The 50,746-nt window shown below is 36.2% G+C and carries 49 protein-coding genes; 11 read left to right on the forward strand and 38 right to left on the reverse strand.

Going from position 1 to position 50,746, the window contains the following annotated elements:
- Window positions 1-421 precede the first annotated feature (421 nt).
- The 24 genes from H9629_RS12680 to H9629_RS12795 form a co-directional block, all read right to left on the reverse strand.
- A complete protein-coding gene (locus tag H9629_RS12680) occupies window positions 422-703 on the reverse strand; it encodes an addiction module antidote protein (protein ID WP_000985609.1) in 282 nt (93 codons plus the stop codon).
- On the reverse strand, window positions 704-1,006 hold the full coding sequence (locus tag H9629_RS12685; protein WP_000286964.1) for a type II toxin-antitoxin system RelE/ParE family toxin: 303 nt from the start codon (window positions 1,004-1,006) through the stop codon (window positions 704-706). It lies immediately after the preceding gene.
- Window positions 1,007-1,158: 152 nt separating this feature from the next.
- Entirely contained in the window at window positions 1,159-1,824 is a 666-nt protein-coding gene (locus tag H9629_RS12690; protein WP_191731211.1) for an HAD family hydrolase, read from the reverse strand.
- 262 nt (window positions 1,825-2,086) lie between these two features.
- The gene (locus H9629_RS12695; protein ID WP_191731212.1) at window positions 2,087-2,653 is read right to left on the reverse strand and encodes a recombinase family protein; all 567 of its coding nucleotides are present in this window, start codon (window positions 2,651-2,653) and stop codon (window positions 2,087-2,089) included.
- 583 nt (window positions 2,654-3,236) lie between these two features.
- The gene (locus H9629_RS12700) at window positions 3,237-3,851 is read right to left on the reverse strand and encodes a hypothetical protein (protein ID WP_191731213.1); all 615 of its coding nucleotides are present in this window, start codon (window positions 3,849-3,851) and stop codon (window positions 3,237-3,239) included.
- A complete protein-coding gene (locus H9629_RS12705; RefSeq protein ID WP_005407479.1) occupies window positions 3,848-4,978 on the reverse strand; it encodes a hypothetical protein in 1,131 nt (376 codons plus the stop codon). Before H9629_RS12705 ends, H9629_RS12700 begins: the two co-directional genes overlap by 4 nt.
- A gap of 507 nt (window positions 4,979-5,485) precedes the next feature.
- Complete coding sequence (locus tag H9629_RS12710) at window positions 5,486-5,710, reverse strand: transposase (protein ID WP_067763336.1); 225 nt, start codon at window positions 5,708-5,710, stop codon at window positions 5,486-5,488.
- Between the two features lie 10 nt (window positions 5,711-5,720).
- Window positions 5,721-6,107, reverse strand: coding sequence for a hypothetical protein (locus H9629_RS12715; protein WP_004644755.1), 387 nt, complete (start codon window positions 6,105-6,107; stop codon window positions 5,721-5,723).
- 426 nt (window positions 6,108-6,533) lie between these two features.
- Window positions 6,534-7,823, reverse strand: coding sequence for an LPD7 domain-containing protein (locus H9629_RS12720; protein ID WP_015060247.1), 1,290 nt, complete (start codon window positions 7,821-7,823; stop codon window positions 6,534-6,536).
- Between the two features lie 10 nt (window positions 7,824-7,833).
- Window positions 7,834-8,115, reverse strand: a complete 282-nt coding sequence (locus H9629_RS12725) for a hypothetical protein (RefSeq protein ID WP_015060248.1) — start codon at window positions 8,113-8,115, stop codon at window positions 7,834-7,836.
- Between the two features lie 10 nt (window positions 8,116-8,125).
- On the reverse strand, window positions 8,126-10,582 hold the full coding sequence (locus tag H9629_RS12730) for a type IV secretory system conjugative DNA transfer family protein (RefSeq protein ID WP_067763338.1): 2,457 nt from the start codon (window positions 10,580-10,582) through the stop codon (window positions 8,126-8,128).
- On the reverse strand, window positions 10,579-11,691 hold the full coding sequence (gene virB11 / locus H9629_RS12735; protein WP_067763340.1) for a P-type DNA transfer ATPase VirB11: 1,113 nt from the start codon (window positions 11,689-11,691) through the stop codon (window positions 10,579-10,581). The genes H9629_RS12730 and virB11 overlap by 4 nt, the downstream gene beginning before the upstream one ends.
- Entirely contained in the window at window positions 11,672-13,102 is a 1,431-nt protein-coding gene (gene virB10, locus H9629_RS12740) for a type IV secretion system protein VirB10 (protein ID WP_191731214.1), read from the reverse strand. Before virB10 ends, virB11 begins: the two co-directional genes overlap by 20 nt.
- Window positions 13,102-13,992 carry a TrbG/VirB9 family P-type conjugative transfer protein gene (locus H9629_RS12745; RefSeq protein WP_015060252.1) on the reverse strand — a complete coding sequence of 297 codons (891 nt, stop codon included), beginning with the start codon at window positions 13,990-13,992 and terminating at the stop codon, window positions 13,102-13,104. Before H9629_RS12745 ends, virB10 begins: the two co-directional genes overlap by 1 nt.
- Before the next feature lie 11 nt (window positions 13,993-14,003).
- Complete coding sequence (locus tag H9629_RS12750; protein ID WP_004644763.1) at window positions 14,004-14,819, reverse strand: virB8 family protein; 816 nt, start codon at window positions 14,817-14,819, stop codon at window positions 14,004-14,006.
- A 162-nt stretch (window positions 14,820-14,981) separates the two neighbouring features.
- Entirely contained in the window at window positions 14,982-15,683 is a 702-nt protein-coding gene (gene virB5, locus H9629_RS12755) for a P-type DNA transfer protein VirB5 (protein ID WP_004644764.1), read from the reverse strand.
- Between the two features lie 11 nt (window positions 15,684-15,694).
- Window positions 15,695-16,720, reverse strand: a complete 1,026-nt coding sequence (locus tag H9629_RS12760; RefSeq protein ID WP_015060255.1) for a type IV secretion system protein — start codon at window positions 16,718-16,720, stop codon at window positions 15,695-15,697.
- A 23-nt stretch (window positions 16,721-16,743) separates the two neighbouring features.
- Complete coding sequence (locus tag H9629_RS12765) at window positions 16,744-17,043, reverse strand: hypothetical protein (protein WP_015060256.1); 300 nt, start codon at window positions 17,041-17,043, stop codon at window positions 16,744-16,746.
- Window positions 17,044-17,045: 2 nt separating this feature from the next.
- Window positions 17,046-19,508 (reverse strand): VirB4 family type IV secretion/conjugal transfer ATPase, encoded by a 2,463-nt coding sequence (locus H9629_RS12770; RefSeq protein WP_015060257.1) that lies wholly within the window; start codon window positions 19,506-19,508, stop codon window positions 17,046-17,048.
- A gap of 7 nt (window positions 19,509-19,515) precedes the next feature.
- A complete protein-coding gene (locus H9629_RS12775; RefSeq protein ID WP_005407440.1) occupies window positions 19,516-19,842 on the reverse strand; it encodes a type IV secretion system protein VirB3 in 327 nt (108 codons plus the stop codon).
- A complete protein-coding gene (locus H9629_RS12780; RefSeq protein WP_004644768.1) occupies window positions 19,842-20,147 on the reverse strand; it encodes a TrbC/VirB2 family protein in 306 nt (101 codons plus the stop codon). Before H9629_RS12780 ends, H9629_RS12775 begins: the two co-directional genes overlap by 1 nt.
- A 134-nt stretch (window positions 20,148-20,281) precedes the next feature.
- On the reverse strand, window positions 20,282-20,959 hold the full coding sequence (locus H9629_RS12785; protein ID WP_015060258.1) for a lytic transglycosylase domain-containing protein: 678 nt from the start codon (window positions 20,957-20,959) through the stop codon (window positions 20,282-20,284).
- The gene (gene topA, locus H9629_RS12790; protein WP_015060259.1) at window positions 20,959-23,211 is read right to left on the reverse strand and encodes a type I DNA topoisomerase; all 2,253 of its coding nucleotides are present in this window, start codon (window positions 23,209-23,211) and stop codon (window positions 20,959-20,961) included. Before topA ends, H9629_RS12785 begins: the two co-directional genes overlap by 1 nt.
- 283 nt (window positions 23,212-23,494) lie before the next feature.
- On the reverse strand, window positions 23,495-23,773 hold the full coding sequence (locus tag H9629_RS12795; RefSeq protein ID WP_005248732.1) for a hypothetical protein: 279 nt from the start codon (window positions 23,771-23,773) through the stop codon (window positions 23,495-23,497).
- A gap of 526 nt (window positions 23,774-24,299) precedes the next feature.
- Here H9629_RS12795 and H9629_RS12800 point away from each other — a divergent pair.
- Window positions 24,300-24,572 carry a hypothetical protein gene (locus H9629_RS12800; RefSeq protein WP_191731215.1) on the forward strand — a complete coding sequence of 91 codons (273 nt, stop codon included), beginning with the start codon at window positions 24,300-24,302 and terminating at the stop codon, window positions 24,570-24,572.
- A 30-nt stretch (window positions 24,573-24,602) separates the two neighbouring features.
- On the opposite strand, the gene H9629_RS12805 is transcribed toward H9629_RS12800, so the two are convergent.
- Complete coding sequence (locus tag H9629_RS12805; RefSeq protein WP_005248735.1) at window positions 24,603-24,923, reverse strand: hypothetical protein; 321 nt, start codon at window positions 24,921-24,923, stop codon at window positions 24,603-24,605.
- Between the two features lie 11 nt (window positions 24,924-24,934).
- Window positions 24,935-25,207: a hypothetical protein gene (locus H9629_RS12810; RefSeq protein ID WP_005253305.1), complete on the reverse strand. Its 273-nt coding sequence runs from the start codon at window positions 25,205-25,207 to the stop codon at window positions 24,935-24,937.
- Window positions 25,208-26,395: 1,188 nt separating this feature from the next.
- Between H9629_RS12810 and H9629_RS12815 the strand changes: the two genes are divergently transcribed.
- From H9629_RS12815 to H9629_RS12850, 8 genes are all read left to right on the forward strand, one after another.
- Complete coding sequence (locus tag H9629_RS12815; protein WP_015060260.1) at window positions 26,396-27,601, forward strand: replication initiation protein; 1,206 nt, start codon at window positions 26,396-26,398, stop codon at window positions 27,599-27,601.
- A gap of 907 nt (window positions 27,602-28,508) precedes the next feature.
- Window positions 28,509-29,027 (forward strand): J domain-containing protein, encoded by a 519-nt coding sequence (locus H9629_RS12820; RefSeq protein ID WP_015060261.1) that lies wholly within the window; start codon window positions 28,509-28,511, stop codon window positions 29,025-29,027.
- Between the two features lie 89 nt (window positions 29,028-29,116).
- Complete coding sequence (locus tag H9629_RS12825; protein WP_131319720.1) at window positions 29,117-29,431, forward strand: hypothetical protein; 315 nt, start codon at window positions 29,117-29,119, stop codon at window positions 29,429-29,431.
- Window positions 29,432-29,794: 363 nt separating this feature from the next.
- A complete protein-coding gene (locus H9629_RS12830; protein ID WP_005253312.1) occupies window positions 29,795-30,175 on the forward strand; it encodes a DUF6573 family protein in 381 nt (126 codons plus the stop codon).
- Window positions 30,176-30,327: 152 nt separating this feature from the next.
- On the forward strand, window positions 30,328-31,104 hold the full coding sequence (locus tag H9629_RS12835; RefSeq protein WP_005253313.1) for a ParA family protein: 777 nt from the start codon (window positions 30,328-30,330) through the stop codon (window positions 31,102-31,104).
- Between the two features lie 3 nt (window positions 31,105-31,107).
- A complete protein-coding gene (locus H9629_RS12840; RefSeq protein ID WP_015060262.1) occupies window positions 31,108-32,145 on the forward strand; it encodes a ParB/RepB/Spo0J family partition protein in 1,038 nt (345 codons plus the stop codon).
- 222 nt (window positions 32,146-32,367) lie between these two features.
- Window positions 32,368-33,027, forward strand: coding sequence for a plasmid mobilization relaxosome protein MobC (locus H9629_RS12845; protein WP_015060914.1), 660 nt, complete (start codon window positions 32,368-32,370; stop codon window positions 33,025-33,027).
- Window positions 33,027-34,088, forward strand: coding sequence for a relaxase/mobilization nuclease domain-containing protein (locus H9629_RS12850; protein WP_015060264.1), 1,062 nt, complete (start codon window positions 33,027-33,029; stop codon window positions 34,086-34,088). Before H9629_RS12845 ends, H9629_RS12850 begins: the two co-directional genes overlap by 1 nt.
- 45 nt (window positions 34,089-34,133) lie before the next feature.
- On the opposite strand, the gene H9629_RS12855 is transcribed toward H9629_RS12850, so the two are convergent.
- From H9629_RS12855 to H9629_RS12870, 4 genes are all read right to left on the reverse strand, one after another.
- Window positions 34,134-35,069, reverse strand: coding sequence for a hypothetical protein (locus H9629_RS12855; protein WP_015060265.1), 936 nt, complete (start codon window positions 35,067-35,069; stop codon window positions 34,134-34,136).
- A gap of 71 nt (window positions 35,070-35,140) precedes the next feature.
- Window positions 35,141-35,479 carry a DUF192 domain-containing protein gene (locus tag H9629_RS12860; RefSeq protein WP_015060266.1) on the reverse strand — a complete coding sequence of 113 codons (339 nt, stop codon included), beginning with the start codon at window positions 35,477-35,479 and terminating at the stop codon, window positions 35,141-35,143.
- Between the two features lie 116 nt (window positions 35,480-35,595).
- Window positions 35,596-36,891, reverse strand: coding sequence for a Y-family DNA polymerase (locus H9629_RS12865; RefSeq protein ID WP_191731216.1), 1,296 nt, complete (start codon window positions 36,889-36,891; stop codon window positions 35,596-35,598).
- A 24-nt stretch (window positions 36,892-36,915) separates the two neighbouring features.
- Entirely contained in the window at window positions 36,916-37,497 is a 582-nt protein-coding gene (locus tag H9629_RS12870; RefSeq protein ID WP_015060268.1) for a LexA family protein, read from the reverse strand.
- Between the two features lie 155 nt (window positions 37,498-37,652).
- On the opposite strand from H9629_RS12870, the gene H9629_RS12875 reads away from it, so the two are divergent.
- On the forward strand, window positions 37,653-38,357 hold the full coding sequence (locus tag H9629_RS12875; protein ID WP_191731217.1) for an IS6-like element IS1008 family transposase: 705 nt from the start codon (window positions 37,653-37,655) through the stop codon (window positions 38,355-38,357).
- Between the two features lie 206 nt (window positions 38,358-38,563).
- On the opposite strand, the gene H9629_RS12880 is transcribed toward H9629_RS12875, so the two are convergent.
- The 7 genes from H9629_RS12880 to cadR all read right to left on the reverse strand — a co-directional run bounded on the left by H9629_RS12880 (window position 38,564) and on the right by cadR (window position 46,732).
- Window positions 38,564-38,782 carry a hypothetical protein gene (locus H9629_RS12880; RefSeq protein ID WP_016805099.1) on the reverse strand — a complete coding sequence of 73 codons (219 nt, stop codon included), beginning with the start codon at window positions 38,780-38,782 and terminating at the stop codon, window positions 38,564-38,566.
- A gap of 203 nt (window positions 38,783-38,985) precedes the next feature.
- Window positions 38,986-39,885, reverse strand: a complete 900-nt coding sequence (locus H9629_RS12885) for a cation diffusion facilitator family transporter (protein ID WP_125279792.1) — start codon at window positions 39,883-39,885, stop codon at window positions 38,986-38,988.
- Between the two features lie 85 nt (window positions 39,886-39,970).
- Complete coding sequence (locus tag H9629_RS12890) at window positions 39,971-43,129, reverse strand: efflux RND transporter permease subunit (protein WP_086197159.1); 3,159 nt, start codon at window positions 43,127-43,129, stop codon at window positions 39,971-39,973.
- On the reverse strand, window positions 43,119-44,369 hold the full coding sequence (locus tag H9629_RS12895; protein ID WP_086197158.1) for an efflux RND transporter periplasmic adaptor subunit: 1,251 nt from the start codon (window positions 44,367-44,369) through the stop codon (window positions 43,119-43,121). Before H9629_RS12895 ends, H9629_RS12890 begins: the two co-directional genes overlap by 11 nt.
- Window position 44,370: 1 nt before the next feature.
- Window positions 44,371-45,738, reverse strand: coding sequence for a TolC family protein (locus H9629_RS12900; RefSeq protein ID WP_086044984.1), 1,368 nt, complete (start codon window positions 45,736-45,738; stop codon window positions 44,371-44,373).
- Window positions 45,739-45,786: 48 nt separating this feature from the next.
- On the reverse strand, window positions 45,787-46,197 hold the full coding sequence (locus tag H9629_RS12905) for a hypothetical protein (protein WP_025465702.1): 411 nt from the start codon (window positions 46,195-46,197) through the stop codon (window positions 45,787-45,789).
- Window positions 46,198-46,339: 142 nt separating this feature from the next.
- Window positions 46,340-46,732 (reverse strand): Cd(II)/Pb(II)-responsive transcriptional regulator, encoded by a 393-nt coding sequence (cadR, locus tag H9629_RS12910; RefSeq protein WP_004281856.1) that lies wholly within the window; start codon window positions 46,730-46,732, stop codon window positions 46,340-46,342.
- A gap of 90 nt (window positions 46,733-46,822) precedes the next feature.
- Between cadR and H9629_RS12915 the strand changes: the two genes are divergently transcribed.
- On the forward strand, window positions 46,823-48,103 hold the full coding sequence (locus tag H9629_RS12915) for a cation transporter (protein ID WP_191731218.1): 1,281 nt from the start codon (window positions 46,823-46,825) through the stop codon (window positions 48,101-48,103).
- A 161-nt stretch (window positions 48,104-48,264) separates the two neighbouring features.
- Here H9629_RS12915 and H9629_RS12920 read toward each other — a convergent pair whose 3' ends face one another.
- Entirely contained in the window at window positions 48,265-48,969 is a 705-nt protein-coding gene (locus H9629_RS12920; protein ID WP_191731219.1) for an IS6-like element IS1006 family transposase, read from the reverse strand.
- Between the last annotated feature and the right edge of the window lie 1,777 nt (window positions 48,970-50,746).

Genomic DNA, 50,746 nt, shown 5'->3' on the forward strand with positions numbered 1-50,746 from the left:
TGTACTTGACTTGGAAATGTCCATATAGGACATTTCTATTTGGTTATTAGGTAGGACATTTCTACTTGGGAATAACACCCGATATTGGATATGTTTTTTAAATTACGTATAAAACAATTTACTACTGACTTAAAAATTACCTCAAAGGTTACTATGGATCCGTAAGGCTTTAAGAGTAAGTACTACCAGTATGGTGACTAATAAATACAAAACATAATGGCCTATTCCATTTGATGGGCTATTTTTTAAGTAAATTGATAAAATAATGATGGTAATAAATAGCAAAAAATATTGCATGTTATCCTTAAATTAATTGATATCTCGAAAAATGGGAATTGTTTAACTTCCCTAAAATTAACATAATACACCTTATACGAAATTAAAAAATGGAGCCTAAAGCTCCATTTTTTAATAACTTTTTTTAAATTGCTAAGCGTAAATTCAGTGCTTTTACAACTTTAATCACAGTATCAAAACTAGGGTTAACATCACCAGAAAGTGCTTTATAAAGACTTTCTCGGCCTAAGCCTGTATCTCGTGATAATTGAGCCATTCCTTTAGCTTTTGCAATGTTACCTAAAGCCTTTGCAATGAATGCGGCATCGCCATTAGATTCTTCAATACATGCTTGTAAGTAAGCCTGCATATCATCCTCTGTTTTAAGATGCTCAGCACTGTCCCATTTGCGAAGTTTAATAGCCATTTATAGCTCCTCCTCTAAATCTTGTGCCAATTGCAGGGCAAGTTTTATATCTTTACTTTGCGTAGACTTATCTCCGCCTGCTAAGAGAATAACAACCCTTTGCCCTTGCTTGCAGTAATAAATCCTATAGCCTGGCCCAAAGAAGAAACGTAATTCAGAAACACCTTCACCGACCGGCTCAGTATCTCCAAAGTTTCCATCTTCAACCCGATCAATTCGGACTTGTATGCGTCTTTTTGCCTGCTGGTCTTTTAACTTGGTGAACCAGTCATCAAAGACTTCAGTGGTATATATTGAGTACATAAGTAGAATGTATCCTATAGGATACATTTATGCAAGAAATAAACTTGATATTTGGGGCTCGAAACGGTGAATTTCGTATAACAACCATTATGTTAAATAGGGTCTAAAACGCTTTCATGTGAATTAATTTTATCATTCATCATAAGCCCTCTTTACTTATTTATTCTATTGATGGCTAGCTCTAATTCATCATAATGATGAATACTCTCATCTGTAATAGGTGGCTTTAGTATTTGATTTGGATGAAAAAAAATAGTTTTCATACCAACATTTTTTGCACCTTCTATATCAGCTTTAGGGTTATCACCAATAAAAATACAATCAGAAGGTGAACAATTTAATTGGTTACAGGCATAAGCAAAGATTTTTTTATCAGGCTTTCTTAAGCTAATCGCTTCTGAAACTACGATAGTCGAGAAATATTGGGTAAGTCCTAAAGCATAAAAATTATGTTCCTGAAATGGAGTTTTGCCATTGGAGACCAATCCAATCCTATATCCCTTTTGATAAAGATCTGAAATGACTTTTTGGACGTTATCAAAACCAATTGAAAATTTATTGAAATCAGTAATGTAAGATTGAAGTAATTCATCAACAGTAAAATTTTTTATATCAAAATCTTTGATTAATTGACTATAAACGATGTCTTTCCAAACATTTCCATTATTATCTAATTCAACAAATTTTTTTATAAATGCATCTTTTAGTTCTTGTGGTACTAATTGGAAAAAATTTACTTGCCAACTAATAAAACTAATAAGTGAAGCATTCCTATTTAAAATAGTTTGATCTAAATCAAACAGAAGTATGTTTCGCACTAAAAAATACTCATTTTTATAGAAGGAGTTCTACATATAGTTCATCTCCTTCTCTTTTTCAGTATTATTTAAATTAACATAATACACGTTATACGAAATACTTGATATTTCTCATTAAATTTCAGTTTATTAGATTAAGCCGTTCTGGAGTAAGGGCACCAGAGCGGCTTTTTATTGATTATTCATGTTCCACGCTTAAAATTCGAACAATGTTTCATTATTTTTATAAGTTAAACTAAATTTAGCTGCCAATCCCAATGAGCTATTTACTGACTTTTAAATATCGGTATACCGCCTGACGACTAATTCCAAAAGCTTTCCCTAATGCCATTTTCGATGGATACTTCCCTTCCTTCCAGGCTTGTCGTAAAGCTTCAGCTTGGTCAGGCTTTAGTTTATGTACCCGACCTTTGTACTTCCCTTGAGCTGAGGCGAGTTTTATTCCTTCCTTTTGCCGCTCTAAAATGATCTCACGTTCAAATTGTGCAAAAGCACCCATCAATTGCAGCATCAAATTATCCATCGGGGTGGATTGGGCCGTGAATGTAATATTTTCTTTTACAAACTGGATGGCGATCCCTCTTTTGACCAGTTTATCTACTTCAGTGACCAAATCTTTCAGGCTTCGCGCAAAACGATCCATGGAATGAACAATCACCCTGTCCCCTTCCCGGACATAGTTCAACATTTCCTGGAATTTCGGTCGGTCGATATTTTTACCCGAAGCACGATCAACAAAAATCCGGTCAACTTCAATTCCCTCAAGTTGACGTCCCGTATTTTGTTCGACTGAACTCACTCGGACATAGCCTATTTTTTGCCCTTTCACTCTTTCACGCCCCTATTGAAGAAAAATGAACAATTTCGTAAATTATAAATCTTAAATACCAAAGTTACATGTTACTTATGATTAAAAATCATTTAAATGATACATGGTTTCATGAACTTTTATAATGTAACTTTAGGCTATACTCTATAGATACATAGATTTTATGATTTATTCAATAGGTCCACATCGTTCGACATATAAGTTTTGATTTTAGAAAAATAGTTTATGCTTTAATACAACATGATTTTTGATTGGAAAAATTAATAAGAAAAAAATGCTATTTGTATGGCTGTTTTTCACAAATATTTAAAATGTTAGAGCACTCACCATTAACCAAAATTTAAATTATAACTCAAGGATTATTTCTGCCTAATTTTGTAAATTTATTGAGCACCCCCGCATATGGACGTTTCCCCTTAAAGCTATGATCAGTTTTAAGAGGAAAGATTAAATTTAATTATTATTGAAGCAGTTTTATACTTAGAAGCTAAGTGCAATAATCAGAAAATACTCCAATTTCTTACTAAAAATAAAATTTGCATGTAGTATCAAGCTTGTTTTTGATAAAACTTGATGCTTTGTGCTAAATCCTATTAATTTCATCACCTAAAAATTTTGTTATGAATATAGTGATAGATAAAATTTGAGTGATAACAAAAATAAAAAATGCATCGATGAATATCATGACAAATTTAGGTGTCGAAGCATCATTTAAGGCACCAACCGCATAATCTAAAACTTTTATTTCTATTAAATAATTAACACCTGTACTAACAATTATCAATAGTAGTGATGTGATTGCTAGATATGCAAGCCCTCTAGTTAGCAATAATCTAATAGGAAATGTTCGCTCAATCCCATTCAAATAACCTTTTAGGCGTTTATCATCAACACTATCAAGCTTACCTACTCGAGACTTATCTTCTTTATTATCTTCAAATTTATTTTCTTTAGGTTGAATAGAAACTACTGCTGCTAAAGCAGCGATATAGAATCCAGGTAAAATTTGAAACAAACTTAAAATTTTATCAAAAGCTTTACTTTGAAAAAAAATAACTTGTTTATTAAAATCAAAAAACCAAAGATTAATCATTAAATACATTAAAGAAATAGATAAAGGTATAAGCCAATCTATTCTAAATTTGACGTTGGTCGTTCCATCCTGCAACCATGAGATACCGAAATATGAGTTTTTCATTCTAGTGTATCTAGTTCATCATCGCCCATATCATTTGAATCAAACTCAAGCTCCTCAATGCTATTAGGATTCAAAGCTCTTAGCTTTTTACAAAGATTATCATCATACATATTTTCTTCGGTAAGAATTTGTACTCTCTCAAAGCCATTTAACCAATGTTTTTTAGTTCCAAACGATTCCAAAGTTGAGGATTCAGGTCTGATTTCGATAGTTTTATTTCTCTTACCATCTTTCAGTACAAGCTTAAATACGGTAACAGATTCTTTAGCTTTGGCAGATCCGTAAAAATTAGACAACTTTCGAAGATTATCAATACAATCCTGAGCACCTTTCAATGTTTTCGTAATGATTGAAGGTTTAAATATGATTTGCTGTTTTGTAGCTGTAACAAAATCAGCTTCAGGAGCTATAGAAAACAAATTTTTATGCTCTAAAACCAATTCTACAAAGTTACCACTAGATATTTTTTCTACGACATCTTCTTCAGGCACAGATTCGATCTGCGCCTCATATTCAATATAAAAAGGCGTATCGAGAGTAGATGGATAAATTTCACGGAAGAATACGTTATTCTTATCTTCCATGCTTATTAACTTCAGTATACGTTTCAGAAGTAAACTAGCTTGTAATGCTGTTGTATTTTGCCCAGTTTCTAAATGAAATCGACCAAAATAAGCATCTTTTTTTCCAATGAATACAGCATGACACAACTTTTCATGACCTTCATTTTCTTCAAAGTTAAATGTTTTCCGAGATCTATCTTTACTATTCTTATTAATGACTGGTAAAGCTTCTGTATCAGTACAGCTAAATAAAAGATCAATTACTATATTATTACTATCAATTGGATCTTCAATAAATCTCATACTTTCTAAAGCGTGAACAAAACGTTTTTTGTTTCTAGCCCATACTTTAGTGTGGTATTCATATTTTGAAATCAATTGAAAAATTTCATAAGGAGTCCTTAACGTCACAGGATCTCCTATCAAATCACTATTTCTACGCCCATTCGTTTTAGATTTAAAACTTATATTATGAAATTCGATACAAATATCTTGCTTAACTAATTTACTAGGAATCCCTATAAGCTTTTCTTTTGAATCAAGGTCAATATTTGTATCTTGCATATTTTTGTCATAATAAGTAATAAAAGATTGTTCAAATATAAATTATTAACAACCTCAAGGGAATAGAGCGAAATTCATAAATAAAAATTAAAGTGAACAGCAAAGATGCTAGCAAACAAAAAAACTGAATAGCCACCAATTTTCTAGCCATCATTTAGTTAGTTAAAATGGCTATTTAACATAAAAACTCTTATGTGAATCAACCCCTGTTAGAACCCATTTAAAGTGTCCAAGTAAGATAGGAATCTCTGTTCACTTCTCTATGAGATTTAGTGTCCATTAAAATATGGATACGCAGACTAAAAACCATTTTCGAAAAATGACACAGGTTGAGTCGTTTTATACTCGTAATGAAAAAATAACACCTAATAAAATAATAGGATTTTTAAGATTACACTGTCCAGAAATACTCGCGTATGAACTATTTAAAGTTAATGATCAAACACTTAAACTCGAATCAATAAATAAATTTAACTTCAATAAAATATAATAATAAACAGGATTCCTTTATGAAGAATCCTTTTTCTCTTTTATTTCTTCGGTGGTTTGTATCATCCAGTACATCAAAACAAAAAATGGAATAATTAGAACTAAAAGATAAAGAATACTAAAATTAAGAAAGTATCTGGCAAAAGATAAAGCTGTTAGTAAGACCAACAATCCGCATATCGTATAGACAATTTTATTGCGTTTACTAATTAACTCGACAATAGAAAGATCTTGATTTTTCATTCCATGATCCTTAGTAGCTTGAGCAATACTGCATTTCTCTATAACCATGAAGCATATTCACCAGAACCATTAATTGGTTAAGGTATGTGCAAGGTAATCCATTTAATTCAGGGAATTTTTCCCACATTAAATATTTATCTTTGTAAAGAAAGCTATTTCTCTTAAATTTTTCTTGGCCAGATAATTCAATTTTCATTTGTTCAAGCTGCTTAAAATGCTCAACCACATCGTCTGGAATCGGCATATTGAGCGCTACACTCTTACCATTCAACCAATATTGGATTGGTCGGACGTTAATAGATTCATTAAAGCCTATAGCTTTGAAATAATCCCTTACTGCTTCAGCGTTATAGAACCCCAATGATTCAACTAGCAGTTTAAAATCTGCATTTGTCATTATATACCGTCCTTAATCAGATTAAATTTGATTATATAGTCCACAGGTGGACAAAACAAGCAATATCCAAAGTTTAACCTTCTATTAGTTTTAGTAGATCATGGACTGCCAATGTTATTGTCTGGTCCATAATCTCTAAAACGTCTAATCCCGATGCTTGGACAATTGCTGCAAGCTGCAGCTATTATCCAGGCATCTATTCTACCTATCTAATGCAGATCCATAGCAGACATATCAGAGCAAAGTGTCTACTTTGCGAACTGACGCAATCAGTTAAATTTTCCCTTCCCTGATTACCGTTGATTTTCAAGCGAGCTTTAAAAAGCTGTGCTTTTTAAATGGCGACCGCAGAAAATGAACTACTCCCATTTGATCCAGTAACGAGATATAAAAAAACATTCTTAATGGGTGTTTTCGTGGCCTAGATTATCGGGATATATCTTTATTTTTATTTCTCTCTTGAGTTTTAATTTGTGGCTGCTGTACTGGCTGCTGTTTTGGAGCATTGGCATCATAAGCCGTTAATTTTGGCTTATGAAATTTCTGATTTTGAATATCGGTATTGTGTTGAATCTGAAGCTTAGTTTTATCATTTTTGGTTAGAGCTTTTTCAGTTGTTTCTTTCAATTTACTCAAGCTTTGGGCTTCCCACTTCCCTTTATTTGCTAATGTTTGAACTCTTGCGCCTGTTGGCAGTCCAGTTTTAGGATCAATTTCTTTAGTATTCACTTCGACTTTGTTAGACCCTTTATAGGTCAGGACAATATCATCATTCTTAATAATATTTTGTTCTTTCAAAGTACGTTCCAGATCCTTCGCCCAGATTGTATTTTTTTCACCTTTACTATTTTCAATAGTGGCGTAGTAGCTGCTGTTATTTTTAGGATCATGCTTATAAGGTGCTGCGCCATGATCCACTAATTTTCCAACGTGCATTTTTTTCTGATTAAGTTGTTCAACCGCAACTTCTATACTGGCTGTGCGCTGCTTTTCTGTGAAACCGTCTGCTTTCATTTTTTTATCAAAAACTCTCAGTAAAGCTTTTTCCTGTTCTGACAGGTTATTAATTTTTTCCTTCCGTTCCTGTGCTGGATCTACTTTATCCTTCTCATTTAAAGACATCTCTTTCTGGCGTTCATTACCCTTTTCAATAGTATTGTGAACTACCTCTTTACCTTGTTCTTTTTTCATATCATTGAGCAAGGCTAGATCAATATCACGAGGTTCATAGCCCTTTACTGTCATCCCCTTCATTGAAGCTTCAAGCCATACATTCCGTTTAAATTCTTCAGAGCCTTTAACCTGTATTGTTTCCCATTTTTTAGCTTTTGCTACCTCCACCATTGAAGCAGCAATATGCTTATCATCAATTGTGGTTTTTAAGGCTTTTCCAGAATCTTCAAAAGCTACTTTTTCAGGATTACCTTTAAAGTGATATTTGTCATCTACCACATAATATTTATTGAGCAATGCTTTAGGTATGCCTTCTTCACTAGATTCTTTACTGTCATCAGCTTTTAGCTTTTTGGTATCAGTTACCTTAGTTTCTTCAGGATCTTGATTAATACCTTTTGTGTTTTTTGAAATATCTTTATTTTCAGCTTTTTCAATCGAATTGACTTCAGCTTGATTCGTTTCTAACGTCTGGCCAAGTTTGGTATAGCCTGTTTGTTCTTTATTAAAACTAGGTTTATCGACCTTGTTTGATTCAGTCATGATCAAGTCCTTATTGATTAGAAATATTTTGGCGACGTGCTGCTTCGTCAATAATCATTTTGGTTTGAATATATTTTTCTGTTAGAAGTGCGATTTGTCTTTCAGTTTCAGTGCTTAAATCTTTATTTTGCTGATATACAGCTATGCTTTGCATATAGTTTTTTACAGTGTCAGGCTGATTAACCGCTTTAGATGAAAAGCCATTATGACTGGTCACAGCTTTATTTGAAGTACAGCCCACAACTGAAAAAGATAGGGTAATGCTGATTAATGAAAGAGAGATTTTTTTCATGATAGTTTCCTTATTTAGAATTAACTTGGTTTGAAAACGCCTGATAAACGTCATCAAGATCTGAATTTTCTATAGATCCGTTTTGACCTTCATCGGCTGCAACTGGGTTGTCCTGTAGATCTTCATCAATTGAAAATTCAGATTCAGCACAATTAAAAAACGTATCGACTATTTGTTCGGCATCCATTTCGTCATAACTAAATTCAGTGTCATCAACTGAAATAAGGTTTTCCAATTGTTCTGGTTCATCTACTGCAATCAGATTTTCCATTTCTGCAATCATGGCCAGAGGATCTGATTCATCTGCTGCAACTAGATTTTCCGCTTGTTCTGGTTCATCTACTGCAATCAGATTTTTCATTTCTGCAATCATGGCCAGAGGATCGGAATCATCTGCTGCAACTAGATTTTCCGCTTGTTCTGATGCACCTACCGCAACTAGGCTTTCTACTGGATTTTCAGCACTAGCTTCCACCTGGCTAAAGAAATCATCGACGATATTTTGTGCTTCAGTATCTTCTTCCCATTCAATAGCCGCAAAGAATTGATCGACCACTTGTAGACATTCTTCGGGTTGTGGATTTTCTGGATCTTCAAAAACTGTTTTATCTAACTGAAATTCGGGGATAACCAAGCTAGAAATATCTATCTGTTCAGCCTGTTCTACTGTAGTAATTGCAGCTATACGTTTTTCAATTTTTGCCTTATGCAGCTTTACGTCTAAATCAGGAATAGGAATTGAAAGTTCCAGATCCTCAAAGGCAATTTTTTCTAATTGTTTGTGAGTTGGAAAACCTTTAATTGCTTTCATGCTAGGAGAAACGGACTTTAGGCGATCCACAAAAGCACTGTCATTAAAATACTTAGCCTTTTCACACATGATAGGTTTTGTATTTTCCATAAAGATAATTTCTTTATCTTGCGACAATTCTTTTAGCTCTTGAGGGAGCATTAAAGCTCGTCTTTGATCTGATTCATTTTCTGAATTAGAGCCACCTTGCCCCCATGCCATAGAACGGCTTTGGCCCTTAGATTTGGCTTTGAAAGTGAAATAGCCAAGCATTTCACTATATTCATTAGCATCTCGTTGCTCTCTAGGCGGGTAAACGATTTGCAAAGCATGGTTAGTTACAAGCCCCCTAGTTTGAGTTTTATAAACGTCCTCTAACTGGCCAATAGACTGAATAATTGTTAATAAACGAATGTTATAGCCCGCAATAAATGAGTTAGCGTCTGCAATTTTCGCTACTTTACCGACAGCCGTTGCTTCATCATTCACAACTAGGCACTGGTATTTCAAAGATGAATCTTGTTGTGGCAGTGTTTTTAGATTCACATCAATTAAGAGTGAATAAAACAGATTGATTAAGTTTTTAGCATCTCCTAAGCGGTTAGGTTGAACACCAAAATAAATAGACATTCTTTGTCTGCGTACATCTTCAAGTTTAAAGTCACTTGATGAAGTTGCAGCGTCCACAATCGGGTTCGCAAAAATCGTTAAAGGTGAGGTAAAAGTAGAAATGATGTTACCAAGCGTATTGTCTGGTGAACTTAAAAAACGGTTTAAAGCATCTAGGCAAGTATCACTAAGCGGTTTATCACTTTGCGCTCTTTCATCAATAATAGATCTAATATGATCCTGAATTGGCTTACCTTTACCTGAACTCTGTCTTAAAACCTCGCCCATAGTTACAGGCAGATCTTCAGTTTCAAATAGATATAGGGCTAGGCCAAGAAATAAGTTATTAGCATTGTCATTCCAGAAATCGGTTTTAGCATCACCAGTCACAGGGTAGAAACTTCGACCAATAGCAAGAATTTCACCTACTCTAAAATTTTCGTCATGACTAACGGTATCAAATGGATTCCATTTGTGAGATTTTAGATCTTCAGAAAATGGGCTGAATAGATAAACTTTCTGGCCATTCTTAGCACGAAATTTAGAAGTTAATAGGAAGTTTTCAAGCTTTAAATCCAGTACAACTACACTATCCGAATAGTTTAGAAGGTTAGGAATAACAATCGCTACACCTTTACCGCTTCGTGTCGGAGCAGCCAGAAGTACAAATTGCTGACCGCCAAGCATTAAATATTTATTATGATATTTCCCTACTAAAATTCCCTTATTTCCCATCAATCCAGATTTCTGAATTTCTTTTGTTGTGGCAAATCTGGCATCACCGTGTAACGACTGTTTTTTATTAAACAGACTAGCAATGACTAAAGCAGGGAGAACAAAAGTGATAAATAGTGCAGCGATCAAGGCACCTTGCAGCTTTTTCTTTTGTGCAGGTACATTGTGTGCATATAAATCCCAATAATACCCCCACGTTGTCAGATTCACTTCAGGAAATGGATTGGTCTTATTAGCTAAGTAATAAAGAACACCGGCCAGATATTTAGTAATAAAGAAACCAATGACCGCTAAAAAAATTGCAAGGAGTAGGATCAGGATTTTTTTATTCACTCCCTATCCCCTACAATAATTTCAGCATCACCAAATTGAGCCTTAACTTTAGAAACAGGATCAAATTTGATTTCAGAAATAAAGCGTTCTTTACCTATTAGATTACTTTCATCATCGTATTTTTTCTTCACTTCAACATGAACAATAATATCAATGGTTAAAGCAACTAATTCCTTTAGTGTAGTGGCATCGTAGATATTTGCTTGTTCATGTTCTTTGCACATAAAGACGTAGCGATCATAAGCCAGTGAACAGCTTTCAGCGTGATAACTTGTAATAGATCCACTGTGACCAGTTGTAAGCAATTTCAGAAAGTCAAAAGCTTCTCCACCACGTAATTCAGCAAGTAATACACGGTCTGGCTTCATACGCATATTACTAGCGATCAGATCAGATGGAGTTACCTTAGCTTTACCTTGACCACCTTTAGAATAAAGTAGGTGAACCTTGTTTTCATGTGGAACGAAAAGTTCACGTACATCTTCAATAGTGACAAGACGTTCATCTTTAGGAATGTACTGACAAATTGCCTTCATAAAAGTGGTTTTACCAGAACCAGTATCACCAACAACTGCAATATTTTTCTTACATTGAACAGCGAATTTAAAAAATCCCTCAAGATCTTTGTTTTCTAAAAACTGGACTAGCTTAATATCTTCAGTACGTAATACAGGTTTAAACTGCTCAAACTCTTTAGATTTCCCATATCTGAAGTGGTCAAAAAAGCCTTGATCTTTATATTCCTGAAATGATCGGTTTGACTCGTCAGGAATACGGATCGTCATTGATACCGTTCCATTTTCAATGGCTGGCGGTAGAACAATCTGAATACGCTCTCCATCAGGCAATTGAGCAGACAATATAGGGTTTTCTTGGCCAATTCGTTGATTGGTATAGGTAGCAATAACATTAGCTAAAGCTGTTATTTGCCCCATTTCCAGATTTATAGAATGCTTTTCCCATCCTTTATTAGATTCCGTCCAAACTTCATTAGGTGCGTTAATTGCAATTTCAGTCACCCCTTTAGTTTTTAAGAATTTTTCTAATGGAAGTAATAGCTGTCTAACCATTACATCCTTGCTTAAAACATTATTTTGCGCGGAGTTCATACACACCTCTGAAATCAATATCTTTGGCCACGTAAATTGAAGCTACATCACCCTGATTTTTATAAATTGTTGGCTTGATATTGATTGTTTCATTCAACACTGTTTCAGCCATTGATTTACCCATGTCTGAAGTGTTTTGAAGCATATAAGGAGTGCTATTGTTCCCGCCTGTTTCTTTAGAAATACCGTAAGCAATAGCGTCTTGAACTAAAGAAAGCATAAACGCTGCACCGATACGTGCGCCCCAACGGTTATCTACTCGACCACTTAAACCACCTGTTCCTAAATGGTCTGCTGCGGGAGAATCAATATCGACAATAACACCATGCGGAGTTTTTAAGCGTGACCAGATGATACCTAAACGTCTTTGACCTTGTGCTGCAATACTTTTGTATTCTCCAATGACTTCAGATCCCGCTTCAGCAAGGACTACACGACCATTATCAGAATAAACAGGTTGTGGAAGGACACATGAAGCCATACCGCCAATTTCTGAAACGACTTTAACTGACAGGTTGCAACGGATTACACGACCTTTAGCAATTAAGTAATTTCGATCCCCAATAAACCTAGCCTGGACTTTATTAGAAGAATGACTAGCCATGTTAGTTGTAGCTTGTTGTGGCTGATGCTGCTGCATAGGTTCATCATCATCATGCGCTAAAGACATCAAACCAGATCCAGAGAAATTACCAGAACGGCTATTACTATTCTGATCCTGTTCAAACTGTTTCATCATGCCTGTTACTTGGTTATAAGCTGCTTGATGATTCATGCTTGACGGCTGGCCAACCGCCCCGCCTTGTTGTGAAGGATTGACAAAAATCCCGCCACCGTAACGGCTTCCATTGTTTAAAGGTACATATTGAGCTTGTTGTTGTGGCTGTGGCTGTGGCTGAATTACTACAGGCTGTTGATTTGCTGCTTGTTGTTCAACTACTGGCGCAGCTTCAGGCTGTCTTAAAATCTGCTGACCATTTTGGCATTGAAAAACCAACATGCCGTTATAAGTTAAAGCATTGCCGTTATTGTCTGTTAACTGTCTAGGAATACTTTGATCCTGACAGGCATCTAGGCTTTGAAATTGAGCATTTTGATCTGCATCCATTGGCACAGGATCAGTATTAGTAAAATCCCGTCTTTTAGCTGAAGCATCTAGGCTTGGATCTATCTGATTTTCTTTTAATTGGGCTGCTTCTTCAGCATCACTACTATCTGAAAAGAAGTTATAGGCAAAGACCGCTATAACAGTAAAAAGTACCGCCATAACTGCAATAAACGCTATTTTTTTACCTTTTCCATCTTCCTGATCCCCACGTTCATTGACAGACACAATGCCATTTTCTGATTCGTTAAATTCTTCATCAGGAGCTTGTTGATCATCTAATGGTTTTTGATCATTAATATTCATTAGTTCATATCCCCAGTAATGACACGTTTAACACCCTCTACAGTAGTGCCATCTTGTGGAGCAACACCGACAGGATCATAAGATTCATTGAAAATGCTCACTACGCCTTTTCCTTGACGTAAAACAAATTTTTTAGCTAGAGCTTCAACAATCAAAAGTTTTGGATCTTCTTTACTGATATGGAAATTAACTTTTTCTTCCCCTTCCGTACCTTCAATAAATACGACTGGAATATCGGTATTTCCTTTAAATCGCATATAGGTAAAACGACCGTCATCAAATAGCATTTCTGGAACAAAATGCTTCCCTTTACTGTTTGCGGCTTGACGATAATTCCAATTTTTAGGGATAGGTGCAGCATTGGCTAAACGATGCTGTAAAACCAAAAATTCAGTAAGTTGGCTTTCTTCTTTTAATTGTGCTGCATAAGCGTTATAGCGTTGAGCTTCTTCCTGTTTACGTTTTTCTTCTTCTTGTGGGTATTTAAAGACAACACGATACATCGGTTTTTCTTTGGCATTATTTAGAACTTGAAAATCAAAACTATAATCACGCTTATTAGTGCGTAACTCTAAGTTATTCCGAGTAGCCTTATCCTTTGGCTTCACCCATACTAAATTTGATCCAGTATCCGCAAAAATACACCAATTGGTGTCATCCTTTTCACAGTCTGAAGGGTATCCAGTAGCAGCACCACGCTCTAAAATTCTTTCACCTTCACCTAATACAATGCGGGTTACAGTGCCTTTTTTGACAGTAATTCGATAAACATCATTAGGAACATAGTTGATTGTTCTAATACGTGAATCGGTAGGCATAGCTTTAGGCGTAATTGCTGCATAAGAGATCCCATGCACAGCCAAACCCAAAGCAAGAATTAATTTTTTCATGTAATGATCCTTTACATTCCTTGTTGAGCTTGTGGCTGAACAGCAGCCCCGCCTTGTTGAATCGGAACATAGACTTGCTGACTAGGTTCAACAACCGCAGCTTGCGCTACAGGTCTGTTAGGAGATAGTTCAGGATCGACACGATAGCCCACGACCTTAAAGCCGAATGGATTTTTAATTAGATCTTTTTCTACCAGTTTATTTAGATTGTTCGGAGCATATTCATATCGAATACTTGCAATATAATATTGTGGCTGTTCATCACGATTAGCTTCGACTGAATGCAAAGTCTTAGTGAAGCGGACACTAGCGGTAAAACCTGTTTCATCCTGATTAGTCTGGACAGAAATCACATCAACTTTTAATTCATATTTTTTGCCGTACTTTTTATCTCTTGCGCTATCACCTTCATAGAGTGAAGCAAAGTCATTACCGACCTGATTACTGCTCATAGTCATGACTAAATCATAATCTGGCTGTAATAACGGATAGAAATAACTCTCACGGGCGGTTACATAGCGAGTAATGTTATTTTTATCAATTAATTCTTGTTTGCCTTTTACTTGCTGATCATCAACAACGCCTACGTATTCAACATTTCCTTGAGCTTTATCTACTGTGAAAACAACAGGTACAGTCTGGCGCATTGGAGCTAATGTCACTAATCCAATGGCTTCTAAGACGGCCACGCCCACCGCTACTTTTGCAATAGTCCAAGCTTTACGTTCTGACTTAGCCCGCATCGCAATAAGATCTGCTTCCCAATCCATAGCTTTTTCATAGCTTTTAGCTTCTTCAGCAGCAGATACTTTTTTAAGTTTGTTCATGATAGACCCGATAGACCCTATTAGAGTTATTTCTCTAAGTATGCCAAAAAATATAAAAATCGTAAACCAAAATAATATATTTTGGTTTTGTAAATTCAATGTTTTCTGAAAAATTGCAAAAAAAATACCCATTTCAAAAGAAATGGGCTTTTTTTTAAAAGTTTAGTTACCAGAGTAGCCGTCAAGAATGTTGCCTTTTTGGGCAGCACGTTTTAATCGGCCTTCAATTTCAAGCTGTTGTGCTGCATCTTTTTGAGCTTGCGCTTGCGCCTGCATCAAAGCAATTCGGTTTGCATCATTAGCAACTTGTGACTGTTCCGCTTGAATCCTAGCCTGTAACTCAGCGATAGCTTTAGCATCAGTAGTGTTATTAATCTGTTTACGCAGATTATCAATCTGCTCAGTACGCAGATCCGCAACGCCTAACGCTTGCTGATTTAAAGCCTGTGTTTGTGCATTGTTATTTAATGCAGCTTGACAGGCTTTATAGTTCTGGCCAGTTCTAGAAGCACAGTCATAAACCATTGTGGCATCACGAATGTTTCTAGCTGCTGAAGTCATACCATTGACACCGCCTTGTTGGATGCCTTTATAAATGTCAGCAACGTCACTTGGAATCACGTCTTTAAGATATGGATTATTGACAGCATCACCGAAACCACGAATACCAGTAATGGAATCGTATTGCTGTTTTGCCTGTTGGATCTGGTTCACCATCTGATTGTATTGCTCACCCCAAGCCACCATATTTTGAACAGCTTGAACAAGGTTAGCACCGTCAATGACAGGAATACCTGTAGCATTGGCTTGACCACTAATAAACAAAGATGAACCTAAACCCAAAGCTAACAATTGTTTTTTCATTAGAAAAATTCCTACTTGTTTCTTTTGAGGTTAGAGAGAGTATGTCGTTGATATAACGGCTTAGATCCTCCTGTATTCGAGCTATTGGAATTATTAGAGCTGCTAGAATTCCCTTGAACACTTCCCCCAGTAGTAGGAGTAGCTGAAGCACTATCAGATTTTGAATTATTACCGCCACCACCTTTAGTAATTGCTTGAGCTACAGCACGACCGACACCTTGAACACCCGCCCCACCTGTTATGGCTGAAGCCATCGTTGGAATGTTCCACATGATCACTACAATAGTTCCCGCAACAATACAGAGGGAAACTACAGAAGTAAGAATGTCACCCGCATCAAAGTTATTAGCGATTTGCGTACACATGCCTGAAACGAAAGCAAAGAGCATACTGATAATTGCTGTGATAAAGCCTATGGTGAAAACATAGCTCAATGTTTGAGAAAGCCAACTTTCAAAATATTTTTGTGTAGCAGGGAACATTGCACACAGAATGAATATGGGACCAACGCCTAAACAAAGTTGCAGACTGATTTTTGCCAGTAAATATAGGCCAGTACCAATGAAGAACAATAGGAATTGAGCGACAGAAACAACAGCAGCAGATAAATACAAGCCAATATCAGGGAAAACGCCAGAAGCTGATTCAGCTTCTTCACCTAATTTTTGGATTAAATCACCCCACGGAACGCTCACTTGATCCAGTAAAGCACCTAACGAAGATTCACCACCTGGACTAACAATCTGAATTAAACCTATGGCTAGTCCGTTAATAGCTTCAACAACAAAGGATTGATAGACTCCCGCACTTAAAGCAATTCCACCAACAAAAGCGATCTTAAAAAACTTCCATAAAGCGGTATAAATAGAATCTTCTTGTGCGCCAGTCGCAATATTGTAGCCAATGATCAGGATATAAATTGTTGCAGCAGTCAAAGCTATAGGAACAATTGCAGAAGCGATATTACTACTAACACCTGTCACGTAACTTGCTAATAGAGAATCAATTTTTGTTTCTAATGTAGTAATAATTGCCATTGCAATCCCCTATGAATCCTTAATTATTTTGAATCTGGGTTATATCCATCGAGGATATTTCCCGATCCTTTTTTAGTTTCTGGTTTTACTGCTTTTTGCGGTGCAGAAGGATCATATTCATCAAGAATATTGCCCTTTTGGGATGCTCTAGCCTTGCGCTGCTTCAGTTCTTCTTGCTGTTCAGCAGTTAAGTCTTGAGGTTTTAATTGTTGTGCAGCCTTCACTTCTTCTTTTAACTGCTTAACCTGTTCCTTATCATCAGAACATGCAGTTGTTAAAGTAGAAATAACCAACAAACTAGATAGTGCTAAAAACTTAGTCATGACTAAGCAACTCCTTTTTCTGAAATTAATTTTTTACGTTCTGCGATCCGTTGTAAGAAAAGTTCGCCCCAATCGTTAGGATCTTCACCAACTTCATTCATGAGATTTTCGAGAAGTTCTACATTGTCCTTAGAGCCTGAAATAATCTGTAAAACGTCACGCATTTCACCTAGATCCATTTTGCAGAGTGCGGAACGGCTACCCTGCTTAACTAAAAACATGCGTGAGTTTTCTTCTAGCTCTTTAATAATTTCAAATTCTTGCGGAGTGACCTTAAAGCCGTTTACATAGTCATCGTAATCAGCGCGAGGATTAGGTAAAAAGATTTGAGTAACGCTTTGTTCAACCATTGTTTTACCAATGTCAGAATCTAAAACGTCACTTGGGGATTGCGTCATAAAGACACCTAGACCATTCAATTTACGAATAGTTTTCTGCTTATCTTTGGCAAAATCTTTGAAATATTCATCTGTTAATGGCTTCCAAAACTCGTCCATCCAATAAATAAATGGACTACCATCAATCAATGAATCTGTGATGTGTAATAGATAAGCCATGATTGGTGTACGGACTTCAGGATCATCTAAAAATTCCGTGTAGTCATAACCAAAGATTGGCATTTTGGCTTTAGAAAAGTCTTGAGTATCGTATGGATTATCAAAGACCCATGATAAATTTCCGTCATGATCAGCAGTGTTACACCATTTAGCTAAACGATCCTGAAGCGAATCACCTCCGCCATTTACTTTCAGATTCATATATAAAACTGAAAGTCTGCGGAGTTCTAACGGCATATCATCACGCATAATGGTACGAACAGCCTGACTGATTTCCAGATCTTCGGCAGCATTACGAACGCCACCTACCAGAATTTTTACAAGCTTTTCTACAAACTGAATATTTGTTTCAGTCGGTGGTAGCTGCAACGGATTAAAGCCAGTTGGTACACCACGCTCTAAGGCATAGTATTGCCCCCCAATCCGTCTAATCCCAATTTCTGCGCCCCTATCTTTATCAAAGAAAACACCCTTCAGATTTTTATACTTACAAGCAAACATCATCATGGCCATGACTAGGGTTGTTTTACCCACACCAGTTGTTCCAATGACACACGTATTACCTGGCATCTTGTCATCTGTAGAATCTTGCTTATCAGGGCTAACATGATGATTAAAGTAAAATGGTTGACCACTTGGAGTTTTAAATAAAGCTAGTGCTTCTCCCCAAGGATTGCCGTCACGCTTACCTCTTGCGAAGTTATGAAAAGGGCTTAAAGCAGAAAAATTTAGGCTTGTGAGATATGCTTCTCTTGGACGCATATTAAAGTTACCAGCTAATTGCGAGAACCATGCACATTCAGGAACAGTATCAATTACAGCCATTTTGAAACCTGCTTCATCTGATAGAGCAGTTCTGGCACTCGAAACATTTAGAGCAACTTGATTTGGTGAATCGCCAAAAATCGCAAGCGTATAGTGATATTCGCCTAACTGGAAATTCCCGCTATTAGCTTCACTCATAGCCAGATCAATATCACGAATCTCTTGATCTGAAACGTCCTCTACAGAATTTAGTTGGCCTTTAATTGTTTTTAATTTATCTACAGCATCACGCTTGCCATAAACCGTGAAACTTTGAGTTTCAATGTATTCATAGTTTCCATACAGGATGGAATTGCACATTCCTGATTCTGATAAACGTGGAAATTCTTGAATATCCAGAAAGCCTACATATTTTTGAGCTTCAGGATGTTTGATCTGTAAATAGCCATTTTTGTCACCAAAGAACAAGCGACTACTTGGAATATATTGATCAAGATTAGCCTGTCTTAAAGGGATTTCTTCCCAAACTCCATTAGTTAAGAAACCAAGCAGATTACACATTTCGGAGTAGACAAAACCTTTCTTGGTATAGGTCACCAGACGTTCTGGATTGTAGTGATATAGACTTGCTTCAACCTGTTTGGCTACATCATCCAAAATATCGAGATCCCGCTTAATCTGCTTTTTCAGGGCTACTGGATCACGACTAGCTTTACTCTTAAAAATCTTTGTTAATCTGGAAATTTCAGGACGATAAAGAATTGTTAAATACAATTCAGTAGCCATCTGTTTATTCTTTTCACCCTGAAACTGCTGATAATATCTTTCATTAAAATCAGCAATAAAATCATTTTCATAAACGCCATTTAGACGTTCATTAACTCCCCTACGAATCTTATGCGTCCAAACAGCAAAGTGACCGCCACCTAAAGCACGATAAAAATTATTTAATCCTTCTTTACGGATTCTAATAATATCGGCTTCAACTGTTTCAAACGAAATGCCTTCTAATTTCCATGTAGCAATATATTCACCATTTTTAAGCTTAATAACATTGTTGGAAACATGATTACCAAACGGCAGATAGTCTGAAATTGCGACTTCAGCATTTGCGCTATCTTTAACTTGCTGTTTTGAACGCATGATATTGTTATTTCCTTTTCTTTAATTTAAGTGGCGAAAATGAGATTGCTCCCCATTTTTGATGGTTCTGGATCTGTTTCCCTCTTATGCGCCACCGCATCAATACTTGCTTTAATCGTTGGTCATCTACTTTTGTTATTGCCCGCATCCAGAAGTAAATAGGCACATAAATAGCTGCTATAAATAAAGTCACATAGGCACTAAGTAGATAAAAAGACCAACCCGCTAAAAGAATTGCTACCCCCGTCACCAACAAAAAAGGCAACATTGGAACGCCAAAAAGCATGGCAGGACGAGTGCAACCCCTGAAAATTGGATCAGAAAAATTCGACATTAGTTAATCAGCCAAGCAGCGATACCCGCAGCACCACCTACCAAAATGCCCCCGATAACGATGTTAGAAATGTCTGACCACTTCGCTTGTTGCCAAGCCAATTTAAAGCCAGCCCACATGATAGTGATGGTAAATACAGTTACAGCCACACCCGCTAAGACTGACTGAACATTAGCCATAACCGTATTAACTTTTGAGATTTGAGCAAAAGCAGGGCTTGAGATTAACGTCATGAACAACATCAATACGCTTGCTTTGATACCAGTCGTTTTAGTCGTTGTTATTTGCGTTTGATTTGCTTTCATTATTTTCTCCAAGTGAAGCAATTAAGACCTAGCGCATTAAGTACCAAGAACAATATTTTTGGAAAATCAAATATTGTTCATTGGTACTGTATATTTAATATATTACACTAAGTTTTAAACTTTTTGAAAATATTTTAAAAGATCATAGAAGATTTTAAACTTTTTTCTTTTTCTTTAAAATCTGTGCCGTTAGTTAAGAAAAATGAAGGCCGTTTCTCCACTACTGGAAGGCTTTGAAGTTCTGTATTTTCGGTATATCCACTGGAGTTAGGCATATCTGCATTAGTAGCAAAATATGCAAGCTGTTCCGAGCTATTCATAGGAGGTGAGGGAGGATTGAATTTTACAGGCATGGTATTGAGTGAACCATTAGCAAAATAATTCAAATTTCTTGATACTTTCGCTACATACCCATTTCTAAATCCTGATGAATGGTTGCCAGTGTTATAGCAAGACATAGCTTTATAAATATCTTTGCCTTTTGCCCTATTTCGGCAGTCATTAAAGATAAATTGCATTGCGCTTAGATTGGTGCAGGGATCAAAAACTTGCTCGACACTAAGATTTAGTCTTTTGAAATTAGCACTATTAATTTGAGCAAAACCAACATCAATATTTCGTCCCTGGCTAATTAATTTTTTGGCCATAGATACAGCTTCTTCATAGCTAGTCGGCTGTTTTTTAAGACCTGCGGCACGATTAACCCCTATCGCAAAAGGATTAAATGAGGATTCAGATTTAACAATTGCAGACGCAATATTCACATCAACTTGTGGCGCACATTGTTGTGCCAAAACTACGAAATCAATCATTACTTTTTCACCTCAAATTTTGGCTTACCTTTTTGATCTGGATAAGTAGCGGAGCACCCATTTTTATAGTTGGTACACCCCCAAAAATAGCCATTTGCCCCATTGATCCGTCTTAAATCACTGGCACATTGAGGACATGAATAGACTTCAAGAAGTGGCTTTTTATTAACTTCAGGCAAAAAGACTTTGCAATCTGTTTCCCGATTGGGACAGAACCAGATCGGATCTTTACCTTCTTTTTTGGATCTGAATAATGGCGTTGAGCATTTAGGGCAAGGATATTTGATTTTCTCTACTGGCTGACCTTTCTTGTCGTCCATAGAGTGCTTACATTCCTGATCATTGCAGATCCAGAAAAATTCTTTAGTTTGCGAATTTTGGAATTTATTTAAGCGACCTGTTTTACATTTAGGGCATGAATGAATAACTTTTTCGACTGGTTTACCCTTGTCGTCATCCATAGAGTGCTTACAGTCCTCACTGCTACAAATCCAAAAAAATTGATTGGTTTTAGTATTCTTAAATTTCTTTAACTGGCTTTTACACTTTGGACAATGTATTGCGTTTATAGCTGTAAGTTTTGAAGCTGTACTTAGCTCTTGAGCAAGTTGAGTGTATAAGGCAGAAACAACCGAATTATATGAAGTTTCACCAGATGCAATTTTATCTAGCTGCAACTCCATCTCTTTTGAATAGTGCAGATCCAGAAAGCTAAACTTAGCTTTCAACAGACTACCAATTAGATCATTCCCTAATTTAGTTGGTTTTAAGACTTTCTTCTCTACCTCCAGAAAGCCCTTATTCAGAATATTGGCCATGATTGATGAATAAGTAGAAGGGCGACCAATCCCGCAACTTTCCAATTTTTTAATTAGTGAAGCTTCTGTATAGCGTTTTGGTGGCTTAGTTTGTTTTGCAATAACTTCACCGCTTTCAATATCAACTACAGAACCAACTTCTAAGACAGGCACCACGCCTGAAGGCTCGTTTTCATCTTCATTCAGGCAGTCTTTACCAAAAATCATCCACCCTTTTTTTATTAACTCACGGCTTTTAGCATGGAACTTATATTTCCCATCTTCAGACAGTAATTCCAAAGTAACGGCTTTATATTCAGCTTTGGCCAATTGACTTGAAATAGTACGTTCCCAAATCAATTGATATAAAGCTTTTTGTTCTGGTGACTTTCCTAGATCTTTATCAATTATGTGAACAGGTCGGATTGCTTCATGGGCATTTTGCGCCCCATCTTTTTCCTTAAACTTATTAGGCTTTTCAGGTAAAGAAAATTGATGTTCATTAGCATAAGCAAAGATTTCTTCTACACTTTCATCAGCTATGTTTAGGCCGTCAGTCCGAATGTAAGTAATTGCCCCCTGTTCAAATAATGCCTGTGCTGCTTTGGTTGTTTGTTGAGGGCTAAAGCCTAACGCTACACTAGCAGCTTGTAAAAGTAGGGCTGTAGAGAACGGAGAAGGAGCATTTGAATACTCTGTTTTTTCAGTGCAGTTTAAAACTTTAACTTTCTTAGTTTTTGCAACTTCTTCAGCTAAGGAACTATCTAAAACATAAGGCTGATCCTCAGTTACAAAATCTGTTGTAACCCATTGCGAGATCCATTTTTTAGGCTCTTTATCAAAACTCAAATTAACGCCAAAGTGGTTAGTAACTTTGAATTTCTGGATTTCGATTTCTCTAAGGACAACGATTAAAACAGCAGGAGATTGTACCCGCCCCGCAGATGAAGGCTGACCCATAAGATCAGATGCAATAGGGGAAACTAGATAGCCCACCAGACGATCTAAAGCCCTACGTGCTTCTTGAGCATATACAAGCTGATAATCTAAACCACGCCCATTATTAATGGCTTCTTTAATAGCTTTTTCTGAAATCTCATTAAATTCTATTCGTTCAAATTGACCATCTTCCAGACCTAAACATTCTTTTAAATGCCATGAAATAGCTTCACCTTCCCTGTCTGGATCGGTAGCTAAATAAATCTTGTCTGCTTTATTCAAAAAGGCTTTTATTTTTTCAATACGTTTTTCGCCACCGTCAAAAGTTCTGTCACTAACTTTGGCATCAGGAATAAATGAATATTCCATTGCAAAATCATTGGCTATATCAATACCTAAGCCTTTTCTTGGTAGATCCCGAACATGGCCAACACTGGCCACAACTTTAAAATCAGATCCTAAATAACTTCCAATTTTTGAACATTTGTTAGGAGATTCAACGATTACAAGATTTATGGGTTATTTCCAAATTGTAAAATTTAGGAAACTCGAAAGCCCACAAAGAAAAGATGAATATAAGAAAGCAACTACTTGAAATTTAGTGAAATCTATAAGGATTTCTAAAAGCAGTGCATCTTGTGGCATGAAGCACACAAGATAAACACATGAAATAACTAGAAAAAATTTTAAAAAATTTCCATATTTATTTAAACTTATAGCCATTTTCTTAAATCCCATCTTAGAGCTTTAAAGAATACAATCCAAAATATACCATATTGGAAATGGCTTTTGTATTTTTTTACTTGATTCTTATTATTTTTACTTCTTCTGTATAAATTTTTTCTTTCAAGAAATCATTAAGCCTAGTCAGATCCTTAAAGATCCTAGCTTTATCTTTTTCTCGTCTTGTTGTTAAAGTCCAAACCTTTTGGCCTGACCATGCCAGTTTTGCTGTGATAAAAAATCCACCCTCAAATTCATTAATAATTAACTCTTTAATAAATCCTTGTTTATTAGATTCCTCTAGCACCACCTCTGAAATAGAAAAATCAGGATCAATATTTATAAAATCAGTCATCCATAAAACCTTTTAAAGCACCCATAACAAAGGTGCATTATGATCAATTTAGGTAATCTTGGTAAAGTTTTTTAAATAATTTAAAGAAATTTTAAATATTTTAGCTAAATTCTGCTTTAGTCATGACTAAAAACCTCGATGCTTGGATAAAAGCTGCAGCGTTTATCCAGGCATCTATATTACCTATCTAATCCAGATCCATAGCAGACATATCAGAGCAAAGTGTCTACTTTGCGAACTGGCGCAATCAGTTAAATTTACCCTTCCCTGATTACCGTTGATTTTCAAGCGAGCTTTAAAAAGCTGTGCTTTTTAAATGGCGACCGCAGAAAATAAACTGCTCCCATTTGATTTAGTAGCGGGATTTAAATAGTACATAGCATGAGGTTATTAAAAGGGTTATAACCTCACGTTAAAACATACTATTGCAATGCTACTCCTCATAAATGGCGACTCGATATAAGTAGTAAATTATTTGAAAAGGACTTAATATCCACCTGTGGACATTTATTAAATTGGATAAGTTATGACTGAAGAACTAGGAACAGAAACAGAAACAGAAACAGAAACAGAAACAGAAGGAAAGGTATTAGATCGCAGAAAAAGATATAGAAAAAAGCCTACTACCAAAACTCCACTATCAGTTTATTTCAATATGGATGTTCCTGAAGATGTTGAAGCATTGGAAGCCTTAGAATATTTAAAAGATATTTATGGCGGGGAAAAACAAGGAAAAAGTGTAGCAGTCAAAGAAGTTTTAAGAATTTTCTATAAACAATTGCAAGAAAAAAAAGCCTGATTTAATCAGGCTTTTTTTTCTTGCAAAAACTTAGGACTTTTTAACTGTAGTGACTAACTTGTCATCTACATAAAGATAAACTCTTTTATTATGTGTATAAGATGAAATTTTAGGTTGTCCTTCTCCCCCTCCAACAGATCCATCTTGATTACTGCTGACGAATGAACAGTGAGGAAAGCCTTTACCTTTAGCCAGATCTTTTTTTACGTCACTAATTGTAGACTGACATTCAGAAACATTAAGACCGCCAGCAAAGCACATAAAAGCACGACAGCCATAATTTTCATCTTTAGCTGCAACTAAGGCAGATGCACTAGCTAAAGTTAAACCTAAAATAAATTTTTTATACACAAGTAGTCACTCTATTTAGATGAGTTTTCCAGTACGAATAACTTGCCTTCAAAGTTTAGAGATATTGTTTTGGCATTGCTGCACATTGAATAAATCTCTTGAATCAAGAAGGGTAAATTCCGTGTGAATCGAATTTTTCCTGATGCGGTATGAATGACGTGATCAACATCATTTACTTTAACAGTCACAAAATATTGGAACTGTTCGTTCATACCAATTTCAACACCATAGTTATTGGCGTTGAAGTCATCGACTGTTTTCAAGTCATTCATCGTTAAAGCCATTTCTGCAAGATCCCTAGTTTTTTAAAAGTGAAGTACGGATTCTTACAAAATATAATTAATTTAAAAATGTAACTGAAGTGTAACTGTGTGTAAAAGACACAAAAACAACAATTATTTTTAAACGCTTTTAATATATATCAAAAAGTTTAAAGCTTTAATGAAATATTTAAAACTTTTGTAAAAAGTTTGTATATATCAAAGCTCATATTTTTTTTAGATCCCTTCCCTTTTTGTCATGTAAATATCACTTTAATAATCTTCTAAACATTTCTAAAAACTTTTTAAAAAAAACTAGAATCAGGTTTAAAAAGAGTTTAGATAAAGTTTAGGATTGTTTAGTACAGTTTAAGAGCCTTAATTTCTTTTTGTAAAACATAAGTTTGCAAGCCTATAACTATACGTTTTGTCGCTATAACTATACGTTTTGTCGCTATAACTATACGTTTTGTCGCTACAACTATACGTTTTGTCGCTACAACTATACGTTTTGTCACATATCTATACGTTTTGTCGTAAATAATCCACAAGCTTATCAACAGAATACAAAAAATGGCTAAATTTTTCTTAAAAATCAGTAATTAGTTAGGTGTTTAGCTCTAACTTATTATATTTTTGCGTATTTTTTAGCCTTAATCCATGCTGCACTCTCAAAACTATACGTTTTGTCGCAACTTCCCCGCATAACTATACGTTTTGTCGCAAACCTGCGATTATGCGTACTGGATACGATTATATATATTTTTCAGGAATTAACTAGATTCTTGCAAATCTAATAAGTTATTGTTTTATATGAATAATTATATTAAAGAACGATTTTTATTTTTTGGTGCTAAAAAAGATATTTGTATAGGCTTAAAATCATAACTATACGTTTTGTCGCATCGTAAGTAATTGATATTTATATAATAGTTATAAATATTCAAAATTGAATATTTTTTATCTGGTTTTTGTGTTAAAAATAGCCATACGTTTTGTCGCAACGTAACTAATTGAAATAAAACAAAATACTTAAAAAGGAAAAACATTTATTTTTTTTATACTACTACAGGGGTATAAAGTAATTTTACTGATTTTTAATAAATATATATTTTAAAAACAATATCTTATAATCTTATTTAATAACCATACTTGATAAATATACTTGTATAGTTATAATGATTTCAAGAGGAATAACGGATTTACAAAAAAATGCAGAAAATTATTGGCTCACAAGGCTTAGAGGACTATACACAATCAAATACAAGGGCAAAATTGACCGATTTAGTTGTGACCCGCAATGATTTTCCTACTGCCAGATATAGCATTGATCTCAATCTTGAGAAGCTTATGTACTGTGCAATGATCATCGTAAGAAAGAATGAGCTTCAAAATAAGACCTCAATTACTCATGACGACTTCATTTATGTGAGTAGCGAAAACTTTGGAGAATTGACTTCCCCAATGGCTAGAAAGGAAGTGCTTACAGCAACAGATAAACGTGAAATTCAGAGAAATGCTGAAACTGCTTTAAAACGTATTTATACAAAATTTGATAACCCAACTATGTTGGTTAAAGATGGGGAATCTGACGAACCTGCTAAAGTTCCGATGATGACTTATTGCCATTATGACAAAGCAACTAAATGTATTAAGGTCAGATTTGCAAAAGAATTTTTTGAATATTTCTATGATCTAGTTAAGAAAGTAGATGAAAAAACTAAGTCATTTAGTAGCCATGAACTGAAGCATATTATCTTATTTAATTCGAGCTATTCCCTTCGTTTGTATAGGATCTTAATGAGCTATATGTGGCGTACATCAGAGGTCACTATTGATCTGGAAGAATTAAGATGGATGCTTGAATGTGAGGATAAATATAAAGAGTTGGCCAATTTTAAAAGCCGTGTTTTGAATGTAGCTCAGGATGAAATTAACGAACTTAGTAATATTAATGTCAGTTTTGAGAACGTAAAAAATGGAAAGGAAGTAGTTGCTATTAAGTTCATTTTTAACTTGAAAACTGAATATAAAGAGCAAGGACACATCAAATTTATAGATAAAATGAAAAAGGGCTATCTGGCTGCTGCAATTCCATTTAGTGATGATGGATCACACTTTAAAGCACCTGATCGTATTAAGCATTTCAAACAACCAGTAAAAGTATCTCCAAAGCAAATCAGCACCTTAGTAAATTGCAAAGAATTTTTACTAGATTATGGATATTTCTTAGGTAATTTAGACGAGGATACTTCTAAGGTAATCATGAGAACTCTATTAACTGAAAAGTTAGATAAGCTTAATGCTCATAAGCCGATAGATATGGATTATTACTTCTGGTTACAGGCAAAACGAGGGATTATTACTAATAGCAATAATGATAAGAAGGACGATCAGGACACAGACTATCAGGATTAATATCTAAAAAGCATACCCACCATATTATCTTAAACAGACTTCGCTAATTTAAGACAATATGGTGGTTCAATTTAAAACCTTCAAAAACTCTTATTAATCTATATAAAAATTATCTTTTCTGTTCGCATCCAAATAGTAAAATTTAATAATTAGCCAGTTAATACCTTAGTCATGACTAAATATGTATGTTTAGCCTAAGTGGAATATTTTACCATTTTTTTAGAATATTAATTTACACCCATATAATAAAAACAATAACTTAATCTTAATGTTTCCCAAAATTTGGCCAAACCTGTAATATTTTGTCAATAAATTTAGTTTGATAAGTTTTAAGTATTTAGTTTTTGCCTTACCTACCCCTAAATTTTTTAGTTTTCTATGCTATCTGGTCGCCACCCATGCGGGCTGGCTTTAGGTATCCCATTTTAGATCAAAGGGGAGCAGTTTATTTTCTACGGTCGCTATTTAAAAAGCACAGCTTTTTAAAGCTCGCTTGAAAATCAACGGTAATCAGGGAGGGAAGGTTTTGCTTTTTCCATAGTTCGCAAAGTAGACACTTTGCTCTGATATATCTTCATGGGATCTAGTGCATCATTTTCCTTAGTCATGACTAAGGGGGAAACAATTTTTCATCTTGCGTCCTTTAAGCTCATTTTAGCGTGTTTTTGGGGTTGGTGTGGGGGTATTAGACATAAGGTGAAAAAAGGCTGTCAGCAGCCTAAGAATTGAAAATATAAGCATTATAAAAGCAGACCAGACAAAATAATTAACTACCTATTTTTTATATATTTTTATCATTAAAAAAATTAGTCATGACTAAGTTTTTGCTTGAAAGTCCACAGGTGGACTGATATAATGATTTTATCAGGACGCATCGGGCGACCTGAAATAAAACAGGTATTTAAACATGAAACATTTTTCATCAGTTACATCATTAGACGAGTTAAAACTTCAGTACAAAAAACTAGCTTTTAAAAATCATCCTGATCGTGGCGGTAAAACCGAAGTAATGCAGGAAATTAACAGCGAATATGAACAGCTTTTAAATCGTATTATTAATGAAGCATCAAAAGATCAGTATCAAGACAGTTCCGAAAATGGTCGTGGTTTCTGGTCAAGCCGTTCAGAACATTCTGAAGTTGAGAAAAAAGTAAAACAGGCTATTGATGCAATTATCAATCTGGATGGTTTAGATATTGAAATTATTGGCGTTTGGGTTTGGGTTTCTGGCGACACTAAGCAGCACAAAGAAAAATTAAAAGAAGCGGGTTTTGTCTGGAATCGAGTGCAATGTAAATGGGTGTTCATTGGTAAAAAATCCAATGGTCGGGGCAGAATGACTTTAGATCAAATGCGAGAGTTACACGGCAGCCAGAAAGTTAAAAAAACCAGAATGACAGAAGAAAGACAGCTTTTAACAGCTTAATGAAGAAGTCCCCGAAAGGGGGCTTTTTTTATCAATATTCTTAGTCATGACTAAGATTTTTATTGAATGTCCACAGGTGGACTGATATAATGATTTTATCAGGACGCATCGGGCGACCTGAAATAAAACAGGTATTAATTATGCGAGCTTCAGTAGTAGCAATATTTACAAACTATCCTACAGGTAAACTGGTTCATTTTTGCGGTCATGAGGTTTTAACTGGATCTAACTATAATATCTGGTTTCCAATCTTTGATGAAAAAACACTATTCCAAGAAATTGAAAAAATCATGATTAATTGCCGAGTAGCCCACAATGTTACTCATATTGAAAGAATCAGAAGGGGCGACAATGAAAACGGTTATTTTGAAGATTATAGAATCACTTATAACTTAGCTGTTTAAGGCAAACCTCCCATAATGGGAGGTTTTTTATTGGGGGCAGTTTTTTTGGTTTTTAGCTTGTCTAAAAAACATAAAAAATTGTCTATCTGTTCTGCTTTATATACGCTCATTTTGGCCTGTTTAGGTTTGTGCTGGGATTAAACTAACTTCATATATAAAAAAGGCTGTCAGAAGCCTAAGAATCGCAAATAAGAACATCTGAAAAGCAGTTTAGCCAGGTATTAAAACAGATATTTTTCTACTCAATTTTCCCTATAAAAAATTAGTCATGACTAAGCTTTTGCTTGAAAGTCCACAGGTGGACTGATATAATGATTTTATCAGGACGCATCGGGCGACCTGAAATAAAACAGGTTAAAAATCATGGAACAATACATTTCAGTTTACACACGTCAGCAAGCCATTGAAGAAGGTTTTCTAGTTGCAATCAATTCTCTTAGTCCTAAATTAGATGGACTTGCAAAAGAACATTATAAGCATCCTATCTGCTTCACTTCTGCGCTTTGGGCGGTAGTTGATAAGGCTGTAAAAAATGAAAAATGGCTTAATGACTTAGAGGGCGTTATTCATGACATTTTATGGATGAGCCGAGCATATAAGACACCCCTAAGCCCTAGTGCGGTACGTTTTACAGTGATTATCACAGGCGCAGGTCGCAAGAGAAATCATATTTTAGAATTGCACGTACATGGTGGAGATCAAGGAGAACCAGTCATAACAATTGGTTATCCTGAAGATTTTTAATTTACGTCCTCCCTTTATGGGAGGATTTTTTTATGATAAAAAACTTAGTCATGACTAAGAAAATGCTTGCAATGTCCACAGGTGGACGTTAGAATATACAGCATAAGGACGCAATAGGGCGACCCTTAATAAGCCATTAAACTAGGTGAAATATGAAAAAAGTTGTTGCTTCAAATCAAAAGGGCGGTGTGGGGAAATCTGCAATCATTTGCCAGTATGCACACTATTTGAATTCTTTGGGCTTACGTGTATTAGTCATTGATCTAGACCACCAGAAAAACACTACAAAAGCCTTGATTACTGGCGGGGCTGTGACTGTAGCTAATGTATCTGCTTTCGACATGCTGACTAAAGAAGATCAAACTATTTCAAATCCTGAAGGCTTTACTTTGGTACAAGCAACACCAGAATTAACAGCTATTGAAAAAAATGGCACTTTGCATAATAGCTTTGCCACCAATTACCAGAAGTTTTTAAAATCAGTTGATTCTTTATTTGATGTTTGCCTGATTGATACCAATCCAAATCCCGACATTCGCCAAGTGGCTTCATTGATTGTTAGTGACTATGTTCTAAGTCCAATTCAGTTGAATCAGGAAGCTATTGACGGCATTGGTGGATTACTGAAGCAGATCCAAGCAATTAATCAAAAGCTAAACCCAAATTTAAAATTAATCGGCATCCTTCCGAATATTGTTGAACCAACTCCATTCCAGAAAGACAACCTAAAAGCTATTGTTCAGCATTTTTCAAAGTACCTGATCAAAAACTCAGACGGTAGCTATGCTTTCGTTAAAAAAACGACTGCAATCGCTGAAGCCCAAGCGCAAGGCATACCAACAAATAAATTGGGTAAAACTAGCGGTTTTACCGCATGGGCTGAATTAAAAACAGTTTTTGAAAGCATTAACAAGTTTATGGAGATTTAAGGAATGTTAGATTTATCAGCTTTGGAAGGTATTGATCTAGGTAATCCTGCACCAGTAGCAGACGGAACACCTAAACAGATTCCACTTACAGATATTCTTGAAGATCCAGATCAGCCGCGTGTCGAATTTCCAGAAGATCAGATGCAAAAAATGGTCGAATCAATCAAGGCTCGTGGAGTTAAAACACCTATTAGTGTTAAACCCCACCCAACAGAACAAGGCAAGTGGATCATCAATTATGGAGCTAGACGTTTTAGAGCTTCAGTGATGGCTGGCAAGGAAACTATCCCTGCTTTTGTTGATAATGATCATGATGATTATGATCAGGTCATGGAGAATAAAGAACGCCTTAACCATTCACCTATTGAGCTTGCACTTTTCATCCAAAAGAAAATTAAGCAAGGCGAGAAGAAAAACGTAATCGCTAAAAAGTTAAATGAAGATCCTGTTTTTATTTCTACTCACCTAGCTTTAGTGGATATGCCAGAGTGCTTATCTAAGGCTTATGATGCAGGTTTTAAATCTCCAAAGACTTTGTATGACTTACGCAAACTTTGGGAATCATTCCCTGAAGAAGTAAACGCTTGGGTGGATGAATCTTTAGAGAATGGTCAAGACATTATCAGATCGAAAGTACAGGCTCTATCTAAAAAGTTAAAAGAACCTAAGCAAGCTGAAGCGACTGAAGCAGATCCAGAATCAGAACCACAGGCGCAAGAAAGCCAAGAGCAAACCGCTATTATTGATGATAATGAATCTTTCAATTTTAATGGGAATGATCAAGCTGAAGCGACTGAAGAACTTGAAGTTAAAAAACTGATGGATCAATCGAACCAGAAAGAGCAGCCAGAAGCTAAAGAAGAAGATCCAGACAAAATCAAAAAACCGCTTTTAGTTGTTATTCATGACGGCAGACAAGCGAACCTGATGCTTAATAAAAAGCCTTCTTCTTTGGGTTTTGCATGGATCAAATACGAAGATGGAACAGAGGTATCCGTAGATTGCAGCAGCCTTGAAATCGAGTATTTACAAGAAGCCTAAACCTACCAATGGAAAAAGACCTTGCTAATGCAAGGTCTTTTTTTGGGCGGGTTTTCCCGACCACCTAGCTTGATTACCCTTAGTCATGACTAAGGAGAAAAGAGGGAAAAAAGAAGATATATAATCTAGGGCAGGATAGGCAGTAGCCGTTAAAATTGCCATTTTGTCACCCAGTTGATAGAATGGGATAAGCAAAATATTACTTTGCTTATGGAATTAATCATGACTAAAGACAATAAAATCTTTTTCAGAGTTGATCGGGCAGTGCTTGATTGGTGGGAAGCAAAGTGTGAAAAACAGGGAATTAAGAAAGGCGCACCTTTCCAAAAAGCGTTAGAACTTTCTTATCAAAAAGAGAATGATCCAGAATATTCAGGACAAGATTTTTCCTTGAATCTTGAAAAGGACTTAGCCGAAAAAATCTATCATTTAGCTAAGTTTGAAGAAGTAGATCCAGACGACCTGATAAAAAAAATGATCAAGGAAAAGTTATCTGAAATAGAAAAAACGCAAGACGTTATAGATGTATTTGAAAAAACATCACGCAAAGAATTACGGCTTAAACCAAGTTTGATGAAAGCCATTAATGAAAAAGCAGCACAGATCGGCATGAAACCGAATCAATATATCATTTCGGTTTTAACAGCTAATGTCACAAAAGATTCAATATTCTTTAGCCAGGAAGAAGCTCTTAAACTTGGTGAATCAAATAGTCAGCTTTTGGCGATTGGTAGAAACCTAAACCAAATGGCTAAGAATATGAATCAGGGTATTTATGAATCTTACGATAGAGAATTTGTCGAGCGAGTCCATCAGCTAGTAAAAGCTCAAGTTAGGCATGTTTTCACTCTATTAGAGCGCAATAAAAAGAGGTGGGAATAATGGCTAACGGAAGCAGTAAGACTACCAGAGAAGTGCAAAGCACCTTGCTTGCTCATGGTGAGCAGCTACTTAATGGATCTAAAGTTAGGCGTGTTAATCAGACCCAAAGTTTAGATACTTTTTTAAATGACCTGTCTAAGCCTAAAAATGGATCTGGCCATTCAGCTAAATCATCTCCAAATAGCGTTAAAGCAACTTTAGATAGAATTAGTAAAAAGACCCCTGAAGTAATGGTCAAGGTTACTGGTGGAGGTAATTCTATGGGTAAGGTGAAAGCTCACATGGGATATATCACTCGGAATGGACAATTAGAGGGAATTGATCAGGACGGAAATAAAGTTAATGGTAAGGATGATATAGAAGATACTGCTGAAGATTGGCAAATGTCAGGTACACCTATTTCTGATGAAGAATCTAAATATAAGCAGGCTTTTAATATTGTATTATCTATGCCGAAAGGTACGGATGAAAAAGGCGTTTATGATGCTGCAAAAGAATTTGCAGAGGAACATTTTAAAGACCATAAATATATGATGGTGCAGCATACCTTTACCAATGACCCTTCAAAAGATCCAAGTGAAAACCCGCATGTGCATGTTGTTGTTAAAGCTGTTTCTGAAAAAGGTGATCGGTTAAATATTAGGAAGGCTGACCTTCAGGAATGGCGAGAAAGTTTTGCTGAAAAATTAAGATCCAGAGGGATTGAAGCGAATGCGACAAAACGTATAGCTAGGCTTCAAAAAAATAGAAGTGATAAGCAGTCAGTTAAACAAATGAAAGAGCAGGGCAAATCGTTTAAGCGATATGGTAAAAATAAGGCCAGTCCAGAACGTGTCCAGAAAGCTAAACAGCAAGAAAAAGAAGCATTGACGCATTACAAGGAAATTACTAAAGCTCTATCACAGTCACCAGATCCGCAAGATAGAAAACTAGCAGTTGATCTAGTGGACTATTTACGGAAAAAGGTAGAAGTTAAAAAACCAGTGCCACAGCCACAGATTCAACCTAATAAGCTAGATCTTCAACACGGAAAGAACAAGGGGAAAGAGCAAGACCGTTAATAATATAAGGGAAGGATAAGGCGCAATACTGTGCTTTAGTGCCCTTTAAAAATCCTTAATTTTCTGAGTGGGCATACCTAATTTAAACATCCTATTAAGCTCAGAAATTGCATATTTTAAATCTTTTTCAGGTATATGCTTAACATCAAAATATTCAATTTGGCCAAACCTAGCTTTATATAATGCAATTCGTTCTATTCTGTGTCGTTGCATCTGCACTGTTGACGACATAATTCGATCCATTAAATAGAATAAGTAATACGATGTGATCTGCATACTGTCTTTAATCATAAATCCATGATTTTTTGTACTTTTATAGTCATATAGTGTTTCATCAATACAAATATCTGCATCTATCCCACCTAGTGCAACACGGATATTTGCAGAATATCTGGGATTGTATGTGATCAGACTATCAGGCTTAATAAGACCATTCTTAATGAATACATTATCAAAATTTTTGACTAGGGAAGATATATCTTCATAAACCACTTTCTCCGTTGGTTTTAGTATGTCTTTCTTTGTTGCTACTGGTAGAAATCCAGATCGCCATAGATTTTCTAATTTAGCCAAAAGAATAATTCCACCAATAAATTCTTCATTTAGTTCTAAATCGTTTGATTTATTAGCCAGTAGAAAATCTATGTGATTTTGAATTTTTTTATACAATACCAAAATGCTTTTGTTTTTAGTTTCCTCTAGAAAGCTGATAATTTTAGGCTGCTCAAATTCCTTAGCACTCAATTCAGTATTCGTGTAGTACGCACAAATTATTTTAGATAAGTAGTCAAATGCTGTACCAACCAAGCCTGAATCATAACTACTCGTTAATTTATGTTCACTCATAACTTCATAATTAGTAAAAGGAGGAATACCACTGTAAGTTTTGAAATCTTTTTTTTGGGGTGCGACACTTTTTATAATTTCTTTTACTTCTTTGCACTTAGGATCTGAAGATTTCAGTATCGACATTAAAGACATATTTTATACTCTTTATCCATATAGTTACTATTCAAACAATTTTAAAGATATTAAAGACTAGATTGAAAAATCTAAGTTTTTATTCTTTCTAATGCAAATTGAATCTTTTCTTTGGGGCAGTACTGCTTTTGGGAAAATTTTTCCATTACAGCCGACCCAATAATTTTTTTATCTGCATTAAAGAAAAATATCTCTAAGTCATAAGGTACATTGACCATATTAAAACAGGTATAAATCGGCTTGTTCCACGTAAAGACTAACGGCTTTAATGAGGGATTTTCTTTAAAACCTATTTCTTGATCATGTTCCCTATATAGGTACAGAGCTGTTAATTTTTTTCCGTTAAAGCTAAACGTCTTTACTTCTTTATCTTGATCAAAGTAAGGGTTGTAAACCTGTTTAAAGGCCATAACAGACACTACTATTAAAAGAGCTATAAACGCTGCATATTTTAATTTCAATTCCTGTTATTCCTTTTAGCCAGGTGGCAAGTCACATGAAAAAAAATTGTCTTAGTCATGACTAATTATTTAACACTCATAAGTTGATCCCATTTAAAGTAATTGGGAGACAGCTTATTACGTGACATATTCCAATTTCTATCAGGTAGCATACTGGCACCTAATCCTATTTTGCTCTTACCAAATTTATTCTGTATATCATCGAGTGAATCCATAAGCTTATTACTTGATTCTATCTTATTCATGTCCGTGAATAGGTCATAAATATGAGTAGCTTTAGGTTCAAGACAAGTGAGGATAACACCACATTTTTTAAATCCAATATTCTTCTGGTATAGCTGATCAACCATTGAGGTAACAATTTTAGAAAGTAATAAACTATTGTCTGAAGGATCAGGTAAAGCGTAAGACAAAGATTTATTATAAAAAGGCTCAGAACTATCAAATGGATTAGATTGAACAAAACTAATAATACAGCCACATAGTAAATTTTCACTTCTTAAACGGCTTACGGCATCTTGAACATAAAGAGTAATCGCTTCTTTAAGATCCTCACAGCTATAAACTTTCTGGCCAAAGGAACGGCTTGCTATTATTTGTTTTCTCGCTTTAGGACTTTGCTCAATTTCAATGCAGGAAATTCCCTGTAATTCTAATAATGTTCTGTGCATGACTATGGAGAATTGATCTCTAATAATTAAGGGTGAAGTACAGACAAAATCTAGAACTGTACTAATGCTTAGGCTATTCAGCTTTTTAGTATGCTTTCTACCAATACCCCATACTTCACTAACTTCTATAGATTGATATAAGCCCTCAATCGAACAATAGTCCATTGAAACAAGGTTACATACACCTTTTAAATAACTATTCTTTTTAGCGATATGATTAGCCATTTTTGCTTCTGTTTTAGTCCGTCCAATTCCAATACAGGCCGGCAAACCTAGCCAACGTGATAGCCGATCCAGAATTAAATAAGCATAAGCAGTTAGATCATAATTTGAGGCATAAGCAGTTAAATCTAAAAAGCATTCATCAATCGAATAAATTTCTTGTTCTTGAGGTGTAACAAATTCAGCTAGGACTTTTATAAATCTGCGGGACATTTCCGCATATAGAGCATAATTACTAGAAAGGACTGTAATGTTGTGCTGCTCTACAAGATCCTTGAGTTGAAAAAGAGGTACACCCATCTTTATTCCTAAGTCTTTAGCTTCTTGTGAACGAGCCACAGCACAACCGTCATTATTAGATAATACGATTACTGGTTTATTATTCAGGCTTGGATTAAAGACACGTTCACAACTTACATAACAGTTATTAATGTCTACCAAAGCAAAGATCTTATTTTGATTTTCCATGTAGATTAGACCAATAGGATTAGATTATTTATGTTTCCTAAATGGCTTAATGACAAAGGTCACGACACCCCATATTAATAATTCTTGGCAATCATTAAGGTGAATATCGTCATAATCTGGATTTTCAGCTTTAAGCCAACACTTATCACCTTCAACCATTAATCGCTTAACGGTGAAATCATTGTCAATTAAGGCAATAACAATATCTTCGTGTTTAGCTTCAAGACTACGATCCACTAGAAGCTCATCATCAATTTCAATGCCTGCGTCACGCATGGAAAGAGAAGCAACTTTGACAACAAATGTTGCAGCTTCATTTTTCACAAGGTGTTCATTCATATCTAAAGTTTTATCAATATAATCCTGTGCGGGAGAGGGGAAACCAGCAGCTACTTTTTCAGAAGCCAAAGGAATACGTTTAAATGTTGTAGGATTAATTAAGGTAATAGAAGCCACATCATTGAAAGTAGGCTTTTTATTGCCCGCTAAGAAATTTTTAATCTCTACAATACGCGATTCTGGTACACGCATAGTCTTAGTTGGTTCATTATAAATTGCCTTTCTTCCTGAACCTTTCCTATAACCACCTTTTGTATTCGCATTCATAAAAGCCCATTTGATTTTGTGACAAAATCAAATAATAATACTTAGCCTACAAGATAGACAATTAAATAATGATGAAAGGTATAAGATTTTCTGGCACTGTTGCAAATAGGCTGACATGATAAGCTAAATATCTTATTTATTTCGAGATACAGCAGATGAATCCCTTCCACGGTCGGCACTTTCAAGGTGAAATCATTCTTTGGGCTGTTCGTTGGTATTGTAAATATGGCATCAGCTATCGTGAACTTCAAGAAATGCTCGCTGAGCGAGGCATCAATGTGGATCACAGTACAATTTATCGTTGGGTTCAGCGTTATGCTCCAGAAATGGAAAAACGGTTACGCTGGTATTGGCGTAATCCTACAGATTTACATTCATGGCATATGGATGAGACTTATATCAAAGTGAAGGGGCGATGGACTTACCTGTATCGCGCAGTTGATCAACGTGGTCATACGATTGACTTTTACCTTTCCGCTAGACGGAACAGTAAATCAGCCTATAGTTTTCTAGGAAAGATCTTCAATACGGTGAAAAAATGGCAAATTCCACGGGTCATCAATATAGATAAAGCAGCGACCTATGGCCATGCTTTATCACGATTAAAGCGAGAAGGAAAATGTCCAGTAGATATTGAGCACAGGCAAATTAAGTATAAAAATAATGTCATTGAATGTGATCATGGTAAGTTAAAGCGAATCATCAGAGCCACATTAGGATTCAAATCTATGAAGACGGCTTATGCCACAATTAAAGGTATTGAAGTCATGCGTGCACTACGTAAAGGACAAGCATCGTCATTTTATTATGGTCAGCCTCAGGGTGAAGTGTGTCTAATCAACAGGGTTTTCGGTCTCTAAGCACTTTTTAAAGGGAACTTCATCGACTCAAATCTCTATTTGCAACAGTGCCCATTGAAATGGGATTAAAAAAAAATACTTTATTTTTAATATTATGATTATATGTAGTTCAACTAATGGTGTGATAGGTTTTAGTTATAAACTTATTCATTCAGGAATTATATTGCTGAATGAATAAGTCTAATTGATTTATTTATGCAACCCAACTATTCATTTGATTCATTTGATTCATTTGATTCATTTGATTCATTTGATTCATTTGATTCATTATTTTTAACTTGTTTTTGTTTAGAATTTTCAACTTTAGAAGCTTTTAAATTTTTTTCAAGAAATAACAATCCGCCATCTGCATAACTAAAACTTGCGATACTAAAGAATGCACTAATTAACAGTAATTTAGTACAAAATTTATTTTTGAATAGCATGTTTATTTACTCTCATTTAATACTTGTTAGATATTCTAACTTTAAAGAATTAACACCCAGAGGACTCATAAATTACATTCTTGTAATTTTAAAATGTCTCAGGATGGTGTTTAAAGTGCGTGTGATAAATAGAAGTGTAATACAGGAAAATGGTAAGGTTTATCAGCCTAGTCATCTGTCCATTATGTAGAAAGAGCAGCACTTTAATGTTTATGCTGTTCCAATGTATTACATTCCGTACTTTCTATTTGTAACGTAATTTCAGTAATACTATGATTATGTTTTAGAACGTCTAAGGCCTTTTGATAGAGCTGATCTGGATCGCTATTAGGAGCAACCAAATGAGCAGTTAAATGAATGTTTTTTGAAGATATAGCCCAGACTTTCAACTGATGAATCCCTTCAACACCCTCTAGCATCAATAAATCATTTCTTAACGACTCAATATCAATCTCATCAGGAACCCCTTCAAGCAGAATATGGATACTTTGTTTTAATAAAACCCAAGTTCGAGGTAAAACCCAGAAGCCAATTAACACAGCGATTACGGTATCTACCCACATCCACTGGGTAAAATAAATGACCACTCCTCCGATAATCACGCCTATCGATCCCAGTGCATCACTAAGAACTTCTAAATATGCGCCTTTCACATTTAGACTTTCTTGAGCACTCGCAGAAAGGATTTTCATTGAAATCAAATTTATGACCAAACCAATGACTGCGACAATCATCATTCCAACACTTTGAATTTCAGCAGGATTCGTAAAACGTTGGTAAGCTTCATAGACAATATATATCGCCACCACAAAAAGCATCACTGCATTAAACAGAGCCGCTAAAATTTCGAATCGCTGATAGCCAAAAGTTCTTTTATCATCTGCGGCTTTTTTACCAATTTTGATAGCAGCAAGAGCAATAGCTAATGCGGCTACATCAGTAAACATGTGAGCGGCATCAGACAGTAATGCTAAACTTTGGGTAATAAAAGCAGCGACAACTTCTACTATTAAAAAAGTAGTCGTTAAACCCAAAGCAAACATTAATTTCTTACTATTTCCTTCAGTAACAACCGCATGGCTATGATCATGATGTTCTGACATAAAATTTTCCTTATTTAATCCATGATTAGCAGAGATATTTGAGACAGACCCAATATCTCTGCTAAAAATTGCTTAATCTAATGGATTAAGAAGCTTTCTTTTCATTCATCCACCGGTACAGTACAGGCAGTAAAACCAATGTAAGCAGGGTAGAGGAGATAATTCCTCCAATGACTACAGTCGCTAAAGGTCTCTGTACTTCTGCCCCAGTCCCGGTTGCCAAAGCCATCGGAACAAACCCAAGCGAAGCAACACAAGCGGTCATCAGCACAGGTCTAAGACGCAAAATTGCACCCTGCCACGTTGCATAATAAAGGTCATATTGCTGTCGCAACTCTTTGATAAAGGTGAGCATGACTAAGCCATTCAGTACAGCCACCCCCGATAGTGCAATGAAGCCAACCCCTGCTGACATGGATAATGGAATGTCACGCAACCACAACGCGATTAAGCCTCCACATAAGGCAAACGGGACACCACTAAAGACCAGTAAGCTTTCTTTGATATTATGGAATACAGCCATCAATAAAATAAAGATCGTCAACAATGCGAGCGGAACCACCAATTGCATACGCGCTTTTGCAGACATCAGATTTTGAAATTGACCGCCATAATCTATCCAATAACCGCTTGGTAATTCCTGTTTGGATAACGTGCTCTGAAGTTCTGTTACGAATGAGCCTAAATCGCGTCCTTCTACATTTGCAGTAATAACCACCCGACGTTTACCATTTTCACGGCTGACCTGATTAATACCCAGGATATTTTCAACGCGTGCAACATCTTGCAGTTGGACTAAACCACCATTTGGCAATTGAACAGGAAGTAGCGCTAACTGCTCGGGACTACGCTGGGATTCATCTAGACGGATAACAAAATCAAAACGCTTGTCTCCCTGTAGAATGGTTCCAACATTTTGACCACCGACACTTGTCGCCACCAGATCCTGAATTGCTCTTACCGACAAGCCGTATTGTGCTGCTCTGGACTTATCAACTTCTACATTCAACAAGGGTAAGCCGCTGGTTTGCTCTACATTAACGGCTGTCGCGCCTGAAATTGATTTAATTTTCTGAGAAATCTTATTCGCTTCACGATTCAGAATTTCCATATCATCGCCAAATAACTTGACACCCACATCACTTCGCACCCCTGAAATTAACTCGTTAAAACGCAGTTCAATGGGTTGCGAGAACTCACTGTTATTTCCCGGCAATGTCGCTAAGAAAGTAATCATTCTTTGGCGAAGCTCATCAATCGTTTGTTTTGGATCAGGCCATTCATCATGAGGTTTTAACAGTACCACGCCATCTGAAATGTTGGGTGGCATGACATCTGTGGCCACTTCTGCTGTACCGGTACGGGCAAAGATTGCTTTAATTTCAGGAAATTCTTTCAACAGTAACTTTTCAGTATTTTCCTGCATTCTCAGTGACTGTTCTAACCCTGTACTTGGGGAACGCATTTGCTGAACAGCAAAATCACCTTCACCCAGTTGAGGTGCAAACTCGCTACCTGTTTGAGTAGCTAGCACACCCGTAAGCACTAAAATACAGGCAGCCACAATAGTCACAAATAAACGAAGCTCATAGGCTCTATCTAAAAGCAATTCATATTTAGTTTTAAGCCAATGCATCCAGCGACTTTCGGTTTCCTTGACTTCTCCAGTGACAAATAGGGCAACTGCGGCTGGCACAAAAGTGACAGATAAAATCATGGCCCCAATTAAAGCCAGTACAACCGTCATTGCCATAGGATGGAAAAGTTTGGCTTCTACACCCGTCAGGGTAAAGATAGGTAGATAAACCACCAAAATAATTAACTGTCCAAAGATGAGAGGACGACGCGCCTGTTTTGCAGCCAAGAAGACTTCTTTAAATCTTTCAGAACGGCTAAGTAAACCACCTTTCAGCTTCTGAGCTTCTGCTAGCCGACGGATACAGTTTTCTACAATAACCACTGCACCATCAATAATAATACCGAAGTCCAGTGCCCCTAAACTCATCAGATTTGCACTAATCTTCTGCTCTGCCATTCCCGTCAAGGTAAACAGCATTGACAGTGGAATAACGCAAGCCGTGATCAGCGCAGCACGGAAATTACCTAGAAAGAGAAATAAAATAACAATGACGAGGATTGCACCCTCAATCAAATTTTTCTGAACGGTTTTGATCGCCCGATCAACCAAATGCGTACGGTCATACACAGTCTCAATCACCACACCTTTAGGTAGCGATTGCTGGATCGATTGCACCTTTTCATCAATGGCTTGAGCAACGGTACGGCTATTTTCTCCCATCATCATCATGGCAATACCCAATACAGTTTCTTCACCATTATAGGTTGCAGCCCCTGTTCTTAAGTCATGACCAATTGAGACATTGGCGACATCTGCCACCCGAATAGGATAGCCGTTTTTATTGGTAATACTGATGTTCTGGATATCTTCAATCGTGTTTAAAGTGCCGGGAACACGAACCGTTAGCTGTTGTCCATTTTTCTCAATATAGCCAGCACCACGGTTTTCATTATTCTCTGTTAAGGCAGTTTGTAAATCAGACAAAGGAATTTGCAATTGTTGCAATCGGTTCAGATCAGGGGCAACCACATAGGTTTTATTAAAGCCACCGATACTGTTGATCTCCGCAACGCCTTTTACGCGCTGTAATTGCGGTCTTACAATCCAATCCTGAATTTCACGTAAATCCATCGCCGAATAAGGGGTTCCATCCGGCTTTTTAGCATTTGGTTCGGCTTTAATCACCCATTGATAGATTTCACCTAAACCTGTCGAAATAGGCGACATGTTAGGTTGCACATCTTCAGGCATTTCTCCCATTGCTTCTTGCAAGCGCTGGTTGATAAGCTGTCTGGCCCAGTAAATATCCGTGCCATCTTCAAAAATGATGGTCACTTGCGATAAGCCGTAGCGTGAAATCGAACGGGTTTGTTCCATTTTCGGCATGCCTGACATGGCATTCTCAATTGGATAGGTAATCCGCTGTTCCATTTCCAAAGCCGTAAAGCCATTGGCTGAAGTGTTAATCTGCACCTGAGTATTGGTAATATCCGGTACAGCATCAATCGGTAACTTTTGATAACTATAAATACCAATAGCAATCCAGGCTGCAATAAACAGCATGACCCAGATTGCGTTATGAATAGAAAACTGGATCAGCCGATCAAACAGCCCTTCAGGTTTTACCGATTCGTGGTCTGGAATGTGAGGGCTTTTAGTGCTCATGTGAAGCCTCTCCTTTTTCCATCTCAGATTTCAGTAAGAAACTGCCTTGAGCGGCATATTTTTGTCCCTGATTAAGCCCATTTACCACTTCAATCCACTGGCTATCCCCAGACGATTGACCTAATTTCACCGGTTGCGGAGTGAATTCAACTTTTTGTCCATGCTGAGTGGCGACAAAAACCACATCTTTTCCATCGACATTCTGAACTGCGGACTTAAGCACCCGTAATGCGGTACTTTCACTGCGTTGTTGCAACTGTACGTTTACCATCAAGTTTGGACGTAATTCGGTTGCATTCGATTCAACTTTTGCTCGCACCTGAAGACGACCTGTTTGAATATCCGCTTCAGTATTTAAGGTTTGAATAACCGCCCTATAGACCTTTTCAGTTTGCAAAGATTTAAATTCGATCTTTTGATTCGGGGCTAAGCCCACAATTTCAGAATTTGGAACAATAAATTCAAGCCAGAGCTGATCTAACCGGTCTATGGTAAAGAGTTGACTTGCTAACTGAACATTTTCCCCGAGAACCAAATCCTTTTTACTGATCACGCCAGAAATTGGGGCTTTTAAAATATAACGCCCGTTACTAGCATTCACTGCACCAAATGCACTTAAACGTGATTGGGCCGCTTGAACCTGGATTTGTGCCCGTTTATAACTGTTATAAGCCCGTTGATAGTCCTGTTTTGCTGAGATACCCTGTGACCACAATTGACGCTCACGCTCAAAGTCTTGTTTCGCCAGTTCCAGATTGGTTTGTTCAATTTTAAGATTGGCCTGCTGATCAACTAGATCAGGAACAAGCAATGTAGCCAAAGGCTGCCCTTTCTGAACTTTTTGGCCGAGTTCTACATAAACATTTTCTACATGACCGCTAAAACTCGGTGAGACATGCGCTTGCTGATCCGTATTCACATTGAGTTTGGCAGGATAAGAACTTAATTTAACCACCGGACCTTGATCGACCGCTGATAACTGTATGCCCTGTTCCACCAGTTGCTTGGCCGTCAGGCTCACGCCTTCTGCATGCTCTTCGGTTTCACCGCCATGTTCTTCACTTCCATGTTCCTCTGCGCCTTCTTCCTCTGCATGTTCATCTGATGTTTCAGATTTATTCTTACCCGACAAGATCAAGAAAATACTGAGGAGTACGGTTGCGCCGATGACCAAACCAATCAGTAGAGGTTGAGAGATTTTTCCGCTCTGTTTTTTTAAGCTGTTTTTAAGATCGAACATGTTAATTTCCCCCACCAATGACAGGCATGGCCTGTATGTCTTGCCATAAGTTTTGATTGATTTGTGCAATAGCATCTTTCGACATGACTTCACTTGGGCTAATGCCTAAGCTCAAACTTTCTGCTTCAATGGCCTTTTGCCAGCCATCCCGTAACAACTGGACTTTACGCAGACGGATGTCTTGTAATTGAAGCGTGGCTTGCTGAACATCGGTTAAAGCAAACTTGCCTGCCAAGAAACCTTGTAGCGTCTTACTTTGAACTTGAGTCGCCAAAGGAATTTGAGTCTCGTCAACGACTTTGAATTGCAGCTCTAAACCCTGCAACTCGGTTAAAATTGTGCCTATTTGCAGCGCATTTTGCTTCAGATAAAACTCTTTCTGACGCTCTAATAAGTTCATTTTTTCTTGCGCGATTTTTATGCCATTTTGCTGACGATCGAAAATATTAAGCGGTACACTGACTCCGACTACTAATTGATTTTGTGTGGAGTTTTCCAAGGATTGGGTGCGGTTGACACCTAGGTTTAAAGTGGGGTTAGGACGTGCCTTTGCCCTTAGTTGATCAACCGTTGCTTGAGACTCTAATACCAGTAAAGCTCGATATTTCTCAACGTAGTTTTCCGCTAAATATTCTTGAACCTGTTCATGAGTCGATTTTGGCCAGAGCTTTTGTGAAGAGAGGTTTACCTGCAATGACTTATCAGACGTACCCCATAAATTTGATAATTGTTGGGTGGCCACTTGTACCTGTAAGTCTGCCTGTCTAAAAAGACGGATATTTTCAGCATGGCTTAAACGTGCGCGATTTACATCTACTTGGGCAATACTGCCTGCATTAAAGCGCTTTTCGATTGCTTGAAGGTTTTCTTGGCTCACCCGAAGTTGTTCATTGACAATGTTTTTTTCAAGTTCAGCAATGGCCAGTTGTGACCATACATATTTCACTGCAAGCTCAATTTGTGCTTGATAAATCTTCTGTTTCAGCGCTGTTTTATCTGTAGAGAGACTGGCTAATTTTTGGTTTGCTCTTCGCTCACCAAAAATATCCAAGGGTTGTGATATGCCAATGGTAAGCTCTTTTTCATTATTTGAACCAAATCCCGTTTGTTCAACTGACAGTTCAGGATTTTTAAACAGCTTACTTTGCTGAAGATTCGTGGCATTAATGCTGTTTTGCGTTTCCCAGAAATTTTGGGACGCTTGATACTGGTTGACCTGATCAATGGCTTGTCGCAGCGTTAAATCTTGAGGACTGGCGACTACAGAAGTACTCAAGCTGATCATTGCGGATAGCAAGACACCTGTACGGAATGCTGACCAGGATAAATTCAGGATAGAAGTATCCTGATATAATTTGTTTTTTGACATGAAATGCCCCACACATAATGAGATTAGGAGTGGTGGGCTTTTATAAGACTACCCCACCAATAGTAGGGGCAAATCAGGAGGGGGTGTTAATTGATTCAGATAAGGGGATTTATAAAAAGTTCTTCCCAAATAAGATGGTGTAAGGACTGTCTCAAAATGAGTTTTAAGCTTCAAATCATCGGGTGGGTCAATCTGAATCACGATTGTATTTGAGAAATGACTGCACTTTTCGTTAAAACAAACCTTCTGACAATAGTCATAAATTTCTTTATAGTTTTCTAAGGAATAAAGTGCTTGACTAGGACTATCACTCTTTTCGTCTAAATCGATTGGATTAGAGAGTATTGAATTGGGTATGTTTGGCATTTCATGCAGACACGCAGCCTCTGCCACACTCCAAATATTCTGGAATGTGAATAAGAGTACCAATATCTGGATTAGAAATGTTTTTCTCTTCATACACAAATCTGTATTTAAAACACCAATAAGAAGCTGTCCAGATCTATCAAAGATCTGATCACAGAATTTGAGTAACCTTAAACTTTTTGCAGCCTTAAGTAAAGATATACAGAATTTTTGAAAAAAGCATAGGTCTAGATAATCAAGCTAGATTTTTTAGAACTCCACATTGGTCAATTGTACATAAGCCATCACAAGTACCTCTTAAATCAGATAATTGTTCAATAAGCTTTTGTTGCTTGATTATATTTTCTCTGATAGCACTGACATGTAAGTCAATTAATTCATTCACATCTGAACAATTTTTCTTGGGATTATCTTTATAGGTGAGTAATTGACGAATTTCATTCAAACTCATATTTAAAGTTCGGCAATTCAAAATAAACTTAATTCGCTCAACATAGCCTATATCGTAAAGGCGGTAATTTCCTTCCGTTCTTTCGGGTTCCGGAATTAAACCTTCCTTTTCATAAAACCTAATTGTTAATACTGAACATGAGGTTTTTTTAGAGAGTTCACCAATTTTTAAATGCATTGAGTTGGTATTTCCAAAAAATCTTGACTCTATAGTAACTATAGGGATTCTAATATTCAAAGTTTATAAATTTTTTTAATGGGTATAACTATGAGTGGCTGTGGATGTAGTAAAGAAACACCATGCGAAGATAAGAAATCTCAACAAGAAAATCATCCATCAATTGCAGAAGCAAGCAATTCAAAGAATTGTGATAATACGCCTAGCTGTTGTGGTGAAGAGGAAGAAGAAAAATCTTCATCTCCTTGCTGTAACACTTCAAACAGTTGTGAAGATACCGCTCAATCCTGTTGTGGTTCTGATCCCAAAGAAAATTTAAGCACTGAAAACGTTTTAAAAGATTCGCACTACATGAGTGAATACTTAGTTCCCAAAATGGATTGTTCTGCGGAAGAACAGATGGTTCGTATGGCGCTATCTTCAATTGATGGTGTTCAAAAACTCATCTTTGATTTACCTAACCGGTCTTTAAAGGTTCTACATAATCAAAAAGATGAAAATATAACTACCAAACTTGAAGCTTTGGGTTTTGGTGCAAAGCTTGTGAAGACTGAAACTTATATAAGCAATCAACAGGCTAAGCAAACAAGTACCTATACCATTCCTAAAATGGATTGCTCTGCTGAAGAGCAAATGGTCCGTATGGCTCTTGCAGATATTGAAGCAGTTAAAGGTCTTACTTTTGATCTTCCCAATCGAAAACTGAAAGTCTTCCATAATGAAGGGAGTCAGCAAATTACGGCCAAACTTGAAGGACTGGGTTTTGGGGCGAAACTTGATGAAACACAGCTTTCTTCAGGTGACCTACCCAATGAACCTGATCCTGTAAGACAAGCTAAAGTACTTAAACTGTTATTAGGCATTAATGCTCTACTGTTCTTTATAGAATTCATCAGCGGTATTATTGCTGCTTCTACAGGATTGATTGCTGATTCTCTAGATATGTTTGCCGATGCAGCCGTTTATGGTATTGCGCTATATGCCGTCGGGAAAGCTGCGAAATATCAAGTAAAAGCAGCTCATTTTGCAGGCTGGATTCAGTTATTACTCGCTGTCATCGTGATTGTTGACGTCATTAGACGATTCATGTTTGGAAGCGAGCCAGAATCAACGCTCATGATTGTTATTGGCCTGCTCGCACTTATAGCTAACGTGACATGCTTATATCTTATTTCTGGTCATCGAGAAGATGGCGCACATATGAAAGCCAGTTGGATTTTCTCAGCGAATGACGTTGTGGTAAATATGGGCGTCATATTTGCCGGTGTACTCGTGGCATGGACGGGATCAGCTTATCCAGACTTAATCATTGGTATACTGGTTTCTTTATTCGTACTTAATGGTGCTCGAAAGATTTTGGCTTTGAAGTAAGGTACAACAAGAGTTATACCGAGCGAACCAATACTAAAAACCCCAGCAGGATGCCGGGGTTTTTTCTTTTCTAAACATCTGGGGTGATTGATTAAATGGTCATCTAAAAGGCACTGTTGCAAATAGAGATTTGAGTCGATGATGTTCCCTTTAAAAAGTACTTAGAGACCGAAAACCCTGTTGATTAGACACACTTCACCCTGAGGCTGACCATAATAAAATGACGATGCTTGTCCTTTACGTAGTGCACGCATGACTTCAATACCTTTAATTGTGGCATAAGCCGTCTTCATAGATTTGAATCCTAATGTGGCCCTGATGATCCGCTTTAGCTTGCCATGATCACATTCAATCACGTTATTTTTATACTTAATCTGCCTGTGCTCAAGGTCTGGTGGACATTTACCTTCCCGTTTTAACCGTGATAAAGCACGTCCATATGTGGGTGCTTTATCCGTGTTGATCATTTGTGGAATTTGCCACTTCTTCACATTATTTAAAATTTTTCCAAGAAAACAATATGCTGATTTGGTATTACGTCTAGAAGAAAGATAAAAATCAATGGTATCGCCACGTTGATCGACTGCACGATACAGATAAGACCATCGTCCATTCACTTTTACATAGGTTTCATCAATATGCCACGAGCTCAGATCTGTAGGATTACGCCAATACCAGCGTAAACGTTTTTCTATTTCAGGAGCATAACGTTGAACCCAACGGTAAATAGTCGTGTGATCAACATTCACACCCCGTTCGGCCAGCATTTCCTGCAGTTCACGATAGCTAATGCCATATTTACAATACCAGCGCACAGCCCAAAGAATGATTTCGCCCTGAAAATGCCGACCATGGAAAGGATTCATATGCTGCACCTTTAGCTAAAACAGTCTTCAGCTTACCATTCGTGGTTATTTGCAACAGTGCCTCCTAGAGATCCTTCTAAAAAACGAAAAAGAAAAAGTCCTCAAGAGTTGGTTTCCAGAGGCCGTAAGTCGGCTACTAAACCAGTGACAAATTGAGAAGATTAAATAATTTTTATATTTAAGATTTTTGTTATATATGTTTTAATTTTTAAGTCTTGCATTTAACTTAGGTGTTTTCAAATAATGACACAGTTTATGTTAATAAACTCTTTTATAAGACAATCGAGTACAAATTAATAGCATATTTCACTTAATACAACTGTCTTTTAGTTCTGAGTTAATGCAACAGTTGAGGTGTAGGGCATAATTTCGAACTATTTAAACGAAATTTAAAGCAGATACCTGATGGGCTTATATCCTTATAGATAAAGGCTATCAGGGGTTCTAGATGATAAAAAAATTATAAACTAAAAAATTTTATTGATGAAACTAAAGAAACTTTAAATAAGTTCTAATAATGTGTCCATTATTTTGGCTATTCTCTGCTCTATGGTTTTATAAGCTAAATATATTTTTCAATTTTAATTGAGTTATTCACCTACTTTTAAATAGGGGTATATCGCCTGATAACTAATTTCAAATACCTAGCCTGATACCATTTTTGGAATGTACTTCCCTCTCTCCCACTCTTGGGGAATATTAACTCTTAAAACTTTGTGCAACAAAATCATTCTGAAGAATGCACAAAGGGTTATAAGAATGTTTACCTAAATTGAATAGTTAAACAGCCATCAATTATTTTATATGCTTAATCCAATGATTCCATATTTGAATTATTGGCTATAAAAGGATTGGGGGTAGTGTATAGTGGTTTGAAATTTTAATAACTAAATTTGTTAAAAAATCTTTTCAATATACAGTTCATCAAGCAATCTTAGATTTCTTAGAAATCATTACGCCCAAAGCTAAAATAACGCATGCAACTTTTTAAAGAACCATATAGTATGCTGAGTTTTCATAAATAGAGAGAATACCTTTATTTACTTAAAAAGGAAAAAGTAACTTTAATATAATTCACATTATTAGCAAATCACAATATTCTGGAGAATTTTGTCTTCTAAACCTTCAACATTTAGATAAAGTATTGTTATTTAATGATACAATAAAAAGTTTATTCATCTTGTTATTTAATCTAGATAAGTTAAATCAATTGCTTCTAACAATCCATAGAAATAAATACACTAAAGTAGTGGCTACTGTGGCCATGCATAAAGAAGCCAACAAAATATCTTGAGTGAAGCTATTTAATAGAATTGCTCCATCATAAAAATATTGTGTATTTCGTCCATAATGAACTGCAAGTATTTCTAAAACAATCCAAGTTATAAAAAATGCCATAATAAATGTAGGAAGAAAGATTGATTTATATTGCCATTTATTATTATAAAAAAACTTTACAGTCATCATTACAATGAATAAACATAACCCTAATACTAAGTAATACATAATTTTAAAGTTCTCTTATTGAATAAATATAAATACATATCTTTATTTAATAAAAGATATGTATGTAAAATATTGATGAATTATTCTTTCTTTTGGATAACTTTACATTTATCTTTGCAACGATAACTACTCCAACGACCTGAAGTATAAGTAATCAATACAGTTCGGCCCGCAAATTCGCCATTTACATAAACTGATATGTGCTGAATTAGCAGGAGACTTTCACTTGGGATATGCTAGGCAGCTAACCGATAAAAGTTCTCTGCTATTT

The organism is Acinetobacter pecorum, from assembly GCF_014837015.1.
Taxonomy (GTDB): domain Bacteria; phylum Pseudomonadota; class Gammaproteobacteria; order Pseudomonadales; family Moraxellaceae; genus Acinetobacter; species Acinetobacter pecorum.

What these genes read in the sequence shown, in the direction of transcription:
- virB5 (WP_004644764.1), bottom strand. Translation starts at nt 15,683, where the DNA reads ATGAAAAAACAATTGTTAGCTTTGGGTTTAGGTTCATCTTTGTTTATT.
- H9629_RS12770 (WP_015060257.1), bottom strand. Translation starts at nt 19,508, where the DNA reads ATGCGTTCAAAACAGCAAGTTAAAGATAGCGCAAATGCTGAAGTCGCA.
- H9629_RS12920 (WP_191731219.1), bottom strand. Translation starts at nt 48,969, where the DNA reads ATGAATCCTTTCCATGGTCGGCATTTTCAGGGCGAAATCATTCTTTGG.
- H9629_RS12825 (WP_131319720.1), top strand. Translation starts at nt 29,117, where the DNA reads ATGATTTTATCAGGACGCATCGGGCGACCTGAAATAAAACAGGTATTA.
- H9629_RS12875 (WP_191731217.1), top strand. Translation starts at nt 37,653, where the DNA reads ATGAATCCCTTCCACGGTCGGCACTTTCAAGGTGAAATCATTCTTTGG.
- virB11 (WP_067763340.1), bottom strand. Translation starts at nt 11,691, where the DNA reads ATGAACTCCGCGCAAAATAATGTTTTAAGCAAGGATGTAATGGTTAGA.
- H9629_RS12850 (WP_015060264.1), top strand. Translation starts at nt 33,027, where the DNA reads ATGGCTAACGGAAGCAGTAAGACTACCAGAGAAGTGCAAAGCACCTTG.
- H9629_RS12705 (WP_005407479.1), bottom strand. Translation starts at nt 4,978, where the DNA reads ATGCAAGATACAAATATTGACCTTGATTCAAAAGAAAAGCTTATAGGG.
- H9629_RS12685 (WP_000286964.1), bottom strand. Translation starts at nt 1,006, where the DNA reads ATGTACTCAATATATACCACTGAAGTCTTTGATGACTGGTTCACCAAG.
- H9629_RS12905 (WP_025465702.1), bottom strand. Translation starts at nt 46,197, where the DNA reads ATGAAGAGAAAAACATTTCTAATCCAGATATTGGTACTCTTATTCACA.
- H9629_RS12895 (WP_086197158.1), bottom strand. Translation starts at nt 44,369, where the DNA reads ATGTTCGATCTTAAAAACAGCTTAAAAAAACAGAGCGGAAAAATCTCT.
- H9629_RS12870 (WP_015060268.1), bottom strand. Translation starts at nt 37,497, where the DNA reads ATGAATGCGAATACAAAAGGTGGTTATAGGAAAGGTTCAGGAAGAAAG.
- H9629_RS12725 (WP_015060248.1), bottom strand. Translation starts at nt 8,115, where the DNA reads ATGAAAAAAATCTCTCTTTCATTAATCAGCATTACCCTATCTTTTTCA.
- H9629_RS12810 (WP_005253305.1), bottom strand. Translation starts at nt 25,207, where the DNA reads ATGGCTTTAACGATGAATGACTTGAAAACAGTCGATGACTTCAACGCC.
- H9629_RS12865 (WP_191731216.1), bottom strand. Translation starts at nt 36,891, where the DNA reads ATGGAAAATCAAAATAAGATCTTTGCTTTGGTAGACATTAATAACTGT.
- H9629_RS12840 (WP_015060262.1), top strand. Translation starts at nt 31,108, where the DNA reads ATGTTAGATTTATCAGCTTTGGAAGGTATTGATCTAGGTAATCCTGCA.
- H9629_RS12900 (WP_086044984.1), bottom strand. Translation starts at nt 45,738, where the DNA reads ATGTCAAAAAACAAATTATATCAGGATACTTCTATCCTGAATTTATCC.
- H9629_RS12860 (WP_015060266.1), bottom strand. Translation starts at nt 35,479, where the DNA reads ATGGCCTTTAAACAGGTTTACAACCCTTACTTTGATCAAGATAAAGAA.
- H9629_RS12765 (WP_015060256.1), bottom strand. Translation starts at nt 17,043, where the DNA reads ATGACTAAGTTTTTAGCACTATCTAGTTTGTTGGTTATTTCTACTTTA.
- H9629_RS12915 (WP_191731218.1), top strand. Translation starts at nt 46,823, where the DNA reads ATGAGTGGCTGTGGATGTAGTAAAGAAACACCATGCGAAGATAAGAAA.
- H9629_RS12750 (WP_004644763.1), bottom strand. Translation starts at nt 14,819, where the DNA reads ATGAACAAACTTAAAAAAGTATCTGCTGCTGAAGAAGCTAAAAGCTAT.
- H9629_RS12855 (WP_015060265.1), bottom strand. Translation starts at nt 35,069, where the DNA reads ATGTCTTTAATGTCGATACTGAAATCTTCAGATCCTAAGTGCAAAGAA.
- H9629_RS12830 (WP_005253312.1), top strand. Translation starts at nt 29,795, where the DNA reads ATGGAACAATACATTTCAGTTTACACACGTCAGCAAGCCATTGAAGAA.
- H9629_RS12780 (WP_004644768.1), bottom strand. Translation starts at nt 20,147, where the DNA reads ATGAAAGCAAATCAAACGCAAATAACAACGACTAAAACGACTGGTATC.
- H9629_RS12885 (WP_125279792.1), bottom strand. Translation starts at nt 39,885, where the DNA reads ATGTCAGAACATCATGATCATAGCCATGCGGTTGTTACTGAAGGAAAT.
- H9629_RS12800 (WP_191731215.1), top strand. Translation starts at nt 24,300, where the DNA reads ATGACTGAAGAACTAGGAACAGAAACAGAAACAGAAACAGAAACAGAA.
- H9629_RS12775 (WP_005407440.1), bottom strand. Translation starts at nt 19,842, where the DNA reads ATGTCGAATTTTTCTGATCCAATTTTCAGGGGTTGCACTCGTCCTGCC.
- H9629_RS12680 (WP_000985609.1), bottom strand. Translation starts at nt 703, where the DNA reads ATGGCTATTAAACTTCGCAAATGGGACAGTGCTGAGCATCTTAAAACA.
- H9629_RS12785 (WP_015060258.1), bottom strand. Translation starts at nt 20,959, where the DNA reads ATGATTGATTTCGTAGTTTTGGCACAACAATGTGCGCCACAAGTTGAT.
- H9629_RS12745 (WP_015060252.1), bottom strand. Translation starts at nt 13,992, where the DNA reads ATGAAAAAATTAATTCTTGCTTTGGGTTTGGCTGTGCATGGGATCTCT.
- H9629_RS12820 (WP_015060261.1), top strand. Translation starts at nt 28,509, where the DNA reads ATGAAACATTTTTCATCAGTTACATCATTAGACGAGTTAAAACTTCAG.
- H9629_RS12835 (WP_005253313.1), top strand. Translation starts at nt 30,328, where the DNA reads ATGAAAAAAGTTGTTGCTTCAAATCAAAAGGGCGGTGTGGGGAAATCT.
- H9629_RS12715 (WP_004644755.1), bottom strand. Translation starts at nt 6,107, where the DNA reads ATGACAAATGCAGATTTTAAACTGCTAGTTGAATCATTGGGGTTCTAT.
- H9629_RS12760 (WP_015060255.1), bottom strand. Translation starts at nt 16,720, where the DNA reads ATGGCAATTATTACTACATTAGAAACAAAAATTGATTCTCTATTAGCA.
- cadR (WP_004281856.1), bottom strand. Translation starts at nt 46,732, where the DNA reads ATGCATTTAAAAATTGGTGAACTCTCTAAAAAAACCTCATGTTCAGTA.
- H9629_RS12720 (WP_015060247.1), bottom strand. Translation starts at nt 7,823, where the DNA reads ATGACTGAATCAAACAAGGTCGATAAACCTAGTTTTAATAAAGAACAA.
- H9629_RS12815 (WP_015060260.1), top strand. Translation starts at nt 26,396, where the DNA reads ATGCAGAAAATTATTGGCTCACAAGGCTTAGAGGACTATACACAATCA.
- H9629_RS12795 (WP_005248732.1), bottom strand. Translation starts at nt 23,773, where the DNA reads ATGACTGATTTTATAAATATTGATCCTGATTTTTCTATTTCAGAGGTG.
- H9629_RS12710 (WP_067763336.1), bottom strand. Translation starts at nt 5,710, where the DNA reads ATGAAAAATCAAGATCTTTCTATTGTCGAGTTAATTAGTAAACGCAAT.
- virB10 (WP_191731214.1), bottom strand. Translation starts at nt 13,102, where the DNA reads ATGAATATTAATGATCAAAAACCATTAGATGATCAACAAGCTCCTGAT.
- H9629_RS12845 (WP_015060914.1), top strand. Translation starts at nt 32,368, where the DNA reads ATGACTAAAGACAATAAAATCTTTTTCAGAGTTGATCGGGCAGTGCTT.
- H9629_RS12880 (WP_016805099.1), bottom strand. Translation starts at nt 38,782, where the DNA reads ATGCTATTCAAAAATAAATTTTGTACTAAATTACTGTTAATTAGTGCA.
- H9629_RS12700 (WP_191731213.1), bottom strand. Translation starts at nt 3,851, where the DNA reads ATGAAAAACTCATATTTCGGTATCTCATGGTTGCAGGATGGAACGACC.
- H9629_RS12890 (WP_086197159.1), bottom strand. Translation starts at nt 43,129, where the DNA reads ATGAGCACTAAAAGCCCTCACATTCCAGACCACGAATCGGTAAAACCT.